The following is a 55,922-nucleotide window of genomic DNA, read 5'->3' as shown; positions in this document are numbered from 1 at the left end:
TACCGCAGTCGCGGATCTTGTCCAGAAGCTCTATCGGTGAAACCTGAAGGTAATCTTCGCAGGGGGTGAGATCGCACCAGGCATCGTCGCCGTCTGTGCGAATGACAATGCAGTCCTCCAGCAGACCCGAAGGGTGTGGCACTGGATAGGGTTCAATGGCCATAACCCTGCCGGAGCTGGGAGCATGCACTGGACAGCTAATGAAACCGTCGGCCTCGGCAATCTTTTGTCCCTTTAATACCTTATCACCGAGGTTCACCAGCGGTATGGCGGTGGTACCAGAGTGCTGTAGCAGTGGTACGATCAAGTCCTCGGCGAGGGGGATCACTCCTATAGGCTCACCGGTACTCTGGTGTTTGTTCTCGGGAGGGTGCACTCCGCCGGGGAAGTCGTTGGGGCGCAGCTCGCGCGCTTTTTCACTGGCAATCAGTTGTGCCTCGCGGGCTGCGCGTCTCTCCTGAACGGCCTCTCTTTGCTTGGTCTTGCTATCTACGGGGTTCAAACCGCGCCTCCCCCGGTATGTTCTTGAATAGTGCGGCGATCGCTGGCAATCAGCACCGAGCTATCGCTGGGCTTGTGTGGGTGCCAATCCTGTAAAGCGGTTTCCAGGGGAACCATATCGATACAGTCAACGGGGCAGGGTTCGACACAAAGGTCACATCCTGTGCACTCATCGGTGATCACCGTGTGCATATATTTGGCGGCGCCCGCAATGGCATCTACCGGGCAGGCCTGAATACATTTGGTGCAACCGATGCACTCTGCCTCGCGGATAAATGCCACTTTTTTTACATCTTCAATACCGTGCTCGGCGTCCAATGGCATGGGCTCTATATCCAGCAGATTGGCCAACTCATTGATAGTGGCCTGCCCGCCGGGGGGGCACTTGTTGATGGTATCGCCGTGCACTATCGCTTCTGCGTAGGGGCGACAGCCGGGGTAGCCACACTGGCCACATTGAGTCTGTGGCAACAGCGCATCGACCTGCTCAACGAGCGGGTCACCCTCCACCCGGAAGCGAACGGCTGCGAAACCCAGCAGGGCACCGAATACCAATGCCATGCCACCGAGCACCAGCAGGGGAGAAGAAATTTGTGAAATCCAGTCCAGCATTTCGAAACCCTATACCAGACCGCTAAAGCCCATAAATGCCAGCGACATCAGTCCGGCAGTGACCATACCGATTGCGGCGCCGCGAAATGGCAGCGGGACATCGGCGGCAAAGAGGCGCTCGCGCATCGAGGAGAACAAGATTAATACCAGGGAGAAACCCACTGCTGCGCCAAATCCGTAAAGAGTGGATTGTATAAAAGTATGCGCTTTCATAGTGTTCTGCAGGGCGACACCCAACACGGCACAGTTGGTAGTGATCAGCGGTAGAAAAACGCCTAGCACCTTGTACATCAAGGGGCTGGTCTTCTGGATAAACATCTGTGTGAACTGTACGACGACAGCAATCACCAGAATAAATGAGATGGTGCGAAGATCTTCAATACCAAAAGGGGCCAACAGATAGGTGTTGACCAGGTATGAACAAATAGAGGCCAAAGTAAGTACAAAGGTGGTAGCGCCGGCCATACCCACAGCGGTCTCCAGTTTATTGGAGACTCCCATAAACGGGCACAGGCCGAGAAACTGCACTAACACATAATTATTGACCAAGATGGTGCTGAGCAGAATGACGGCAAATTCGGTCATAACAGGTCCGGTTAAAGCCCGAGGGCGGAGTGGCGCGAACAGCGGCAATGGCGTCGGCAGGGTTAAGGTGAGACTAGCACCTTCCTTGTGAGCACCGTCGAATGCCGCGCAGGGCGGCTATTATGGTTGAGTCGCTTGGGGGCTTCAACTCGTGAGGAGGGTGGCAGGGGAAAAGGGCCGACAAAGGGCCACCTCTGGATCAAAAGGATTCCACTTGGAGTAAAGGTGGAGGTCTTTGTGGATACTATTTGCAGTACCTTTGCCAATTTGAAACGATAGGTACAAGATGGGTAACCCAGTTTGGTACTTGGTGTTAAGCGTGGGGTAGAGGCAATACAGTATATTGACGCGGCATGCGTGTTTTTGCTTGAGAGCAACCTTAAATTCAGTTGGAGCAGTTTAATGTCGAACGAAACCTACACTCCCCCCAAGGTTTGGCAGTGGGATAAGGAAAGCGGGGGCGCTTTTGCCAGTATCAATCGGCCGGTAGCGGGTGCGACCCATGATAAAGCGCTGCCGCAGGGGCAGCACCCGATGCAGCTCTATTCTTTGGCCACGCCGAACGGGGTTAAAGCGACGGTGATGTTAGAAGAGTTATTGGAACTCGGGTTTGAGGGAGCCGAATACGATGCCCATTTAGTCCGTATTACTGAAGGAGAGCAGTTTGGCAGTGGTTTTGTAGAGGCAAACCCAAATTCCAAGATTCCGGTCTTAGTGGATCACAGCACTACGCCACCAATCCGGGTATTTGAGAGTGGCTCCATACTGCTTTACCTGGCGGAAAAGTTTAATGTCTTCTTGCCTCATACGCCCGAGCAGCGCACCGAGGCTTTGAATTGGCTCTTCTGGCAGATGGGCTCGGCCCCTTACCTGGGGGGAGGCTTTGGACACTTTTATGCCTATGCACCGGAAAAATATGAATACCCGATCAACCGATTTGCTATGGAAGTAAAGCGCCAGTTGGACGTATTGGACCAACAGCTGGCAAAGCATCCGTATGTGGCGGGAAGGACTTATACCATCGCCGATATTGCGATCTGGCCCTGGTATGGGGCTCTGGTGCGCAATGAAGCTTATAGTGCGGCGGAATTTCTCGATACCCAGAGTTATAAAAATCTCAATCGTTGGGTGGGGGAAATTGCAGAGCGGCCAGCAGTAAAGCGCGGACGAATGGTCAATCGAACCTGGGGTGAGCCCAGCGAACAACTACATGAGCGCCACAGCGCTGGTGATTTTGACAATAACACCCAAGATAAAGTGACCGATAAGGATGTTGATTAATACAGGGTATTAATAGGTAAGGCTGGCACAAGGATGTGCCAGTATCTATTTTCTAAGGTTATTTTCCGGTGCCCCTCTTTTTAGAAGTGGCCGTTGAATTAATATTTATATAAAGAGTAGCGTCGGCTAAAAAGCCCTCATAGACAGCATAAACTGAACCACCTGTGAGGTGCGGGGCAATTGCCATAATTTTTCCGCCGCGAAGCCGGCGATTAAAGCCAGGCCTAAAACCAATGGCAGGGGAATTCCCTGTAAACGCTGCTGAACATCTTGCTGTTGCTGATTTACGATTGCCAATACACTGAGCCGCTGTCGCTCCGTATCCCGGCTGCATTGTTCGATCTGTTTATTTAAAGACTTCAGTGACATCGTTTAAAGCCTCTTTAACTTGTCGCTTGGTCTCTTCAAAACCCAGTAGGGGCACCAGCTTCTTTTGATAAACGATAGCTCCCGCCAAAATAGCGACCTGGATAAGAATAAATACCAGAAATGCCAAATAAATAGACTGGGAAAAATAGTAGGCAATCAGCCCAACGCCTCCACAGAGACTGACGATGAGGGCCGCACTTAGAGGCAGTAACATCAGTTGCAGGGCAACAATACGCTTGCCGGCTGCAATCGTTCTATCCAACTCCAGCTGGAATAGCTTTTGAATATTAGCCAACCAGGCAGTCAGTAGGGTCAGTGTTGCCTCGGCACGAGCAAGGGTAGCTTCAAGGCTATTTTCACCTTCTCCATCAGAGTCTTTCCCTGAGGGAGAAGGTGAAGACTGACCCGGGCTGCGCTCCTGCGCAGCGGAATCGGCATTCTCGCCAGACGCTTGGGACTTTTTTTCATTGCCCATCAGGGGGTGTCCTTACCAGTCGAAAAAAAGAGAGAAGCGTTACTTAAAGAGCTTCGCAATTGCCCAGCCAACAACAAATGCACAGCCAACAGCGAGAATGGGGCGCTCCCGAAGTGAGGACTCCGCTTTTTCCATTACATCGGTGGCACGTTGTCTCTGGGACTCTACAGAGGTCCGGGCCCTCTCTTTCAAGCTGCCAGCAGCTTGTGAAGCGGCCTCTCCAGCAAGATTATAGGCCTGTTGCAGCTTCTCCCTACTGGAGTTCGTATGTGGAGATCTTGCGGTTGCCATCAGGTTTCTCCTCTCGGGGTTTAATTGCCGAGGAAGTCTATAGTCCCGCGTGGTAATTCCCACTTGAAAAAGGGGTTTTTTTCACGCGATTTTTGCAGGAAAAAGTCCCTGTCTCTGCTACTGATCTTGGACTATGGCTGGCAGCTGTTCGGGCCCGGTCGTAGTTTCAAACGGCAAAAGCCGGCCTGAGTTCACAGAGGGGATTAGTCCTCGGACCGGCAGATGCCTGAGATGGCTTGGGTTAGATAAAAGCGAGTTGTTTATGGATGGCTGGTACTCTCACTTTTCCAGGTTTCAATATTCTCTACGACCCCGTTGAGTAGGCGCTGGCGTGATTCACGGCTGATCCAGGCGTTGTGGGGGGTGATAATCAAATTGGGGATATCTCTGTCCAATAGTGGGTGACTGGCGGGTGGGGGCTCCTGGCTGAGGACATCCAGCGCCGCCCCCCCAAGGTGTCCACTGCGCAAAGCATCCGCCAGTGCCTGTTCATTGACCAGTCCGCCCCGAGCCGTATTGACCAGGAGTGCGCCGGGTTTCATCGCGGCGATGAATTGCTCGTCTACCAGCTGATCGGTTTCTTCTGTGAGCGGGCAGTGCAGACTGATGACATCGGACTCTGCACACAATTGTTGCAGTGGCGTCCTGCCTTCAGCAGGTGTGCCGCTAAATGATTCAGCCACCAGTACCCGCATGTCCAGGGCTTCCCCCAGTTTTGCCACCTTCTGCCCGAGGGCACCAAAGCCAATGATACCGAGTGTTTTTCCTGCGAGTTCAACCACTGGGTGATCGAGCAGGCAAAAAATTGTAGATTGGCTCCAGCGTCCGGCAAAAACATCGTTGTGATAGCGGTGCCACTTGGAAGCAAGAGCCAGGATCAGGGCAAGAGTGTGCTGTGGTACAGAAGCCCCCGCATAACCTTTAACGTTGTACACCGGAATATTTAATTCCTGTGCGGCGGCGAGATCGATGTTATTTGTACCGGTTGCACAAACACAAATCATTTTTAATTTGCTGGCCTGCTCCAATAATGTGCGGCTTATTATGACTTTATTGGTTATTACCACCTCGGCCTCGGCGATTCGCTCCGCGACTTTTTCGGCGGGAGTCGTTTCATAGAAGTCCCACTGGTCTAGACTATTTGTTAGGGCCGAGGTATCCAGCTCCTCAAGCTTCATTGTCAAAGTGTCCAGAAATACGCCGCGCATGACATCTCCTCGATAGATTTGCAGTGTGGTGGACATGCTACGGCAGTGAAGAAGGAATGCAAAACTCTGCTGGCCAGCGGCCTTAACTGCGCATATTCGTGGCTACGGTTGGTTTGTCGGGGCCTTTCTGTCGCAATTGAAGAGGGCCTCTATGGGAATATCGTTTACCGCTGCCAGTCTTGTTTTAATTTCTGCATTTCTACACGCGGGTTGGAATTTACTGGGGAAGTCCCGCACACCAACTCCCGCCTTTTTTTGTATCGCGACTCTCAGTGTTGGAATTTTTCTTTTACCGCTAAATTTTTGGTTGCTATATCAGGTTGATTCACTCCCGCGAAGTTTTTGGATCCTCCTTATCGGTAGTGGTTTTTTTCAAATGATTTATATGGGGGGCTTATCCCTCGCCTACCAGCGAGCCAATATGGGATTGGTCTATCCCGTTGCTCGAGCATTGCCGGTATTGCTGGTTGCACTGGCAACGGTATTGTTGGGGCAATCGTTGCCTCCACTCGCCTGGGTGGGAATGCTGTTGGTGACAATTGGCTGCCTGCTGGTACCGCTGGTGTATTTCCGCGAGTGGCACTGGAGAGCTTATTGGCGCGCGGACTGCGCCTGGGCGCTGGTAGCAGCCATTGGCACTGTGGGCTATTCACTGGCGGATAAAGGGGCGCTGATTTACCTGGGGGATGCTGCGGGAGGCACTATCCCTGCGCTTGTTCTGGCCTACAGCTATTTGGGGATGCAGTTTCTCGCCTGTGGTGTATGGCTGCTTCTGGGGTGCCTGGGGCAGAGTGGCACTGCGCCATTGATCCAAAGTTTTCGGGATTTGAAGGTCGGGGCTCTGACCGGTGCCATGATGGGAGCGACTTACGGCCTGGTACTGCTGGCGATGACAATGACTGAAAATGTGAGTTATGTAGTCGCCCTAAGGCAGTTGAGTATTCCCCTGGGCGTGGGTTTGGCGGTCTGGTTACTCAAGGAGCCGGCACACAGGCCCCAGCTGCTGGGAGTGGGGCTGGTGTGTGCCGGCTTGATTGCAGTTTCCCTGCGTTAGCGCAGGGAAATTACATTACGCGCATACCGGGTTTGGCGCCCTCGTGGGGCTCCAGTATCCACAGGTCCTTACCTCCGGGGCCCGCTGCCAGAACCATACCCTCACTGACACCAAAGCGCATTTTACGCGGCGCCAGGTTAGCGACCATAACGGTGTGCTTACCTTCCAGGTCTTCAGGGGCGTAGGCGCTTTTAATACCGGCAAATACCTGGCGGGTTTCGCCGCCCAGGTCCAGGGTTAAGCGCAGCAGTTTACCGGCGCCTTCAACATGCTCAGCTTTGGCGATCAGGGCGATCCTCAAGTCTACTTTGGCGAAGTCATCAAACTGGATTTCCTCAGCAATGGGGTCCTCCGCCAGAGGGCCGGTAGCAGCTTTGGTTTCCGCTTGTAGCTGGGCCAGGGATTCCGCAGCCGCATCCATAACCGCATCTACCTGGGTTTTCTCCACCCGTTGCAGCAGCGGCTTGAACTTCTTGATTTCGTGATCTGTCAGCGGTTTGGTTGCGCTGTTCCAATCCAGCTCACTGTTGAGGAACTCCGCCGCTTTTTGTGCAGTGTTGGGCAATACCGGGGCGAGCCAGGTGATCAGGGCGCGGAACATATTCACACCCTGGGAGCAAATAGCCAGAACCTCAGCTTCGGTGCCCGCCTGCTTGGCAAGGGACCAGGGAGCCTTGTCGGCGATCCAGGCATTGGCGGCGTCGGCCAAAGCCATAATGTCGCGCATGGCACGGGCGTATTCTCGCTGCTCGTAATACTCAGCAATTCGTGGAGCCGCTTCTACAAATTGGTTCCACAATTGTTCGTCGGCCAGTTCGCTGGCCAGCTTGCCACCGGACTTGCTGACAAACTTGGCGGTGCGAGAGGCGATATTGACTACTTTACCCACCAGGTCAGAGTTCACCTTGGCGATAAAGTCATCCAGGTTCAGGTCCAGGTCATCGACGCCACCGGTCAGTTTGGCGGCGAAATAGTAGCGCAAATACTCAGGGCTCAAGTGATCCAGGTAGTTGCGGGCATTGATAAAGGTGCCGCGGGACTTGGACATCTTCTTACCGTTTACGGTAAGGAAGCCGTGTACGCAAACTTTATTGGGGGTGCGGAAGTCCGCTGAGTCCAGCATGGCTGGCCAAAAGAGTGCGTGGAAGTTGACGATATCCTTGCCGATAAAGTGGTAGACCTCGGCGTCGCTGTCTTTTTTCCAGTACTCCTGCCAGTCCAGCCCTTTGCTGTCGCAGTAGTTTTTGAGACTGGCCATATAGCCAATGGGAGCGTCGAGCCACACGTAGAAATATTTGCCCGGCGCATCGGGAATTTCGAAACCGAAGTAAGGGGCGTCGCGGGAAATATCCCACTCTTGCAGGCCCTCTTCCAGCCATTCGGCCAGCTTGTTGGCTACTTCATCCTGGAGAGTGCCGGAGCGGGTCCACTCGCGCAGGTATTCGGTGAATGCGGGCAGGGTAAAGAAGAAGTGCTCTGACTCCTTTTCTATCGGAGTGGCGCCGGAGATTGCTGATACCGGATCGATCAGTTCGGTAGGGCTGTAGGTGGCGCCACAGGCTTCACAGTTATCACCATACTGGTCGGGCGTGCTGCAGCGGGGGCAGGTTCCCTTGATATAGCGATCCGCCAGGAAAAGCTGTTTCTCTGGATCGAAAGCCTGGGTAATAGTGCGCGATGCGATGTGGCCGTTTTCGCTGAGGCGGCGGTAGATCATTGCCGACAGCTCGCGGTTTTCCTCTGAATGGGTGGAGTGGTAGTTGTCTACACCAATTAGGAAGTCGGCGAAGTCGCGCTCGTGTTCTGCCTGCATATTGGCGATATGCTGTTCCGGGGTCAGGCCCAGTTGTTCAGCCTTCAGCATAATTGCAGTGCCGTGAGCATCGTCGGCACAGATATACAGGCAGTTATTACCGCGCGCACGCTGAAAGCGGGCCCAAATATCGGTTTGGATATATTCGAGCACATGGCCCAGATGTAGGGAGCCATTGGCATAGGGCAGTGCGCTGGTGACGAGAATGTTGCGCGTATCGGACATCGGTTTTTCCATCGCTGTGGGGTTGCGGCCAGGGACTCACGGAGAGTGGGCCGAAGATCGTCAAAAGACCGCGGAATATAGCAGATTTGCACTATGTCGTGGAGGGATCAAGCTGGCTTATGTGAATCCTTGTTTGGCTGCTGTGGCTGGTGTTAGGCCGCGTCATCCGACACAATGCGAGCCAATCTAGAAGCGCTGAGAGGGAGATACCGTGAGCGATCATCATCACGATCATGACGAGCTGTCACAGGAAGTTCAGGCTGAACTGGAGCGACTGGCGGAGTGCCTCGGCCAGTTGCATGATCCTGCCAGTGGCTTGCCGCTGGATGATTTGGACGCAGAAATTGAAGTTGGGTATGAGGACGAAACTGTTTTCGCCGGGATTACCCTGGGATATCCGTGTGCCAGCCAGGAGGCAGATTGGCTCCAGCGGGTGGAGGAGAGCTGTCAGCCGCTGTTGAAAGCCGGGCCCCTCAAAGGCTCCAAGTTACAGTTTGAGCTGTTCAGCGATATTCCCGCTACGCCGACTTCCGGGGCGCCGGAAACTCTGGCGAAGGTAAAAAACATTGTTGCTGTGGCGTCGGGCAAAGGCGGGGTTGGCAAGTCCACGACTGCGGTCAATCTGGCCCTGGCCCTGGCGGCGGAAGGTGCCCGGGTTGGTTTGTTGGATGCTGATATCTACGGCCCGAGCCTGCCCACCATGCTGGGAACTGAAGACCAGCGCCCGCATGTGAAAGAACAGAAATTCTTTGTGCCGGTAGAGGCTCACGGAATAGAGACAATGTCTCTGGGGTACCTGATGACCGAGGAGACCCCAGCGGTATGGCGCGGGCCTATGGCCAGCGGCGCGCTCAACCAGATTCTCAGTCAAACCCTGTGGGGGGAAAGTCGGGATGGGCTTGATTACCTGGTTGTGGATATGCCCCCGGGTACCGGGGATATTCAATTGACGCTGGCACAGAAAACTACATTGGCCGGTGCGGTAATTGTAACTACCCCTCAAGACCTGGCACTAAAAGATGCCATTAAGGGCGTGGAGATGTTCCGCAAGGTATCGGTACCTGTGCTGGGTATTGTGGAAAATATGGCGCTGCATACTTGTTCCAAGTGTGGTCACAGCGAGCCAATTTTCGGTACCGGTGGCGGTGAGCGAATCGCTGCAGAGTACGATACCCATTTACTGGGAGAGCTTCCGCTGGCACAGAAAATCCGCGCCGATGTGGATAGCGGGCAACCCAGTGTTATTTCCGATCCAGATAGTGAAATTGCTGGTTTTTATTGCGAAATTGCCCGCAAGGCTGCTGCCCAGATCTGGTTAAACAGCAGTGATGACAGCGATATGCCGGAAATCGAAATAAGTTGAACCCATTCGCGATATTGATCACAAAGAAATAATTTTCTTTGTTTTTCTGTTTTTACCGGGCTCCAATATTTCTATATTGATGCAGCCCGGTGTCCCTCATTGAAGTAAGCCGTACTAGTTTGTTCCTTGTTTTATGGTACAGATTTCCTTTTAGCGATAGCCCACTTCTGTCGCGCCCTGGGTAAATTAGAAGTTTCAAAATATTTCACAGAATTACCTGGTAAAAAACAGGGGTATTTTGATCGTACTAGTTACTTATTGCTTTAAAAATCATAAAGCCGATATTTTTTTGCGATATAGACCGCTTATGATTTTTAGGTGGCAGTATTTGCAGGTTTTTTGTCGCTTATTAAATGTAGTTGGGGCTGAGGGTATTAAAACGGGTTTACAGGTGCAGTATTTTCGCCGACAAACGTCAAACCCTTTATACGGATGTTGGGTTGCCGTTGAGGTAGAAGTAAATATCAGGAGTGTACGAGAAAAAAGTCTGCCTTATTTCGCGTTTTCAATACAGGTAAGACAATAAAAAGAGGCATTGCGGAAGCTGTAGTCGATAAAAATAAAAAAGACAAGCGCACGGGTGCTGTTATCAATGAATTTTCATATTAGCTATCGGCCGGCGGGTGGAATAGCGCGTGTGCTTTTTTTTGGTCCGGTGGGGTATAAGGACAAAATAGAAGCCATTGCACTACTGGTGGAAAAGTATCGCCACCGAAAACCCCTACGTGTACTACTCGACCTGCGTTATGCGCGCAGCAAAACCACACTGGAGGAGCACCAGAAGTTTATTCACTTTATTGCTGAGAACCCTGTACTGCGACGGGCATTTATCGCGGTGTTACATCCGCGAGGGCGCTGGACCTGTCCGCTGCCCAGCCATGGCTCCTGCCTGTGCAGGCTCAGTTCTAGGGAGTTCGTTGTGGAGGCCGAGGCAGAGGCCTGGCTAGCCCAGATAAAGGGCGCACCTCAGCCTCTTGCTCTCTAGGGGAGGAGTTAGGCCTGCTGGTTGCGCGCCTGTTGGGCTTCAGCCTGGCGGCGACGCTCCTCTCTCTTTTGCTCGCGGCGGGAGACGGTTTGCGCGCGGGCGTCCTGGCCAATGTGTACTTCACCGCGCTGTTTGGCTAGCTGAATTTGCTTTTCGCGCTCGCGGAAACGGGCTCGGTCGGCTTCAGGCACCTTGTCGTGGCAGTGCGGGCAGCTTACGCCCTGCTCGAACAGGGGAGACTGCTGGTCTTCCTCTGTGATGGGCATGCGGCATGCGTTGCATTGATCGTATTTGCCGCGTTCCAGGTTGTGGTTGACTGTCACCCGCTCATCGAAAACAAAGCACTCGCCTTCCCACAGGGATTCTTCTGCGGGGACTTCTTCCAGGTACTTCAAAATACCGCCGTGGAGGTGATACACCTCTTCGAAGCCCTGCTCTTTCATATAGGCTGTGGACTTCTCGCAGCGGATACCGCCGGTGCAGAACATGGCGACCTTCTTATGCTTGGCCGGGTCCATATTCTCTTTTACGTACTGTGGGAACTCGCGGAAAGTCTCAGTTTCCGGGTTGATGGAATTCTTGAAAGTACCGACCTGGAATTCATAGTCATTGCGGGTGTCGACGACAACAACTTCTGGATCGCTGATCAGGGCATTCCAGTCTTTGGGTTTGACATAGGTGCCGACGGTGCGCAGTGGGTCAATACCCTCTACACCCATGGTGACAATTTCCTTCTTTAGCTTCACTTTGCTGCGCAGGAAGGGCATTGCCTGGGTGATGGACTCTTTGTAGTCCAGGTCGGCGAGGCGCTTGTCTGACTTCAAATGGGCTAATACCGCGTCGATACCTTCGCGGGAGCCGGCTACGGTGCCATTGATACCCTCTTGGGCCAACAGCAGGGTGCCGCGAACACTGTTTTCTTGCATCACCTCCAGCAGAGGGGCGCGAAGCGTTTCAAAGTTCTCAAGGGTAACGAACTTATACAGTGCACAGACAACAAATTGGTTCATGGTACTTCCTCAGTTGCGGGCCGGATCGCAAATCCGGAGCAGAAAAAATCGCCGCGCATTTTATCGCAAAAAAAGGAGCTTGTCGTACAGTAAGCAGGCGGTCCGCATCTGCAAGAAAAGGGATTTGTAGTTGACCGCCGGGCCGCAAGTTGTCAAAGTTCTGGCCGAAATTTCAAGGTCACAGCGAGGCGAATCCCATGGGCGAAGAGTTTGCACCGAAAGAGTCGGAGTTGAGCCAGATCTATCGGGAGGGCGAGGTTTCCGTCCAGATCGATATTTATGAAGATGGTGAGGGCGGCTGGCTGCTTGAAATCGTCGATGAACACAACAACTCAACCGTTTGGGAAGATGCGTTTGAGACTGAGCGGGAAGCACTGGACGAAGCGCTCGATGCTCTTAAAGAGGAGGGGATCGCTACCTTTGTTGGGCCAGTTCAGGAAGCCGACGGCAGCTGGTAAGTCCTCTTCAGGGTGAATCGGCTGACTGGCAATTCCCAGCGGGAGTTGTGGCAAAAGTCGGCTGACATCTGTTCAAACTGCTATGGTTAATGTGAGAAGGGAATCGCGACTGTGTAACAGCACACCCAATCACAGTGCCGCCGCGAGACAATGGTGGAATCCAGGTCTCCGGCGGTACTACCTAACCTGCGGTTACCCTCCCCATGAACCTGCGCTACCTTATTCTGCTGGTGACTATATTAAGTCCACTGGTATCCGCAGAGAGCATCCGCCTTTCCAATCGACAGCTGCTCACCACTGACCTGAAAGAAGCCCGACTTATCTCCGAATTGAGTGGCTATGCCATCGTTGCCGGGCGCCATTGTCTCGATTGCGACGAGAACCTGGCAATTTATATACAGAGAGTTGGCCGCGCCGATATGGGGATAAACCCAGAGAAAATTGGTATTGAGGCTGATCGCTATACCTATCCCGGCCGCTATCTAGATTACATGACCAAGAAACTGGTGGAAAAAACCCGCATGTTTTATGGGCTCTGTCACGAGGGGCAGCCATCGCTTTTATGGCTAACGGAATACAGGGAGGGTGAGCGCTGGGTAAAATCAGAATACTTAATATTAATTGGCGAGGATGGATTAAAACATCGCTATACCGAGAACCAGCAGCCGAGCCTGTTTTATATCGGAAATTCAAATTGTACAGAGCTAGAAGGGTTTTTAATGGAGATGGAACCCTGATTGCTTTTTGGTGGATTAGATATAAATTCTTTTAACAATAAAAAAACCCCGCTGGAGGGCGGGGTCACAAGCTCTGTTGAAATTAGGTCTAATTACTTTACGGGTTCAAAAACAATCTTCAGTTTTTTCTTGCCCCAGGCGCGGGCTTTCTTAATGTCTTTCTCCATCCAAACATCGATTCGGTTAGTAAAACGCTTGTTCATACGGTCGCGCACGGTATAGGTGCCAGGCAGACCTTCAATTTTAACTTTGGCGCCGTTAGTCAGACCGTGTTTTTCCAGGTCACGGGATACGGCGATAATTTTGTCACCGGGGCGCAGGCGGTTGTTCCAAGCTGCTACCCAGGGATCACTGTCAGTTTGTCCGGGTACAGAGTTGTAAGCAGTTGCGTCAACAATCATGGTTTTCTTAAGTGCTGCTGAGGCATTAACGCTTACACCGATAGCGAGCAAGGCAGCAATAAAAAAGGCAGTATTTCGCAGAGTCTGTTTCATCATGTCCCATTACCTCCAGGTCATAAATGGTCACAAGCCAAGGGCTGCTTGTGAAATTTCCAAGTTTGTTTGGAAATCGTTGATCAATATTTAATCAACGCTGGCTATATTACCGGCGATTCCTGAGGTATCAACTTTTTCCTGCAAAGCGAGAAAAAGCCGTATGAATTGGCGGGTTATTTACAGAAAATAAAAAAATGGATTAATTTTAAGATATAAAGAACAATAAAATTGCACTGTATATATTTTGTACAGGAGGAAATGGCCGGATAGAACCCAGCTCCTTGGTAAATGGTTTCAAAAGAGAAAAATTGCGTGACAGCGATGTCATTCTAAAGAGTCGTGCTAGGAGTGGTGGAGGGCATTGCTTAGCATGACTGGAACAGTAAAAAATTCCTCATAAATTATTTGTGACTTATTCTCCATATATTGCTGATATGACAAAAAACAGCAGGTTTTAGCGGAAAAACCGGTGCGTCACATTAAAAAGTGCAGGGAATCCCCAGTACTTACAGCGCGGTTTCGGGGTTTTCCAGTATCGGTTCCACCTGGCTGCGCAATGCGGATAAGTAGTCACTGTCTTCCTGGAGGTCCGGCAGCTTGTGCTGTATGTCCAGCTTCACCGTTTTTTCCAACCAGATGATGGCTTCCTCCAGGTTTCCCTGCCATTCACAGACTTGCCCCAGGTTGAAATAGGTGATGGCAAGGTTCTGCCATTCCGCCTGTTCGCGCAGGCCTTGAATTGCACTCTTATATAGAAGGTAAGCCGAGCGTAGAAGATGAGCTCGCTGAGTGTGCTCCTTCTCCGTTGCTGCTTGCTGATGGTAAGTGTGTGCCATGGCTGACCGCACTCTCGCGGTGGACTGCGGTAGCACCGCGCCCTCATCCAGGTAATTGAGGACCGATTCGAACTGTGCGCGGGCAAGGGGGTAGAGGTCAGGCCGCGCTTGGGCGCTAAATGCATTGAGCACAATGCCGTAGCGGTAGCGCAGGGCCTGTTGTTGATCCGGATAGTCAGATAGTGAGGAGATGGCCTTTTCGTAAAGTGGCAGTGCGTCGGCGTAGTTGCCCGTGCGGGCGTAGGTTTCAGCCTCAGTAACCAATGCCAGGGAGTGTTGGGCCTGGGATAGATGGTGCCCTAATTGTTTTTTCCCGGAGTTTGAGCTTATGGATATTGCTGCTAGCAATACGGCGATGCCAAGCAGTGCATAAAACAGCATGAGCAGGTTTGAGAGATGTTTGTGCATAGGCACTTCCCGCAGGCTACTTTGGGTGGACGGTAAGAGACCCGGAGATATGGGCCCCTTACGTCAGTAAATGCCTATTTATCCAGTTGTGCCAGTAGCCCCTGTAGCGGATGGCGCAAGGATACGCCTGCAAAGCGACTGGCCTGGCAACGACAGGAATAGCCGGTGGCCAACTGGTTTTCGCCACTGTTCAATCGGGGCGCCCAGGATTGCTGGAAAATGACTCGTGAGGTCTCTTTGTGATCTGCTTCGTGGCCATAGGTACCGGCCATACCGCAGCAGCCGAGGCTCTCGGTAGCGAGTTCCAGGCCCAGGGCAGTGAAAACATTTTGCCAGTCTTTCACCGAGGCGGTGGCATTGGTTTGTTCACTGCAATGGGGCAGAAGCTGGAAGTTGGCGGGCGCTATGCGGTGGCGCTGTTGTTCCAGGTGCTCCCGCTGCGAAGCCAGCCATTCCTGTAACAAGTGGACCTTGGGTGCCTCATCGCCCATCAGCTTTTTATACTCGGAGCGATAAGTCAGGGTCATTGAGGGGTCGATGCCCACAAGGGGAATACCGCTGGCGGCGAGGTCGTTAAGCATCTGGCTGTTTAATTCAGCGACCCTCTGGAACTGGCGCAGGAAACCGTGCACATGTAGGGGTTTGCCGTTGGCGCGGTAGGGCGCCAGCATGGGGACAAAATCGAGCTGCTTTAGCAAGCGCACGATGTCGGCAACCACTTGGGCATCAAAGTAACTGGTAAAAGCATCCTGCACTATCACCACTGCGCGACTGCGCTGTGCCGGGCCCAAGGACTCCAGGCAGGCGGCACTGGCGACAGGCACACCCAGCTCCGCCATAGTCGCTTTCAAGGTTTTTTCCGATAACAGTGGGCTGTCCACCATGCCGAACAGGCGCTCCATCAGGAAGGAAACTGGCTTGAGTTTTAGTGGCCAGTTGTATAACTGAGGTAGCTTGGCCAGGTGTGGCATCAGGAATTCCAGCCCACCGACGGCGTAATCTTTTAGCGGACGCAAATAGCGGCTGTAGTAGAGTTCAAGGAATTTGCTGCGAAACTCCGGCACATCCACTTTTATCGGGCACTGCCCCACACAGGATTTACAGGCCAGGCAGCCTTGCATTGCCTCGTTAACTTCGTGATTGAAATCGTACTCGCCACGGGTTTTTGCCAGGGAATTGATAATGCGCTTGGGGAGTCCGACAAAAAAGGAGCGTTCCCGCAGGCGCTGGGCACTGGAGACCGCATCAACATTTTTTTCGCTGAGCAATCGCAGCCATTCGCGCATTAAAGAGGCGCGCCCCTTGGGAGAGTGAATACGGTTGCGAGTGGCCTTGTAGGAAGGGCACATGGCATCGTCGGGGTTCCAGTTAAAGCAAGCACCATTGCCGTTGCAGTGCACACCTTCCTCATAGCCCTCCCAGACCTGGGCGGGAATTTGCCGGTCCCGCTCGCCTCGGGTGGATACCTCGTCAATTTTCAGCAGCTGGCTGTCATCACTGGGGGTAGCTATTTTCCCTGGATTGAGTTGGTTGCGAGGATCGAAGGCGGCTTTGATTTTTTGCAGCTCAGGGTAGAGCTCGCCAAAAAATTCCGGTGCGTATTCAGACCTGACACCTTTCCCATGCTCCCCCCACAAAAGGCCCTTATATTTCTGAGTGAGGGCGACCACCTGATCGGTGATCGGACGAATTTGTGCGGCTTGCCGGGGGTCTTTCATATCAATTGCCGGACGCACGTGCAGCACGCCCGCATCGACATGGCCAAACATACCGTAGTCGAGATTGGCCTCATCCAATACCGTTCGGAACTCAGCGATAAAATCCGCCAGGTTTTCCGGTGGTACTGCCGTGTCCTCGACAAAGGGAATTGGGCGTTTTTCTCCCTGGGCATTTCCCAGTAAGCCCACGGCCCGTTTGCGCATGGCCCAGATTCGATTGACCTCGGCGTGGCCACGGGCAATGGAATAACCGAAACTTTTACTTGCCTGGCCAATAGCTTCATCAATATGAGCAGTAAATTGGGCTAGTGCCTGCTCCAATTCCTCTTCGCTATCGGCGGCGTACTCGACTAAATTAATGCCCTTGACCGGGCGATCGTCCGCTGGGAAAAATTCACTGACGCTGTGCCAGACGATATCTTCCATCGCCAGCTGCAACACTTTGCTGTCCACTGTCTCGATAGACATGGGACCGGCCAGCATCAGGTCTTTGGCGTCGCGTAGCGCCTCTTGAAAATGGTCGTACTTTAAATTGACTAGGGCGACACATTTGGGAATTGGCAACAGGTTGAGTTTTGCCTCGGCGATAAAACCCAGGGTTCCCTCTGAGCCACAGAGAACACTATTGAGGTTAAAGCCTTTATCGTCGCGAATATGAGCCAGGTCGTAGCCGGTGAGGCAGCGGTTGAGCTTGGGAAACTTTGCTGTGATTAACTCTGCTTTTGTACGCGCGATAGAATCACAGACTTGGTGAACCTGTGCAGAGCGTTTATCCCCGACACTGACTTGTGCCAGCTCCTCATCGTCGATCGGGGCCGAGTGCCAAATCTCACCGCCCAATAATACGGTGTGTAACTCCAGCACGTGATCGCGGGTTTTGCCGTAGACACATGAACCCTGGCCTGAGGCATCGGTATTGATCATGCCGCCAATGGTGGCCCGGTTACTGGTGGAAAGCTCCGGAGCAAAAAAGAGGCCGTGGGGTTTGAGTGCTGCATTCAGTTGATCTTTGACCACTCCGGCCTGTACCCGGACCCAGCGCTTCTCAACATTGATTTCGAGGATCTGGTTCATATGGCGGGAGATATCCACAACCAGTCCATCGGTCAGGGACTGGCCGTTTGTACCGGTACCACCGCCACGGGGGGATAGCACTACCGAGTGAAACTCCTCCCTGTCAGCCAGCTCAGCGAGCAGCTGCAAGTCACGACTGTCGCGGGGATAAACAACGGCCTGGGGCAGGACCTGGTATATCGAATTATCGGTAGCCAGGACCGTGCGGCTGGCATAACTGGGGGTGGTATCGCCACGGAAACCTGCGTCCTTCAGTTCCTGCAAGAACTGCAAATAGAGCGCCTGAACCTCGTCGACTTCGCGCAATGCTGGAATCATGAGCTAATCCGTACTTTCCGGGAGGTGTGGGCCGCATCGCAGACCGGGGACTGGCGATAAGAGTGCGCGCAGCGCTAAATCTCGGAATGAACGCGGCTTTGCATTGTAGCTTTGGTTTGCATTTGCGCAAGCCACGGCGACCTTGCAGGAGATTTTCAAAAACTTATACAAAGGCAGAGCTTGTATAAGTTTTGGTGGCAGGCTATAAAAAAGGTAGGCCATTACCTGCTCACCTTGTGACTATGAATATTCAATTCCTGCCGCATAAGATTCCCGTTGGTATCAGCCGCTGTGCCGTGGGTGATCCAGTTCGATATAACGGTAGCCATAAGCACAGCAAAGTCTGCACTCAGCTGCTGGGTAATTGCTTTGATCTGCAAGCTTACTGCCCGGAAGTGGCAATAGGCTTGGGAGTGCCCCGCCCGCCAATTCACCTGATTGTCAGTGATCGCCTGCGCGCAGTTGGGCGCGATGACACCAATATCGATGTGACAGAGGATCTTGAGGCTTACGCAGACGAGATAAGTCCGGAAGTCGAGCAGTTGCGCGGTTTTATCCTGATGCAAAAGTCTCCCAGCTGCGGTGTGCGTACTACCCCCCATTACAAAGAAGATGGTCGCGGTGTACTGGCGCATTCGGCAGGTCTATTTGCTGCGCGTGTGAGAGAGAATTTCCCCCACCTCCCTATGGAGGAAGTAGGGCGGCTGAATGCCAGCGATATTCGCGAGAACTTTTTAACCCGAGTATTTGCTTACGATGCTTGGCATCGCTATGTATCGCCGGATCCTCGACCCGCTAAAGTTATTGAGTTTTACACCGCTTATAAGTACCTCTTGCTAGCCCATAGCCAGCCTCTGACCCGTGCCTTGGGTCAGTTTGTTTCCAACTCTCGTGCGGTGACCCCCGAAGAGTTCGCTTATGAAATTCGTGGGCGGATTATGGATATTCTCTCCCAACATGCATCGCGCAAGGATCGAACCAATGCACTGATGCACAGCCAGGGGCACTTAAAGGGCTATTTAAGCCGGGAAGAGCGGGCTGAACTGGCCCAGCTTATCGAGGAGTACCGGCAAGGGCATAAACCGATTTCGGCGGTGCTTACTATGCTCCGTCATTACTTGCCGAGAAGCCCACACCACTTTATCCACAGCCAGGTCTTGCTCGCTGCCGAGCCGGCTGAATTAGGTTTATGTGAATTTCGATAATGAGCGTCATGTCCGACCCAGAAGTTGTTGAAAAAAACTATTTTCCGATTCGTGAGATAGCTCGGAGGACCGGGGTGCATCCCGTGACCTTACGGGCCTGGGAGCGCCGCTATGGTTTACTAAAACCCATGCGCACCAGCAAAGGGCATCGACTTTATAGTGAAGAGGAAGTCGAGCAGATTGAAAAGGTCCTGCAATGCCTCGCCAGGGGCGTTTCCATTGGTCAAGTGCGAGACCTGTTGGCGCGAGAGCAGGACAATTTAGGGGTGCCAGCGACTGCAGGCGATGGAAAAAACAATTGGCAGGCGATGCTGGATGAAACCTCCAGTCTTCTCAGAGACTTTGCAGAACCCCAGCTGCGCCGCCGTCTCGATCAGTGGTTTTCCTCATTCCCTGCAGCTTTGCTGTTGGAGCACTGGCTGAAACCTTTGCATGTGCGGCTTGAGCGATTTCGCCTACCTGAAGCCCATGGGGCGCAGACATTTTTCTGGCCTCTGTTAAATGAACAGCTACTTCTGACTAATGGTATGGCCAGGAAAAACCTGGACAAAGACAAGTCCCAGGCGAAGCCCCGTATTCTTTTACTGGAAATTGGCTTTCAGGGCCAACAGGCATTTATACAGATGTTTATTGCGGTGCTCCTTGCCGCAGGAATAGAGGCCGTTACCCTGGCTTATCCTGCGGGATTATTGGAGCTGGGAAGTACAGTCAAAAAACTGGGTGCTCAGGGAGTGCTTTGCTATAGCCACAAGGCTATGCCGAAAAATATTCTTGAACGTGAGCTACCAAGTGCTGTTCAGGGGATGACTGATCCTCTGTGGCTTGCGGGTGATTTTATTGAGGTGCAGCGTTTGGCTTTGACTGAACTGAACCGACTCCCTTTAACAAAAGTACTTGCCGGAAATACAGAGAGCGCAGTTACACAATTGCGGGAGTCTTTAAAGCTATGAGTCGCCCAGTGACTTTGCCACGTGGCCTGGTATGGCTACGCAGTGACTTACGCCTCAATGATAATTCAGCACTTTACCAAGCCAGTATGCAATGTCAGGAGGTGGCTGCTGTATTTATTGCCTGTCCGGGTACCTGGCAGAGCCATGACGAAGGCAATCCATTGGTGACTTTTCGTATCGCCTGTTTGCGTGAATTACAAGATGGATTAGAGGAGCGAAATATACCGCTGTACTTCATTGAAGTTCCTACTTTTGTTCAGGTTCCAGGGGTTCTTCAGCAAATAGTTGAGCGCCTGAATATCAATGCTCTCTATGCGAATGCTGAATATCCACTCAATGAGCTGCGCCGTGATAATGCAGTAAAAGATTTACTGACAAATGAGGGGGTTCAGGTTCAATTCTATAGTGACCGCACCCTGCTTCCACCGGGAGCAGTAAGAACCGGCGGAGGGGAACCCTACAAGGTGTTTACCCCCTTCAAGCGTGCACTGATTCAATTGTGTGCCGATAGTGAAGTAAAAACCTTGCCTAAGCCTCGGAAAATTTCTACTCGGGAAAATGGAGCACATTGGCCAAAGTGGCTTTCTTTATCTGAAGGGCAGAAATTAAGCCAAAAGATTCCAACGCAACTGTCGACATACTCGATAGATAAGATCGACGATGCAGGCCTGATTAAAGGGTGGCAAGCAGGAGAAAAGGCGGCACTGAAACGGCTCAAGAAGTTCGGTGGAAAAATATCTGCTTATCAGGTAGAGAGAGACTTTCCAGCACTCGATAGTACCTCCTGCTTATCCCCCTACCTAAATAGTGGTGCTGTTTCGATTCGCCAATGTATAGCTATGGCGTTGGATATGAATGAGGGACGTTGGCTGGGTGGAGATGATGGGGCGGCCTGTTGGATTAGCGAATTAATCTGGCGGGAGTTTTATACCCATTTGTTGGTGGACTTTCCCCGTCTGAGTAAAGGGAGGCCATTCAAGCAGGAAACTGACCAAATTCCCTGGTCCTACAATAAGGGTCAGTTTGAGCGTTGGACTTTGGGGGAGACTGGGGTTCCGATAGTTGATGCAGCGATGCGACAGTTAAATGAGACTGCCTGGATGCATAATCGATTGCGTATGATAGTAGCTTCATTTCTCAGTAAAAATATGCTGATAGATTGGCGCTGGGGTGAGCGCTACTTTATGCAGCGCTTAATTGATGCAGACTTTGCTTCCAACAATGGGGGCTGGCAGTGGACTGCCTCCACGGGTACTGATGCTGCACCCTATTTTCGTGTATTTAATCCTTATAGTCAGTCGCAACGTTTTGATCCCAATGGAGATTTTATCCGCAAATTTATACCTGAGCTAAAGGAGCTGAGCGACAAAGCCATACACGATCCACCGCCGACTCAAGGCTATCCTCAAGTGATTTGCGATGTGGGGGCTGGACGGAAGCGAGCGATTGAAGTTTTTGCCAATTTGAAGTGAATTTGAGTGCGACAATGCGATTTAGAACGCTTCATCCTCAGTATGAGCCACGATAGATAGCTCGCCATTTAAATCGAGTTCCACAAAGAAAACGATAGGTCTACAGCAAACTTGGCAGTCCTCAGTGTACTGTTGAGGCAAAACTGATGAATCAACCAGTATTTTTATGATTTCACCACAATAAGGGCAGTAAATACTTCTCTCAACTATTACCTCTGGCACAGGATAACTCCGTCTGGTGATTGTCAGATTTCCTTCTTTAGTCCATGCGAGTTAATAGCATAACTATACTTCAACCTTTAGTCAGTCCCCTCTAATTGCAGAGTTACTCAGAAACTCCTTAAAATAGGAAGAGGTAGCCATGAAAATTGCTATGGCGCTGTTGGTTGTCGTATTTATTGTCTTTTCATCTGAGATGTATGCAAGCTCGCGTAGTGAAGTTTCTGATCTTATTAAAAATTTCTACAGCACATTTAATAGTTCATCTCCGCCGAGTAGTTTGAAGAAGTACTTTGCTCAATCCCCTTTGTTTTTTATCGGTGAGCAGCCGGGGTTGTCTAATCATCCCGATTTAATCCCCGTAATTATCGGCCAGCTGCGTAAAACTATGGATCTAGAGACATATCCATTTTCTGGATTATATATAGAGAAAATTTATGTTTCAGAAGATGGCTCAGCAACATCGCTTGTTGTTTTTCAGCGATCCAAATCAAAAGAAAGGAGTAGGAAAGCTGCCTGCAATATCTTGTCAATAGCAAAACTAGAAGGTGGCTGGAGGATTATGGGGTGGACACTGATTTCGACTTCGGATGAGCGGGTCTGTACTTGGGCCTAAGTAAGTCTGTGTAAGGTTATGAATTCCAAAATGTGTTAACAAGGGTGAGTATAAAAAGTAGAGGCTTGTGACTAGTATCGATAACACTGATGAGGGGGGTTGTTGGGATGTCCCCCTTTTTTCGATTATAGTGGCGCAATTATAAGTATAGATAGAAGGAATGCCGAGTTTAGCTAGGCATAAGTCGTCATTATGGGGTACTTTCTTGAGTTTGGATTTTTGGGGCTTTTCGTATCAGCATTCCTGGCAGCGACCATTCTGCCGCTAAGCTCAGAAATTGTAATGACTGGTCTATTGCTCCAGGGGCTCTCCCCTTGGGCCCTGATAATAGTCGCCACTACTGGGAATGTAGCGGGCTCTCTTCTCAATTATGCATTAGGCTACTGGGCCAGCTTGGGCATGATCAAGAAATGGTTGAGAATGTCTGAAGAGGAATTTGTAAAGGCTGAACAGAGATTTAAAAAATATGGGGTATTCTCCCTGTTTTTTTCCTGGGTGCCTATTATTGGTGATCCCCTTACTGTAATGGCTGGTATTCTAAGAATTCGCTTGGTTTGGTTTTTGTTGTTGGTTGCCATGGGTAAATGTCTACGCTATCTGGTGATTTGCTATATGGTATTGCAAGCATCTTGATATGGATATTAAGTTAATAAAAGATCTTGGTTTGGTATTTTGAGAGGATTTGAAGTTTGATTTAGGCGGTCATCTTTTTAAGCTTGAAAAAATTCTTTGGGATCTGGTTTGGGTAAGCTTCATGTTTTCATGTGGTGTTTCTATCGTTATGTAATGTAATTACCACAACATCCCTTAAAGCCTCCCCGGGAAAAAGAGGAGTGATGGGGCTTACGTAGTGTTTGAGCGACCTGTCGTTCAAAACCAAAGCTTTTCCAGGGGTCAGTGTGCCATGAAATATAATTTCATTTTCATCCAAGTTGCTGATGAATGATTCCCCTCCATTGACATTATTTCTATTAATACAATTAATCGCTACATAGTCAAACCCATCTTGGTGAAAACCCTCAGGGGTGGGGTAAGCGTTGAATTCATCTGTAGCACGAACTCTTATCTGGTGGCACCCGACCTGATATTTTTTTGCCGGTATATATTGTTGGGAAATTAAGGATCCTCTGATCAACGAAGCATTTTTCCAGAATTAAGCTGAGCTGCTTGAAAAATTCACTTTATTACGCACAAACGCGTAATTTTCGCGTAATAGTCCCCTAATTTTTCATCTGAAACCCTCAATAGGTGGGTTTCAGGCGAACCACCCCTAGGCAGCCAAGTATTTTCTCCCTATTAATAAGTTGGTAAAGCCTGCCAGTAAGCACAGCCTCTCAGTATTTTTTACCAGTCCCCGATAGCGGACCTTGTCATAACCAAATACCCGTTTGATGTAGCGGAAGGGGTGCTCGACCTTCGCTCTTATCTGCGCCTTGATCTTTTCCGCTTTACGGAGTGCATCACGCCCTGGAAGAGTTTTTAGCTTGCTCGGCTTCATTGCTATATACCAATCCGCCTCCCGCTCTTTCAACTCTTCACGTTTCTCCGCACCAATGTACCCAGAGTCTCCCCAGATTCTTTTCTCCTCCCCGTGGAGAACTCGCTCTGTGGTTGTGACATCATGCGAATTCGCTGCTGTTGTATCTATGCTATGTATTACTCCGAGCACATCATCAACCCCGATATGCATTTTCATCCCAAAATGCCACTGATTGCCTTTCTTTGTTTGATGCATTTCCGGGTCACGTTCTTTCTTTTCATTCTTAGTTGAAGTTGGCGCAGAGATAATAGTGGCATCTACAATCGTGCCTTCACGCAGTACCATCCCATTCTCAGCAAGGTGTTTGTTGATTTCATCAAAAAGAGCTGCACCTAGCTGATTGAGCTCCAGTAAGTGGCGAAAGTTAAGAATCGTTGTTTCATCGGGAATTGGGCTACTCAAAGTCAATCCAGCAAAACTACGCATGGATTCAATTTCATACAGTGCATCTTCCATAGCGGGATCACTGAGATTGTAAAATAGCTGCATGCAATGAATACGAAGCATGACACTCAATGGATATGGCTGTCGGCCACGTTTACCTTGTGGGTAACAAGGAGTGATCTGAGCTTCTAGTCGCTGCCATGGGACGAGGGTTTCCATTTGAGAAAGAAACTTCTCTCGGCGAGTTATACGACGCTTTAGCTTATATTCTGCTTCGGCAAAGGTGACTTGGTGCATGATTCATCGTAGTCTTGATGGGTAGGTGAATATTACCAAATTGACTCAGAATTATTCAGAGGTTCCTTAAGTGTCTTACAATATTTTGTGAGAATATTCTAGCGATTGCTCCTAATGAGGGGTAGTGACGCTCTATATCCCCAAGGTACGTGTTAATTGTTTTACTCTGTATGAAGATGGTATTGTTGCTCCACTCAATTGAATTGCCACTATAGAGTCCTGAACTATATGTTCGGTAGCGATATGGATTTTGGGATTTTAGATATTCATCTGGAGGGAGGTGGGCAAAGCTGTCCGCAAGTTCTTCAGGAATGTACTTTAGGATTTGAGTAAATTGAAACATCCAATTCGCCCTGCTACACGAATAAGATAAGGGAATGATATTAGGTTAATGTGAGTGAAAGATTTTTACAATTATTAAGGGCTGTTTTTTTATTTATGGGATGTTGAATTGATCTGGGAAGGGTGGCTAATAACTAGGACCCCTTCCTGAAGTAGTAGTCTGAAAAGTTATTGAAAGGGGTTAAGGTATTTTAAAGGCTATCGAAATCCTGCAGTTTTTGTTGAATTTCTTTTAAGTGTTCCGGATGTGCAGTAGAAATTTTGGCCGCTTGTAAGGCGAGCCTATAGGCTGTTGGAAATGCTTTCTCCCGAGATGTCTCGATATCTGGTTTTACACCAGTCCCCTCCCAGTTAGTTTTGGTAATCGGATTAACTGCCTTAGCGATAGGGATTGCTATTTTAAAGCCATTCCCAAGGGGGAAGTACTGCCAGGGATTTGCCCCACCTTTGGTAGCCTCTCCAATAATGGTTGCACGGTCCAGGTGCTTTAAATAGTACGCAAAGGCCTCTGCTGCTGAGAAGGTATCGCTACTGGTTAATATATATACCGGGGTGTCTGCTACCTTTTTACCCTGAACCTTTTCCTGACTCCATATCTCTGTAACATTGCCCGCGGGCTTCCAGTGGATGCTATTGAGGTGGGTGGGTTTATCAAAAAGATAACCGCTGATAAGGCCGCCCATAAAGCCATTACCACCACCATTCTTTCTCAGGTCAAAAATAATAGCGCTAGTATCTTGGATTAATGCCATAGCTGCAGCCACTCGACCTTGGGACTCCTCGTTAACATGGTCAAACCCCAGAAAGCAATTTAGCCGATGTTACCCTCTAAAACTTCGACTCGGGTAAATCCAGAATTTTTTCTGCTGAGCTTACTAAACCAATCCTCGTGTTTCGGCTGCTATTGGGGAGATTCTGGATCATCCCAGCTTACGCCAAAGTGTTTATCATGCTTTGTTAAAGCAGATTTAATAATTCCAGCCACTGACTCTGTATTAGTGGCTTGCCTGAATGCCTCTGACTCTGCAACTTTATTTAATGAAGAGTGAATCGCTTCCAGGTTTTCTTGCAGGACATAGTTGGAGGCAATCTTTTTCTCGATAGAATTAATAAGCTCCAACTTCCTTTCCTGAGAAATTTCAGTGCCGATTGCCGTAAGTGAACAGGAGAGCAAAAGTTAGGTTAGTAATTGTTTCTTCTTATCCATGATTTATATTTACTTATTGGTTTTCAGATGTTAACGATAATACGCAATCAAGCCGTAATAGATAGTTTCGGAAGATCAAAGCTGGTTAACACTAAGTATATCCAGAGGCGCTAAGGGGCCAGTTTCGCACCTATACCGGGATTGGAGTTTGCCCTCCATCTTTGAAGATTAAAGTTAATCTAAATACAGCGAAAACTTGAGGGAGATTGCTGCGAGTCAGGTGAAAGGGGCATGGGGAGCGGACGGGACGTCAAAAAAGAATATCGTAATGAAGCTTTGTACATAGCCCTGGGGTTTTCCTGGCTCCGTTTAATAGTGTTCAATTGCAGTGGGATGGGGTGATACCTTGCTTAAGTTATACTCATTACTCGCTCTCTCTGGGGCGCCAGGATCGTCCTGAATAACTGAGACTAAAAATCTATTTTTAGTCGCGATCCACCTGAACACACTGGCCCCCGCATTATCTGCGGGAATACCTGAGAAAAGCTCCCTCTAATGCGAAATTGACGGTCATATAGCGGCACCGATTACCCAGATGGTTGTTACCTTAGCCCCTATAAATGGCTGCTAAATAGTGAAAAACGTGACAAATTTTACCCCCAGGTTCAGCTTGCAAAGTGAGGCTTTGAATGGTGAGGACGCCAATGTTTGGGCTGTGAGTGACCGAGCTCACGATCTCGCCAATAAAGGGGAGGATGTCATCTTTCTCTGTGTAGGTGATCCCAACTTTGACACCCCCGAGCCGATCCTCGACTTTGCCCGCGCTCGCCTGGGAGTGGGGCGCACCCACTATTCCCCTGCGGCCGGGGAGCCAATGTTGCGCAGGGCTATCGCGGATATCGAGAGCAAGGTCTCCCCCCACCCCTGTAATCCGGATGATGTTGTTGTTTTCCCCGGTGGAACCAACGCGATCTACGCAGTACTTGCCTGCCTGCTAAACCCCGGTGAGGAGATAGTAATTCCCGAGCCGATGTATATCGGCTATGTCCCCATTTGTGATGCCTTGCGCCTCTCCGTAAAACGGGTCACCTGCCCGGCGGAGACCAATTTTGCTTTTGATGTCGACGCTATCAAGGCCTCCATCAGTGAGCAGACCAAGGTCGTTATGATCAATACGCCGGTAAACCCGACTGGCGCGATGGCTACCCCTGAACAATTGCGCGAGTTGGCGGCATACTGCCGCGAGCGCAATATTTGGCTGGTGTGTGATGAAGTTTATTCAATGATCACCTTTGCCCGCCGCCACACCTCTCTGCGTACGGCAGCGGAGTCGCTGGATAATATTGTTGTGGTTGATGGCTTGTCCAAATCCCACGCCATGAGTGGCTGGCGCCTGGGGTGGGCAGTGGCTCGTGGTCCCCTGGTAGATCGTTTGATTGCTTTTGCAGGGGCGACAATTTTTGGCTGCCCTCAGTTCATCCAGGAGGCTGCAGCCTTTGCCCTGGAGTTTGATAGCTACTTCGTGAAGCAGATGCGGGATGCCTATCAGCAGCGTCGAGACCTGATTGTTGAGAGGATTGGCCAGATACCTGGCTTGAGTTGCTACAGCCCTGAGGCTGGGATGTTTGTTATGGTGGATGTCTCCAAGGTATCCAGCTCCGGACAAACCTTCGCTGAAGCCCTTTTGGATGCTGAGCGGGTCTCGGTACTGCCTGGCGCGCCCTTTGGTAGCAGTTCAGTGAATAATGTTCGCCTCACCCTGGCGGCTGATGAGGCCGAGTTGTCGCGGGCCTTGGATCGCATTGAACAGTTCGTCACCAGTGGTAACCGCCAGGCCGGTTAGGCCTTTGCCGGGAGGCTGGTTGTCGCCAAATTCGCTTTTGAAGTGATGACAAGTTTCCCATGCCGGTGGCTGTAATGTTTATGCCACCGGCGAATACCGCTATCCTTGCCCCCTTTCAGATTCAAAAGAAAATAGCTCCGTGAAAATTGACCGGCATAATTTGCGTATTTTGCAGGCCCTGCAATCAAACGCACGTACAAGTAACCTGAATTTGAGTGAAAAAATTGGATTATCGGAAAGTGCCTGCCTGGCCCGGGTTAAACGCCTGACCAGTGAGCGCTATATCCGCGAGTTCTTTGCCGAGATAAACCTGGATAAAGTTCGGCATGCAGAGTTTTATGTAAACGTTGCGCTTAAGCGGCAGGATGCCCGTACCAGTGAGAACTTTCGCCGCATTATTAGCGATATTCCACAGATTGTTTCCTGTGTGAAGATGTCTGGTGAGTTCGACTATATGCTGCATTTCGTCTGCCCGGACGCAGCAGATTTTAATCGAGTCTCAGAGCAGTTGTTGGCCAATGAAGAGGCGGCGATTTCCCGTATGACTTCTCATTTGGTGATTGAGAAAACCAAGCCTTTTACCGGCTACCCACTGGAACTCTTGTTTCAGGACTGAGCCTTAAATTAACCGGTGCCCGTGATTTGCAGGGCGCCGGTTAATGTTCTCTGTTATGGGAAAACAATAAGCAGGCTGCGCTCAATCACCCAGTAGCAGGCAATGCCCCCCAGCGTATACGCGATCACTGTAGCGACTGGTATTCCGATACCTCCACCCTCCCCGAAAGAGTATTGTTCGCGGTTCCGAATGGCATACCCTAGCCAGAGTTTAAGGAGCTTTTGATACAAGTTGATTGCTGTAAGAACAGCAGTGATAAATACTAATTGCCCCACTTCCACACCGAGATTAAAAGTCAGTAATGCCTGGGGAATAGCCCCCTGGGGAAGCCCAATTTCCCCCAGTACACCGGCAAAACCCAAACCGTGTAAAAGTCCAAAAGTAAAGGCAATTGCCCATGGGTAGCGACTGGTCAAACTGAAAACACCATGCCTCTGGCGTACTGTCTCCCTGGCTGCCAGTAAAATACTGAGGGCGATAATCGCCTCCACTGGCGCCGATGGCAGATGGATATAGCCCAGTACGGCAGCAGCCAAGGTAATACTGTGGGCGATAGTGAAAGCAGTGATAGTGCCGATCAGCTGGCGAAGGCTTTGTTTGAGTAAGATCAGGGCCAAAACGAACAGCAAGTGATCGACACCGAGAAGAATGTGTTCAACGCCCAGCACAAAGTAAGTTTGGGCGACTTGGAACTCGCTGGCGGGTTGGTCAAGGGTCCATTCTGGCTGGTCTGGTGTCAGTCGGATAACTTGCTCACGCCCATCTAACCAGGAGATCCGCACTAGCGCATCGGTCATAGTGCTCTGTAGGCCATCGATATGAATCGACAGCTGTTGTAGCTCCCTGGGGTGATGGATGGTCCAGTGCTCTGTGTAGTAGCCCTTACTTATTTGCGCTCTGGGTTGGCTTAGGGGAGAGGCAGCTTGGTTCAAATGGACATTCAGAGCGAGGCGAAGATCGCCTTGTGCGGGCAATCGCCAAAGTACTTTAAATAATTGTGCATCAACTTGAGTGATGCCCAGGTAAGCCGGGCGCAGTTCGTGGGCAGATAGTATTGGAGTAGAGCTGAGGAGCAGAATGAACAGGAGTGGCCGTATGTGCATCACTTGACGGCAACCTCGGCTGAGAAGTTATCCGGCTTGTGGACAGTGACCTCGTAGTTTTTACGGTACTGGAGATACTGCTCCTGCAGAATCTTCTTTTGCGCCTGGAATTGCCAATCATTTAGCACGCGGCTGCGTATTTCAGCCAATGCCGGTAGCTGGGTGGACTTGATTTCCTCAAGGAGGACCAGGTGATCACCTAAGGTCGAGCGGACTGGACCACTCCACTTGCCAACAGGCAACTTGGATAATTGAGCGGAAAATCCCAGCCCAAATTGCCTGTCTATTCGTGGCTCTGAAGTGTCGATAAAAGCAGCTGGCAGTAGGGTTGAGTCTCCAATCATTGGCGAAGCCTGACCGCTGTTTAGCTGCATGAGTAAGTCGTTAAAATCACGTGAATCTGATGAGGCCAGATCCACTGAGAAAAATCGTTGTTGGAAAGATAGGGTGGGGGGATTCTGGTATTTATCAGCCTGACCTTGAAGGAATTTCTCCAATACTCGATCGCCAGGGTCTTGAGTGCCAGCGAAATTACGCGCCGTAAGTTCCATTTTCATTCGTAGGCGGCGGCGGATTACCGTATCGTTCTCGGCTAATCCCAGGGCAAGCGCTTCCCTGTAAAGTATTTCCTCTCTTAGGTAATTCTCAATAAGTTGCTCCAGCTCGCTATCGGTGGGGTACCTGTGCCACTTGCGCTCAAACACCGAACGTAGATGTTCGACGCGCCCCTCGCTGATAACAATCTCTTGTGCAGGCGGTTCCAGGATTTCTCCCAATCCCAATAGGATTAGGGCGATCGCAATAAAATATAGCAGGGGCTCTTTCGCCAATGACTTGAGGAAGGTGGTGGTATTCAAAAGCGCGGCCCTTATTTTGGAGTGGGTCGGAGTTGCGCTGTGGATTCTAATTATGGAAAGACATTCTCAGTTTGCCAGTAAGAAAATATTGATAAATCCATCGCTTTGTACCAAATTGGTGAATTGTTCCGGCGTATGGCGGGGTGTGGCTCATATATACTGTGACAGTACTCCAAAGCGGTGTTCCCCTTGTATAGGGGTGAGCAACAGAAATTAGAGGGGAGAATCGATTGAAATATTTGGGAAGAGTCTATTTGACACTCAATCTATTGGTTTTTGCTTCTATCGGCCTCTGGGCCCTGTTTAAACCGCAGAGCCTTGCGAATGAAGTGGATTTTTCATTTGATACCCCCGAAGCCATGCCCGAGTTTATGGCCACTTATGGCGGGTTTATGTTGGCTATCGCGGTGATTCTACTGGTGGCTTTGGCTATGCGCCCGCACCGCAGGGTTGCTTACGCTGCGATGTCTATCGCCTATATCGGCTTCGCTCTTGGGCGCCTCTACGGAATGTTATTTATCAGTGGTTTTGACCAGCGCAATTTAGTGCTTTTTGCTATCGAAGTCGTCTTTGTGATCTGGGGACTTTACTGTTACCGAGAATCCCGCTGGTTGCCTTTACAGCATGGCCATTAACACGGTTGTTACGGCTAGTAGAAAGGAGCCGGGGGAACCCCGGCACCCATTTAAGTAATTTGAGTGGGTTAAGCGTGAGCTTTTACGCCTTCCGCTGCGCTGTTGTCTATTTCCACCTCTTTTTCTCCCCCGTGTAATTGCCCATCCACCGCTTGCCGGAAGACCTGCTTGTAGTCCTTAAATTCTGTGCCCATCCAGCGATCCCACCAAGTGAAGTAAAAGCCGTAGTTGCCCTGGAAGCGCTGGTGGTGCAAGTCGTGGTGAGTCGTGGTGGTGAGCCTGTCCATAGGGCCGTCGACCCAGCTGCGGGGGTGGAACTCGCGGCCAGTGTGCAGCATGGCGTTGCGGAAGATACTGATAAATAAAAAGGTGAACCAAATAGTTGGATTAAGCGGCAGTATCAGGGCAATCAGGGGAGAGAAAGCGCCCATCAGGACCGCTTCACCTACGGAAAAACTGTATGCCGTCCAGGGCGTGGGTGTTCTGGACTGATGGTGTAGGCGGTGGAAGTGTTTAAACACCTTGGGATGGTGCATACCTCGGTGGGTCCAGTAAAAATAAGCGTCGTGGATCAAAATCACTACTGGCAGGCTGGCAATACTCCACCAGAGTGGATAATCGCTCCACTGCCAGTAAAATTTGGTCAGTCCCAGATCGTGCATCATGGTGGTAATAACCCCTACCAGGGTAAAGATACACACCGTTAATAGTGAATAACTCACCTCCCGCCGAATGTCTTTCCACTCGGCACGACGCTTTTGGATACGGCGCCGGTTCATCCAGGAGCGAAATAGCCAGCCGGCCAAAATACTCATTACTGAAGCGGCCAGCACATAGCGAAATAAACTCAACTGGAAATGTTTGGCTCCGTCCTGGGATATGTCGACTAAAAAATCCATATTCTCACCATCATTATTCTTCTATTGAAGGGAGACTCACCGGTGTTAAATCGGGTCTCGGTGAGCCGGGCACGCAGCGGGAAAATCGCTTTCACCGCGCTCCCAGTCTGGGAGCCTTTTACTTTGCGGGCTTACGGAATATGAAAAAATGCTGACGGATTCTTTCAGGAGAGGATATTCAGGCGGGCAGCTTTTCCCGGCGGTACTCAGTGGGAGTTTGGCTGTGACGGCGCTTGAAAGCAGCGTTAAATGGGCTCAAGGAGCGATAGCCGATGTCCAGAGCAATGGTGAGCACTGGCAAATGGGCCTGCTCCGGATCTGCCAACCGGTTGCTGGCCTCATCAATACGAAACTGATTTAGGTATTCGTTAAAATTGCGATAACCCAGGTGGCGATTAATCAGCACACGCAGCACATGTTCGCGAATATCCAACTGCTCCGCGAGCTCCCTGATGGTGAGTCCGGTGTGGCGATAACCACCGTTGTGCATATGTTCCTGTAATTTTTGCAGCTGGGTTTGCTGTTGTTCATCCAATTCAGGTGGCGGAGCTAAAGGCTGTTCTTCCTCCTCTGGCTCGCTGCTCTTCGGGCGCGGCAGGGATTCTCCCAGAGCGCTGGGGGAAAGGGCCAGCAACCATAGGCAGGCAACCAGTGACAACAGGCTGGCAAATAGTGCGTGCAGTGTCGGTACACCGTTGGGAAGCGGGCGGTAAGCAAAGATAGATTCTGCGCCAATTACCACCAGCATATAGGCGCCGACGGCGATAAGTAGGGTTGTGCGCAGGCGTCGGCGCTCTGCGACCAAGTCCAGGTGAAATTGCCGCTGTAGTGTCAGTAGGCCGAGGCTGATTAAACCGAGTTTGAGTAGTTGCGAAAGGGTAAATAGTGGGGATTGCTGATCTGACGTCAATGGCAAGGGTGCGTGGTAGGCGACTATACCGATGACCAGGGTAATACCAATCGGGATCCAGCCCCACAGGGGAAAAGGTTCTTCCTCGCGGCATAACAGGTGAGTAAACAGCCAAAAAATTGCGGGAATCAGAGTAATTGGCAGGTTAAGCAAGAGCGCAGTAGGTCCACTCAATTGTGGCAGGATGGGCCAGAGTAAATAGCAGATCACGGCTATCAGCAGGGCCAGCAAACAGCGCCCGGCAACAAGCCGGTAATGGTGTATAGCAACCTTGGTTGCTGCCAATAAAAGAAGAGCGCATGCGCCGCCGGAGAAAAATAAGTAGCCGGCGGTCATCGTTTATCTCCAGCGCTCGGCCCAGGCATCCAGGACCTTGCTGCTATAAGTATGGCGGCCGTAGCTACCATTGTAATAGGCGAGGGCGTTGGCTAGATTGCCTTTGGCTTTTTTGATGTAGTGTTTAAGAATGGTACATCCGTACCTTAGATTGGTGTCCATATCGATCAGGTTATCGTCGGGTCGACCGATTTCATTTTTCCAGAATGGCATTACCTGCATCATACCCAGAGCGCCAACGCGGGATATCGCATAGGGGTCAAAAGCACTCTCAATCTGGATAACCGCCAATACGATTTCCGGGCGCAGCCCGGCCCGAGTTGCCTCCCGGTGGACGGCTTTCAGTACGTGCATCCGCCGCTTGGGATCTTTGATATAGCGGGACAGAGGCTGGGATTTAGACATTAGCCACACTTCCGCATCGAAGCGGTCCACAAAGCTGTCGGCCTGGGTAACTGCGTCCTGCAGGGCGAGGCGCAACTCCGGGTCGATCTCGGCTCTACTGCTTTGAGCTTGGGCGGCACAGCAGGTAAGGCAGAGCAACAAGAGGGCGGTGGCTTTTTTTATCATGGGGTGATTCTACGAAAAGCCCGGCAAAATGGGCAGCGTGATTTTGTGACGCCGCCGATAAAAAGCACTTTTGCCGTAAGAGGTCCCGGCCTGCCTGGGGGCAGACCGGGCGGCTCGACAATTATTGATTAAATTTTTCCAATAACACTTCTTCGAGCTGGGATACGGCAAACTCCTGACTTTCTGCATCTCCGCGACCTTTATATTCCACCACACCTTTTTCCAGGCCGCGATCGCCGATAACAATGCGGTGGGGAATGCCGATCAGCTCCACATCGGCGAGCATAGCGCCCAGTCGCGCTTTGGCTTCGTCCATCAGCAATACATCAATACCCTTGCTGCGCAGGGACTCATACAGGTGCTCGCACTTCTCCCTTACCACATCGCTCTTGTGCATATTGATTGGCACAATCGCCAGCTGGAAAGGTGCAATCGCAGTGGGCCAGATAATCCCTGAGTCGTCGTGGTTCTGCTCGATCGCCGCAGCGACGATTCGGGAAACGCCGATGCCATAGCAGCCCATGGACATAACCTGCTCTTTACCGTTTTCATCCAGTACCGTGGCATTCATAGCGCGGCTGTACTTGTCGCCTAACTGGAAAATGTGGCCGACCTCGATACCCCGTTTGATTTCCAGGGTGCCCTGCCCATCGGGGCTGGCGTCGCCTGCCACTACATTGCGCAGGTCTTCGACGCGGCCCAACTCCACATCGCGACCCCAGTTCACACCGGTTAAGTGGTAGTCATCGCGATTGGCGCCGCAGATAAAGTCTGCCAGGTGCGCCGCAGAGCGATCCACAACAGTCTCGATCTTTATGCCCACCGGGCCCAGGGAGCCAATGTTGCAACTGAGTTCTTCGGCGATGCGCTCTTCCGAGGCGAACTGAATAGGGCTGGCGATTCCAGCCAGCTTCTCTGCTTTTAATTCGTTCAGCTCGTGATCGCCACGCAGTACCAGGGCAATTAATGGAGCGGTTTCACCCTCTTCGCACTCGCCCAGAACAATCAGGGTTTTTACTGAGTGGGCGGGATTACTTTTCAAAAACTCGCTGACATCGGCGATGGTTTTTTGGTTCGGCGTATGAACTTCCTGCATTTCCTGTGACGGAGCAGGGCGCTCGCCAGCTGGGGCAACCGCTTCTGCCAATTCGACATTGGCGGCGTAGCGGGATTCTGTGGAGAAGGCGATATCGTCTTCGCCGCTCTGCGCCAGCACGTGGAATTCGTGAGAGCTGGAGCCACCGATTGAACCGGTGTCTGCCAGTACCGGGCGGTAGTCCAGGCCAATGCGCTCAAAAATCTGGCAGTAGGCGCCGTGCATAATATCGTAGGTTTCCTGCAGGGAGTCCTCGTTCACGTGGAAGGAGTAAGCATCCTTCATGGTGAATTCGCGCGCGCGCATTACGCCAAAGCGCGGACGGATTTCATCGCGGAATTTAGTCTGCACCTGGTAGAAATTGGCGGGCAACTGCTTATAGCTATTGATTTCACCGCGGATCAGGTCGGTGATGACTTCCTCGTGGGTCGGGCCCAGGCAGAAGTCATTGTTGTGGCGATCCTTGATGCGCAGGAGTTCGGGGCCGTACTGCTGCCAGCGGCCGGACTCTTCCCAAAGCTCTGCCGGCTGCACGACCGGCATCAGTACTTCCAGGGAGCCAGCGCGGTCCATCTCTTCGCGAACAATGCGCTCGACTTTGCGCAACACCCGCAACCCGGTGGGCAGCCAGGTGTAGAGACCTGAAGACAGACGGCGGATCATGCCGGCACGCAGCATCAGCTGATGGCTGATCACCGCTGCGTCGTTGGGAGTTTCTTTTTGGGTTGCGATGAGATAACGAGATGCGCGCATAGGAATTATATGGATTCTATTACGGGTAAGCTGGCTATTTTACGCTATTCGCTGGGCAATAAATATTGCCTGGGGGCAGTATTGCCTCAATGCGGATTGCCTTTTGCTATACCGGGGTATCTATTTAGCAGGTGCCTGGGCACTGGCTTGGAATGGGAGTGAATAAAAAACCCCGCATAAGCGGGGTTTTTAAGCTGAGGCTTTACAGAGTGTATTAGTTCTCTGCCATTTCCTTCAGCTTCTTCAGTGGGCGAACTTTAACCTGGATGCTGGCAGGCTTCGCCTTGAAGGTAGTCTCTTCACCGGTGAACGGGTTGATACCCTTGCGAGCTTTCTTAGCCGGCTTTTTCACGGTGGTGATTTTCATTAGGCCGGGCAGGGTGAATTCGCCAACTGCGCGCTTCTTGATGTGGCCTTCGATGATATCGTTCAGCTCGTCCAGAACAGATTGAACCTGCTTGCGGGACAGCTCAGTGCTTTCTGCAATCTGATTAAGTACTTGAGTCTTAGTGTACTTTTCCTTGATTGCTTTTACTTTCTTGGCCGGTGCAGCTTTGGCCGCAGCTTTCTTTGCCGGGGCCTTTTTAGTAGCAGCTTTCTTGGAGACAGCCATGGCTTACTTCCTTCTTTGTTGTTCGGTATATATCCGGTAAAAGTGTGTTTTTTCTCCCGCTGCGCTGCATCCGTTACGGGTGTCTCAGCGGGTGATGGGGGAAGTATATATAGTTTTTGTTCGGCCGCACGAAGAAATACTAGAAAAATAGTGCTTTTTTTACATTTTTTAGCCTCACGTCGCCTTTATGGGACGCTTTACCCAGGGAAAAGACCCGTGCAGCTTCTTACCTCTGTAGGCCTCATGTATACTCTCTCCCCCTTTTTTTAAGCACCAGGTACTGTGTAATGCCGATATATGAATACCAGTGCAATGCCTGCGGCCATGAAATGGAAGCTTTGCAGCGGATGAGCGATGACCCGCTCAAAGACTGCCCAGCTTGCGAGAAGGCCGAGCTGCGCAAGAAAATCTCAGCGGCTGGATTTCGCCTGAAGGGCGCCGGTTGGTATGAGACTGATTTTAAAACTGGTAGCAAGAAAAACCTCGCTGGCGGTGACTCTGCCAACAGTGGTAAGGCCAAAAGCGACAAGTCTGGCACAGCGGCGGCAAAGACGGCCTAGGCGAGCTGTGCGGGGCTGTCCGTGCGGTGTACCCTCTAACTAATCTTTTCACCTATCGATAACGGGAATTTTCATCCATGCGCAGCGATTACTGTGGCGTCCTTCGTTCTGCGGACATTGACCGCGTAGTAACCCTCTGTGGCTGGGTCGACCGCCGCCGCGATCACGGCGGAGTGATTTTTATCGACCTGCGCGACCGCGAGGGAATTGTACAGGTGGTGTTCGACCCCGATGCGGCCGAACACTTCGAGATGGCCGATCGCGTGCGCAGCGAATATGTGCTTAAAGTGACAGGTCGTGTGCGCGCCCGTGCCCCAGAGGCCGTGAATCCCAATATGGTGACCGGTGAAGTTGAGGTTTACGGTACAGAGCTGGAGATCCTCAATACTGCTGAGACAGTGCCTTTCCAGCTGGATGAGCACACCGAAGTGGGTGAAGATATCCGCTTGAAATACCGCTATCTGGATCTGCGCCGCAACGAAATGCAGAACAACCTGTATTTTCGTTCCAAGCTGACTACCGCAATCCGCAATTACCTGGATGAGCACGGCTTCCTCGATATCGAGACCCCAATCCTGACCCGCGCCACCCCAGAAGGTGCCCGGGATTACCTGGTGCCGAGCCGCACTCACGAGGGCAAGTTCTTCGCTCTGCCACAGTCACCACAGCTGTTTAAGCAGTTGCTGATGGTTTCTGGTTTCGATCGCTACTACCAAATCGCTAAGTGTTTCCGCGATGAGGATTTACGCGCTGATCGCCAGCCTGAATTTACCCAGATCGATATTGAGACCTCCTTCCTCGATGAAGAGGAAATCATGTCGATCACCGAGAACATGGTTCGCAAGCTGTTTAAAGAGCTTAAGGGTGTTGATCTGGGTGAATTCCCGCGCATGACCCACTACCAGGCGATGCTGCGCTACGGTTCCGACAAGCCGGACCTGCGTATTCCGTTGGAGATGGTGGAGATCAAGGACCTGATGACCGAGGTGGACTTCAAGGTATTCTCCGGGCCGGCCAATGATCCGAAGGGACGTGTTGCCGCGATTAAAGTACCTGGCGGTTGTAAGAAACTGACCCGCAAGCAGCTGGACGATTACGGCAAATTTGTCGGTATTTATGGCGCCAAGGGCCTGGCGTACATCAAGGTTAACGATCGCTCTGACCTGGAAAATGGTCTGCAGTCGCCAATCGTTAAATTCCTGCCGCTTGAAACCCGTGCAGCCATTCTCGATCGCCTGCAAGCGGAAGACGGTGATGTTCTTTTCTTCGGCTCGGACAAGGCCAAGATTGTCTCTGAAGCTCTGGGTGCATTGCGCTGCAAGCTGGGTGAAGACCTGGATCTGTACACCAGCGAGTGGGCGCCTTTGTGGGTTGTCGCCTTCCCGATGTTTGAAGAAAATGACGACGGCAGCCTGACTGCGTTGCACCACCCCTTCACTGCGCCTTCCTGTACCCCGGAAGAGCTGGAAAAGAATCCGCTTGAAGCACTTTCCCGCGCTTACGATATGGTGCTTAACGGCACCGAGCTGGGCGGTGGTTCTGTTCGTATCCACGACCAGTTGATGCAGGAAGCGGTTTTCCGCATCCTGGGTATCGATGCTGAAGAGCAGCGCGAGAAGTTCGGCTTCCTGCTGGATGCACTCAAATACGGTGCGCCGCCCCACGGTGGCTTGGCCTTTGGCCTGGATCGTCTGGTGATGTTGATGACCGGCAGTGACTCTATTCGCGATGTTATCGCTTTCCCGAAAACCCAGAGCGCCGCCTGTGTGATGACAGATGCCCCGGGTGCTGTAGATGCGAAACAACTGCGTGAGCTGAGTATTCGCCTGCGACAAAAAGAAGAGAAAATCAGCTGATTTTTCCCCGATGGGCCGAGCGAAGCGGGCCCATCCAATCGTAGTGATGGGCGATTCGCTTCGCTCTTTGGCCCATCCTACGCACTGACTGAAGAGAGACGGAAAATGGCCGGACATAGTAAATGGGCCAATATTAAGCACCGCAAAGCAGCTCAGGATGCCAAGCGGGGCAAGGTCTTTACCAAGATCATTCGCGAGTTGACGGTAGCCGCCAAATCGGGGCCAAATCCGGACGATAACCCGGCGCTGCGCGCCACTATCGATAAGGCTTTGGGCGCCAATATGAAGCGCGACACCATCGACAAAGCTATCGCCCGTGGCGCCGGCAATGCGGATGGTGAAAACTACGAAGCCGTAGTTTACGAGGGCTACGGCGTTGGTGGTGTAGCGGTCCTGGTGGAGTGCCTGACTGACAACCGCAACCGCACCGTGGCTGAAGTGCGTCACGCCTTCACCAAGCGCGGTGGCAACCTGGGTACCGACGGTTCCGTTAGCTATCTGTTTACCCGCAAAGGTCAGATGTTCTACGAGACCGGAGTGGATGAAGATGCGTTGATGGACGCAGCTCTCGAAGCCGGGGCTGAGGATATCGAATCCAACGATGACGGCAGTGTTGAAGTTACCACTGAATTCCAGGACTACCTGACGGTTAAGGACGCCCTGGTTGCAGCTGGTTTTACCCCGGACAGTGCCGAAATTGCCATGATTCCGTCCACCACGATTCCGCTGGATAAAGACGGTGCTGAAAAAGTACTCGCTCTGATCGAGATGCTGGAAGACTTGGATGATGTGCAAAACGTTTACACCAATGCGGATATTCCGGCAGAGGTGATGGAGGAGCTGGGCTAAAGCCGGTTCCGTAACTGGAGGCGGCTACTGTCCCGCCTCTGGTTTTTTATCTTTTCAAGCCCTTCTTACTCCCCCTCCCTTGACGCTTCCTGTTCACCTTGGGACACTCCCACCACTATATAAACATACAGATATTTGGGGAGCTGCCTTTTGACCCGAATCCTGGGTATTGACCCCGGCTCGCGAAAAACGGGCTATGGAATTATCGATGTGGAGCGGGGCAAGGCTCGCTATGTGGCCAGCGGGGTGATTCGTATTCCCGAAGGTCCCCTGCCTGAGCGTCTCAAACTGATTTTTGATGCAGTGAGCCAGATTGCCCAGCAATACCAGCCTGCTCAGATGGCAATTGAAAATGTTTTTATGTCCAAGAGCGCCGGCTCCGCCCTGAAATTGGGACAGGCCCGGGGGGCAGCTATTGTAGCTGGGACAAATAGCGGTCTGGCAGTAGCCGAATATGAAGCTCGCAAAGTGAAGCAGGCAGTGGTCGGCAACGGAGGAGCGGATAAATTGCAGGTCCAGCACATGGTGAAAACCCTGCTGTCCCTACCTGCGTCGCCCCAGGAGGATGCCGCCGATGCGCTGGCCGTGGCTCTGTGTCATATGCATACCGAGCAAACCCTGGTATTTACCGCTGGCGGTGCGCGCAGTCGTTTTCGTCGCGGCCGCCTGAGCGTGTGATCGGCTGGTAGAATTGGCCCCGTAAAGGGCGCAGACAATATAAACCTGGAATAACACATGATTGGAAGATTGAGCGGTACCCTGGCCGCAGTGCAGCCACCTCTGTTGTTGGTGGATGTACAGGGGGTGGGCTATGAAGTGCTCGCACCCATGACCACAATTTTTGAACTGCCCGCACTGGGGCAGCCGGTACAGCTGCACACTCATTTAGCGGTATCCGAAACTGCCCAGCAGTTATATGGTTTTATTCGCGATGGGGACCGCAAATTGTTTCGCACCCTGATCAAGGTGAGTGGAGTGGGTCCCAAGATGGCCCTGGCTATTTTATCCGGGCTGGACGGCGCTGCCCTGGCCCGTTGTGTGTCGGAGGATAATGTAGCGGCGCTGGTCAAAGTCCCCGGCGTCGGTAAAAAGACTGCCGAGCGCCTGATTGTGGAGTTGAGGGATAAACTGACCCCGGATTTTGGCGACGCCAACGATATCCCCCTGATGGCCGCTGCTGCCGAGCCCAAGGTGGATCACACCGGTGAAGCGGAGAGCGCCCTGGCGGCTTTGGGTTACAAGCCCACTGAAGCCAGCAAAATGGTGGCCCGCGCCAGCAAGGAGCAGCCGGATGCCGATAGTGCGACTTTGATTCGCCTGGCCCTTAAGGGAATGGCCCCCGCTTAAGCTGAGGCCCTGGAGTTGTTGCAATGATCGAAGCCGACCGTTTGGTGGCACCGGAGCCTGTGGGCCCCTCGGGCCAGGAAGAGCAGTACGACCGCGCCGTGCGCCCCAAAACCCTGGATGATTATGTGGGTCAGCCAGTGGTGCGGGAGCAAATGGAGATCTTTATTCAGGCTGCCAAGCTGCGCAAAGAGGCCCTGGATCACACCCTGGTATTCGGACCGCCGGGGCTGGGTAAAACCACCCTGGCAAATATCATCGCCGCCGAAATGGGAGTGGCCATTAAGACCACCTCGGGCCCGGTATTGGAGAAGGCTGGCGATCTGGCTGCGTTGATGACCAACCTGGAGCCGGGGGATGTGCTGTTTATCGATGAGATCCACCGCCTCAGCCCCCATGTGGAAGAGGTACTGTATCCGGCGATGGAAGATTACCAGCTGGATATTATGATCGGCGAAGGGCCTGCGGCGCGTTCGATTAAGCTAGACCTGCCACCCTTCACATTGGTGGGAGCCACCACGAGGGCGGGCCTGCTTACCTCGCCACTGCGGGATCGCTTCGGCATCGTCCAGCGGCTTGAGTTCTACAACGTTGAGGATCTCACCAGTATTGTCCGCCGCTCCGCTGGCCTGATGGGAGTGGAGATGGATGAAGGTGGTGCTCTCGAAGTTGCTCGTCGCGCTCGGGGTACCCCCCGAATAGCCAACCGCCTGCTGCGCCGCGTGCGTGATTACGCCGAAGTTAAAGGTGATGGTGCCGTGGATTCCGGCATTGCCGATGCCGCTCTTAATATGCTCAATGTGGATTCCCGTGGTTTCGACCAGCTGGATCGCCGTATGCTATTGGCCATGATCGAGAAGTTCGATGGTGGACCGGTGGGTGTGGACAGTCTCGCTGCAGCAGTCAGTGAAGAGCGGGATACTCTGGAAGATGTGCTGGAGCCCTACCTGATTCAGCAGGGTTATATCGCCCGCACACCGCGAGGGCGAGTGGCAACCGGCCTGGCTTATGAGCACTTCGGCCTGCCGAAGCCCGATAATAAATAGAGAGAGGATGGGGTGAAGGAAGTTTTCAGTATTCCGCTGCGGGTTTATATCGAGGATACCGACGCAGGTGGTATCGTTTATTACGTCAATTATTTGAAGTATATGGAGCGCGCGCGCACAGAACTGCTGCGCTCCCTCGGGTATGATAAGCCGGCAATGCCGGAACAGGGGCTGTTACTGGTGGTGCACTCCGCCGAGATCCAGTATCGAAAGTCCGCACTTCTTGATGATGCATTGCGCGCTACGGCCTCGATTGGCAAACTGGGGCGGGCCGCAGTGACTTTTGAGCAAAAAATCTGGCGCGGCGATGAGCTAATTTGCGAAGGTGTGGTCAAAGTTGCTTGTGTCGCTGACGACAGCCGCAGGCCCTGTGCCCTGCCGGAACCTATTTATTCAGCATTAAAGGCAGTTATTTAAGAAGATGAACGCCGGTGAACAACTTTCTCTTTGGGGGCTAATCCAGAACGCCAGCCTGTTGGTACAGTTAGTTATGCTGCTGCTGTTACTGGCCTCTGTGGTGTCCTGGGTGATGATTATCCAGCGTGGGCTTTACCTGTCCCAGGCCAAGCGCTCCCTGAACAATTTCGAGCGCCGCTTTTGGTCCGGTGCCGACCTGAACAAACTCTTCCGCGAAGGTAACGAGCGAGCGGAAAAAGGCCGAACCGATGGTGTTGAGTCCCTTTTCCGCGCCGGTTTTACCGAGTTTACCCGCCTGCGCCAACAGGGCAGCAGCGGCCCTGAAGCGGTGATGGAAGGCACTGAGCGGGCCATGCGTGTGGCTATGTCCCGGGAGCAGGAAAAGGTGGAAATGAACCTGCCGTTCCTGGCAACCGTGGGCTCTGTCAGTCCTTATATCGGCCTGTTTGGCACTGTGTGGGGGATTATGAATTCCTTCCGTGGCCTCGCCACTATGCACCAGGCCACTATTGCTACGGTCGCACCTGGTATCAGTGAGGCGTTGGTGGCTACGGCTATGGGCCTGTTTGCGGCAATTCCTGCGGTAATGGCTTTTAACCGCTATTCCGCCAAGGCCGAATCGCTGTTGTCCAGCTACGAAACTTTCGCCGAGGAGTTTTCCTCTATCCTGCACCGCAAAGTGCATTCCGGCTGAGTAGTGAATAGGCGAACCCTATGAGTGTGTTTCGCAAGGGAACCAAGAAGAAGCTGGTCTCCGAGATCAATGTGGTGCCCTACATTGACGTAATGCTGGTGCTGCTAATTGTCTTTATGGTCACGGCACCATTGTTGATGCAGGGGGTCAAAGTCGACCTTCCAAACGCGCCGTCGGCGCCGATGGAGGAAACTGATGAGGAGCCGCTGATTATTTCTGTGCGCTCCGATGGCACCTATTACCTAAACCTGGGGACTGACGAGAAGAGCGCCAAGCCGCTCGCAGAAATTAAACAAACGGTCGCTAAGGTATTGCGCCAAAAGCCGGGAACCCCGGTTTTGGTGTGGGGTGACACCGAGGCCCGCTATGGCCTGATCGTCAATGCCATGACCGAACTGCAGCAGGCGGGAGCGCCCAGCGTCGGCCTGGTGACAGAGCCACCTCAGGGGTAGGGTGCCGGTGAATAAAGGCTTTTATGCATTGGCGATCATCATCAGCCTCGTGTTACACGGGGCGTTGATAGCTGCCATGACCTACGGCTGGGAAGCCAGCAGTATGCCCGAGCGCAAACCGATGCCAAAGTTTGTGCAGGCTAAGCTTGTGACGATTGAGGCGGCAACACCGAAGAAGAAACTGCCGAAAAAGGTCGATAAAATAAAACAGCGTGCTGAGCGCGAGGCGGAGCAAAAACGTAAGGCTGAGGTCGAACGTAAGCGCCGCGCAGCCCTGGAGCAGAAGAAAAAGCTCGAGGCGGAAAAGAAACGCAAAGCGAAAGTCGAAGCTGATCGCAAGGCACAGGCAGAGAAAGCCCGTCGCGAGAAAGAGCAGCAAGAAAAGGCGCGCAAAGAAAAAGAGCTGAAGGAGAAGCTGGCCCAAGAGCGCCAGAGTTCCTTTGATGAAGCTCTTCAGGGTGAAGAGGAGCTACTGGATGCGAATGAGGCCGAGCAAGCGGTGATGTCCGTTGGCCAGGCGATCCAGCAGCAAATTGAGGCGGTATGGAGTCGCCCGCCCAGTGCCCGAAACGGTATGCTTACCAAGGTGAGAATAAACTTTGTCCCCACCGGCCGGGTGGTGGCAGCTAATATCGTCGAGGGCAGTGGTAATGCCGCCCTGGATCGCTCGGTACTGACCGCTATCAAAAAAGTGGAGGTATTTCCCGAAGTGGCCGACCTGGCCCGGGAAGAACCGGTGGTATTTGAGCGGGAAGTCCGCACAACTATTTTGAACTTTAAAGTCGAAGATCTGCGCCAATGATCAAGAGTTTACTGAAGACAGTCGTCATTATTGCAATCGCCTCGGTGAGCCTGGGGGCCCGAGCCCAGCTGGTGGTGGATATCACCAGCGGTATCGATGACCCCACACCGATCGCTGTGTCCCCATTCAGCTGGTCTGGTGGCGGGGTACTGGCGGAAGATGTTTCCGGGATTATTTCCTCAGACCTTCGCCGCAGTGGCCTTTTCTCCCCGGTGCCCAAGGAGGACATGCTGTCTTTCCCCAAGGCCCCGGAAGACGTGGTATTCCGCGACTGGCGTATCCTCGGCACCGAGTACATAGTGACCGGCCGCATTGAGCCGCAGGCCACCGGTTACCTGCTCACTTTTGATCTGGTCAATGTTTTCGGCCAGCACAAGATGTTCACCAAGCAAGTGCGCGGCGGCCAGACCCAGCTGCGGGATATCGCCCACCGCGCCGCCGATGAGATCTTTGAAGCTATCACCGGTATTCGCGGTGCCTTCTCCACGGAAATGGTGTACGTGCAGGAAGAGACCCGTGGCGGCAAGCCCAGCTATCTGCTGATGCGTGCGGATATCGATGGTGCTCGCGCCAAGCAGATCCGGCGTTTCAGCGCGCCGGTGATGTCTCCCATGTGGTCCCCCAATGGCCAGGAGCTCGCCTACGTCTCCTTTGAAACCGGGCGCCCGGCAATTTTTCGCGAGAACCTGCGCACGGGTGCGCGCAAGCAATTAACTAACTTCAAGGGCATCAACAGTTCGCCGACCTGGTCCCCGGATGGAACCAAACTGGCGATGGTGCTCTCCAAGGACGGCAACCCGGAGATCTACGTGTTGGATCTGGTCAGTAATAAGCTGACAAGAATGACAAGGCACTTCTCCATTGATACCGAGCCGAACTGGATGCCAGATGGTAAATCACTGGTTTTCACCTCCGATAGAGGAGGGAAGCCACAAATTTACCAATTGACTCTTGCCACTGGTCAAGTCGACCGCTTAACCTTCGATGGCGATTACAATGCGCGGCCCCGTGTTTCTCCCGATGGAAAGACACTGGTGATGGTGCATCGTAATAGGGGCGTATTTACCATCGCTACGATGGATATCAACTCGGGCAGAGTGCGTGTCCTTACGGAGACTACGCTGGACGAATCCCCTAGTATCGCGCCGAATGGGGCCATGTTGATGTACGCTACCAAACGTGGGGATAAAGGTATTCTGGCAGCGGTGTCGCTGGATGCCGGGGTGAAGTACAACCTGCCCTCTCAGAGGGGTGATGTTCGTGAACCGGCCTGGTCGCCGTACTTTGAATAAGGCGGGGGTGCCCGACGCGCTTAAGCGAAGGGTGTGAATTAGAGCAAGTAGAAATCTTTCAGGATTTTCGATAACACTATATATAAAGCGGAGTAGCTTATGTTGAAATCAGTAAAAACAGGCCTTGGGTTAGCCTGTGTATTGGCAGTTATGGCTGGTTGTAGCAGCAATGATACCAAGACTGGCGGGGAAACCATTGTTGATGAAACCGCAAATAATACCGCGGTTGAAACCACCGATTTTGATACCCCGAAAGAGCCTGTAGCACCTCTGGAAAACGTAGTTTACTTCGATTTCGACCAGTCCCTGCTGAAGCCCGAAACCCGTGAACTGCTGATCCGTCACGCTGACCGTATGCGCGCTGCCACCGGTTCTGTTCGCCTGGAAGGCCACGCTGACGAACTGGGTACTCGCGAGTACAACCTGGCTCTGGGTGAGCGTCGTGCCAATGCCGTTCGCGACTTTTTGGTACTGCAAGGCGTAGACGCAGCTAACCTGGAAGTAATCAGCTACGGTGAAGAGCGTCCGGCTCAAATGGGTTCTAACGAATCTGCCCGTGCGATGAACCGTCGCGTTGTTATTAACTAATCGTAAAAATGGATGCCAATGGCTTTAACGATTAGAAAACTAGCGATCGCCGCAGCAGTAATGACTGCGGCATCGCCGGTATTTTCCCAGGCCCCGATTGTAGACCTGTCTTCTAAGAGCCAGGACCAGTCGACCATTACTTATACCGATGAAGTGGAAAGCAGTGCTCCGACACAGCTCGCCCGCGCCGGTATGTCACCACCCCGAGCCCAGGGCAACCCCCAGGCCGAAGCCTACTATCAAATGCAGGTTTTGCAGCAGGAAGTGCGGGAGTTGCGTGGCACAGTTGAAGAGTTGCGCCATGAGATCAAGCGTCTCAAACAGCAGCGCACCGAAGATTATATGGATCTGGACCGGCGTATTGCGCGCCTGAGTGGTACAGAGCCAGCGGCTCAGCCGCCGTCTACCGCTGAAGGCGGTGCTTCGTCCATGCAAGGGCAGGGGGGCTCAGCAATGCCGCCTAAACCCCAGGGCCCGAAAGACGGCAAGAGCGAGCGCGACCGCTACCAGGCCAGCTTTGGCTTGGCCCGCAATGGCGATTACGGCGGCGCCAGTGAAGAGTTCAAAAGCCTGTTGCAGGACTTCCCCAATGGTCAGTACGCCCCGAATGCGAATTACTGGCTAGGTGAGATTGCACTGGTTCAAGGCAACCTGGAAGAGGCTCGGGAGTGGTTCGTAGCCCTCCTCGACGGTTACCCGAATTCCAGTAAAGTCTGGGATGGCCGCTACAAGCTGGGTACTGTTTATCACCAGCTGGGCGACCAGCAAAAAGCCCGCAACCTGCTGGAGCAGGTGGCAGCCAGTGATGCCAGAGCATCGAACCTGGCGAAGAAGTATCTGCAGGAGAACTTCCAGTAGCCTTCAGCCGCTACTGACTGCCATCGCTGGTTTTTTGAGCAGAAAAAGCCTATGATCCCGCGCCCGGGTGGCATGTGCCACTCGGGCGTTTTTGTGTTGGGTGTGTATGACCGATCTTTCCAAAGAATCACTCAGAATCAGTGAAATTTTCTACTCCCTCCAAGGAGAGGCGCGAGAAAGTGGCCTTCCTACGGTGTTTGTACGCCTGACGGGCTGCCCGTTACGCTGTACCTATTGCGACTCCGAGTACGCCTTTTACGGTGGCGAGCGCATGACGCTGGAGCAGATTTTGCAGCAGGTGCAAAGCCATCCCGCTCGCCATGTGTGCGTTACCGGTGGTGAGCCCCTCGCCCAGCCCAATTGTTTTCCCCTGATGAAGGCGCTTTGCGATGCGGGCTATGCGGTGTCCCTCGAGACCAGTGGCGCTATGCCTGTGGATAAAGTGGATGAGCGGGTATCGAGAGTGGTCGACCTGAAAACGCCGGCCTCTGGGGAGCAGCACCGCAATCGTATGGAGAATATGCAAGTACTCACTCGCCAGGACCAGATCAAGTTTGTGATCTGTGATCGCGGGGATTACGACTGGGCTCGATTTACCCTGGATCAGTACCGCATACCTGAGCGGGTTGGGGAGGTACTTTTCTCCCCCAGTTACGAGCAGCTGCAGCCGCGCCAGCTAGCTGAATGGATACTGGAAGATGGGTTACCGGTGCGTATGCAGATGCAAATGCACAAGCTGTTGTGGGGCGACATCCCAGGGGTTTAAAGCGCCGCTGTGCCACATCAAGAAAAGAGGAAAAAATGACAGCAAAGAAAGCAGTAATCTTGCTATCCGGTGGCCTGGACTCAGCCACCGTACTGGCCATGGCTCGGGCTGAGGGCTACGAGTGCTACGCCCTGGGCTTTGATTATGGCCAGCGTCACGAGGCAGAACTATTGGCTGCGCAGAAGGTGGCGAAGGACTTGGGGGCCGTTGAGCACAAGGTGGTTAAGCTCGACCTGCGCTCAATCGGCGGATCGGCGCTGACCGATGACTCTATCGAAGTACCCGAAGAGGAAACCTCCGGTATTCCGGTGACCTATGTGCCGGCGCGAAACACGGTGTTCCTGTCTATTGCCCTGGGCTGGGCAGAGGTGCTGGGCGCCCAGGATATTTTCGTGGGTGTGAACGCCGTGGACTACTCCGGCTATCCGGATTGCCGCCCGGAATATATTGAGGCCTACGAGAAGATGGCCAATCTGGCTACCAGGGCCGGTGTCGAGGGCAACAAGCTGTCTATACGTGCGCCGCTGATGGACATGAGCAAGGCGGATATTGTTACTGAAGGGACCCGCTTAGGGGTGGACTACAGTTTAACTGTGTCCTGCTACCAAGCCTTGCCAGATGGCGCTGCCTGCCGTCGCTGCGACAGTTGCCGCCTGAGGGCTGCTGGCTTCACAGAGGCCGGCCTGGAGGACCCCACGGTCTACGCACCTTAATTGGCCGTTGGCGCCAATTTTTTGAACAAATACCTAACTCCTTAAATTTGTTAGATTTTTTTTCGAGTTAGGTATTGTCTTTTCGAAATAGATCCGTAAGATACGCAGCTCCTCACAACGAGGCATCGAAAAGGGTCGTTAGCTCAGTCGGTAGAGCAGTTGGCTTTTAACCAATTGGTCGCTGGTTCGAATCCAGCACGACCCACCATTTTCGACAGGGATGCCCAAGGCAACCCACCCAGTTTTTACACTTCTGCGCGAAGGTGAAAACAACCCAAGTTGGACCATTACCAAGTTAGTCCAACCATCCTGGGGGTCGTTAGCTCAGTTGGTAGAGCAGTTGGCTTTTAACCAATTGGTCGCTGGTTCGAATCCAGCACGACCCACCACTTCTCCTTTTTTCCCACTATCAATTAACCAGTTTCTCTGTATTACCATCGTACACGTGGGCTAGTTTCAGACTTTCTATTACCGTGCTTATTTGCTGTGTTAATCAGCTCCTTTCGTTTTCGATTCTGAATGGTGGATATTACATGTATGGTGATCTATCAGAGTTTTCCGCATCGTAAAGGCTCGCCGACTGTGCAGATGTGCTCGCCAGGGTGTGCTTTAAGTTGTGTGTGCTTAACCCTGGACTCAATAGCCGCTATTTACTTTAGAGGGCCTTATGTTGGTCTTGGCGGCGGCTTTTGCCGAGTTAGAGAGTCTCGCCAGATCGGCAATGAACACGATTTAGTGCTCGTTGGTGTCAAGGTTGCATGTGGAAAATAAGCTGTTGTAGAAACTTTTAGCTAAGATAAAAGTCAGTTCGAGACAGTAAAAACATCTTTATCGATAATTGTGGTTAACACTTGAGCTTAAAAGGGGGCGTGTATAGCCTTTAGGTTATTCTGCCCTATAAGTCTCTCAGTCAAGGGTAGATCCTGGGCGCAGGGGCTGCTCTTGACCGAGAGTTTTGCCTGAGAAAAAGGCTAGTTCTAATTCGAGGCTTTAATGTAGCCAGACGCTTCCTGAGGGGGTAGGCTGGAACCAACCCTCCTAGCTCTTGGCTTTCTGCGTGCTAAATAAATAGCCAATCCAAAGCAGGACATTGCAACTAAGGCGAGTAATGTAATTACAATCAATATGTCACGCTTTTCAGCTCCTATTAATGGACGTAAAAAATTCCACTTGTGAAGCAGTGAGAATGAAAGTGATTCCAACCGGTCAATCTTTCGATTTTGGTCAACTAAAATACCTGTTACTGGGTCAACAAAATACCTGCTATTGGCTGGGTCATTCAAGTCGACCTGCCAAACCGGTAACCGTTTATTGCGGAAGTCATAGTTTGGCCCAAAGTGTGTGACCAGCTTGATTTCATCAATTTTAATATTGTCGATTGTATTGCCATTAGACTGGATGAACTGTAGAGCTAGTTCTTTGGCCAAGTCCTGATCCTTAATCGACTCTTTCTCCCCCGTTTGAGCGTTGATTAAAGCTGATGATCTTTCCAGAGGCAGTCCGCCAAAGCGTGCTTTACGCTGTTGGTAATTGGACATTGACTCTTCAATCGGAACGCTAATTCCAAGTCGATAAAGTGGTTTTTTATCGATGGACTGATTGAGCGAAATAGCATTTAAATGCGCTTTCTTAGGAATGCTACTCCCTATGCTATGCCGCCACTGAGCCATCTCGCTTTCCGCAACTGCAAAGCTTTCCAGTTGCACAGGTTCAAGCAGTCGCAAGCCTGAAATGGGTTGTATGTATTCTGCCTGTAATAAATGATAAAACCCGCTTGCTGACCAGCCAAGTAATGGCAGCCAAAGTAGGTAGCCGAGGCGGCGATGCCAGCGTCGATTAGACTTGGGAATTTTGCGGCTGGGGAGTGCAAAAATCAGATAGAGTCCCGTTGAAGCTATCACTACAAGCGTCAACATAAATAGTGCAACAGTGAGCACACGCCCATGGCCGGTAGTATCTAGCCAGCTCCAGGTATGTAGCGCTCTGAAAAACAGTTGCGTTTTGGCTTTAAAACTATTGTTTAAAGCAGCTAAGGCACCTGTTTCGGTGTAGATAAAAGCTTTGAGTAAATTATCGTCGGCGGCAATGGTCACCTCATAAACTGGCAGCAGGCGATTAACTCGCGGGTAATCAGCGCTAAAGCTCTCCTTGAATTTAACATCAATAATATTTTCTTGTGGTAAGTCCAAGTAATGAGAGGTGAGCCACTTTGCTTGTGCTATATCATGATCAAACAACTCACTTCCAGTTTCAAGGTTGAAATAACGCCTTGGACTGTTATCAGCTTCTGTAATCTGCAGTAGATTACCCTCACTTGAAGGAACAACTTTAGCGATAGCCACCCTTTCAATAGGCAGCTTGTCAACAATTTTTTCAAGTTTATATAAGGTCTCTGCATTGGCTTGAAACGTGGGTGGCATTGTATTTTTGGCTTGCGGACCAAACCAAGCCATTATTGGATGGAATATTCCAGACAAAGACCAAGTTACAACGCCAAAAAAAGCTATCCAGGTTAGGAATCTGTGCCATCTAATGAATTGCAGTTTCATCAAGCTACCTCGCTTATGTATTTCCTACTGTGAGGGGCTATTAAAAGTTAGTGCTGACACCAACATAGAAGGCGCGACCTTGACCTGGAGTAAAAACTGAATTACTGGAAGCCATACTAAGATCTGATACTGTTGACACATTTGAGATATATTTTTCGTCGGTTAGGTTTTCCGCAGATGCAAATAAGTCGATCGCTTCGTTTATCGAGATACCGGCAATAATGCCAATTAATTCATATCCCGCAGTTCTTTCAGTGTTGGCGTAGTCAACGTAGGCTCCGTTGGCAATATGTCGCAAGTTAATGCCTGCATACCACCTGCCATTGCTCGAGTATTTCAATTCGCTGGCGTAGATTGATTGAGGTATTCCAGGTAACTTGTTATCCCCTCTATCCGGATCATTATCAAAGCTAAAGTCGTTATAGTTATAGATGTTCCGCCAGAGAATATTCTTATTTATTTGTATATCGAGACCAAGCTCGACACCTTTGTGTAGTGTGTTACCTCTTGCGTTTTCTGTACTTGTTGTTTCGCCGCTAAACCCGGACTGCCCAACGTCTACAAATTCGTTGCTAATTTCACTGTGATAAATAGATGCGTCCCAGCTTACAATACCTTTCTGCCCGCGAGAGCCAACCTCAAAAGTCAATGACTCTTGTGCATCAAGAATTGTAAATGGATCCGCTCCACCCGAAGTTAGATCAGTTATTCCTGGTGGCTCATAACCTTCACTCACATTAGCGTATAGCTGATTTTCATCTTGTAGGGTATAAATAACACCAAGACGCCCATTGAATTTTTCGAAGCTCAACTTACCGGTGTCATCTTTCGGTCCACCCGTATCCTGAGCGGGGTCAGAGTTAAAGATATTTTTGTTTTCTCTGATGCTACTAATATATTGAGCTCCTGCGATTAGGTTAAGTGACTCGCTTGGGGAAAAGTCTAGCTGTCCATAGATGACAGTATTCGTCGCATTCCGATCATCTTTACTTGATAAATCCCCCTTCTCGGCAGTTGGTGTTGGGCTAAAAGGGCCCTCAGAGTACGCAAACAGTTCTGACTCATTGTTACTTTCAGCATGGGTTATACCTATAACCCAGGAAATATCAGTGATATCCAGTTGGAAATCACCAGTAATATCAGTAGATATACCAAACTCCATTCCGCTTTGCTCAATGATGCCGGCATATGGTGTTATAGCGTGATCCAAATATCTTGATGCTAGCCAAGCCCCGGCTTCAATAGTGAGCGAATCCAGTGCAAAAACTGTTCGATTTGATAAGCGAAATACATCAAGGTTTCGATCCATATCGCGTTCAATATTTGATTCTGGCGACATGTCAGGATTGCTTAGTGCTTGGTCGTGTGTCAAAGAGCCAGCCAGCTCAAAATTGTCTTGCAATGCGGTTAGGAAAAAGCGAGTTTCTAAGTTGTCACTAAATTTGTAGCCAACATTACCAAAGCTATAAATACTGTCGACTTCGGAATGTTCTCTAAATCCACTACTATTTAGTTTGGTTACCGCACCATAATAATCAAAAGCGTCAATTCTTCCTTTAGTGTTAATACTGGTTCGGTATGTATCGAATGATCCGCCTTCCAACCTTATATTACTACCAGTTTTTGACGTAGCTCCCGTCGGTGTTACCACATTGATTGCACCTCCCAGTGAAGCTGCACCATAGCGAAGGCCGTTTGATCCTTTATAGATCTCGATATAGTCAATAGATAGTGGGTCTATTTCTTGATACTCGGTGCTGCCACTAGCACGTGAAATCGGTACTCCATCACGCAATACAGTAATTCCTCGGCGCTCATAAGTAGCATTCGCAGCGGATCCCCGAATAGAAATTCGGTTATCACGCTGTGCTGAAGTGTCTGCGAAGACACCGGGTGTGAACTTCAGCGCGTCACCAATACTCTGCGTAAACTCAACTAAATAGTCTTCGGCACGAACCAAGTCAACTCCCCCTGGAACACGCTGAAGGTTATGAATTGCTTCACTTGCAGAGTGTGCAGATAGAGAATTGTCGATATCAGCTGTAACTACAATCTCCTCAATTGACTGGGAATGATGATCTTGGCCTTTAGCATGAGGCGCGCTACTGATAGCAATAAGTGTTAAGGAGATGAGCAGCTTTCGAGTAATTTTCATGTATAGGTATCCTGTCGGTACGCTATATAGCGCGCCGAAAAAATAATTTAGATGCTGTAACGCAGACGATATAACGGCAGGCACAGGTGCTCTGATACTAGATTGGTAGTATCTACGAGCATACTGATTTGCTTATATCAAATGCCTTACTGGCTCCATCATTGAGGCAGGCGTAAACGAGCCCAAAAGATGAAGAGCAAAGATTTAAATTGTGGATAAAGAGGCTGAGAAGGGAGGAGCGCGCTGCTGCTGTTTGCGATGTAGGCTGGCGATTACTTCCTCAGCCAAGTGTCGCTGCTGGATATAGCGTGTTTTTGACAGGCTAGATAGATAAGGGGTAGATAAAAATGTTACTTCGGAACTTGGCTTTGCAATACCAAACTTGCAGTCCGACTGCCAATTACCTTCGGTATGGTGATCATGATCTGTACTTTCAGCAACTTTATCAGCTGACATGCTCGCCATCTCATGGTGTATATGTTGATGATGGGAGTGGTGATTTTGCTCGCTCTTTGTACCGCTGCTTAATGGCTTTTGATTATGCCCCTGATGAATAATCGCCATTACTTCTGGTGAGACGCCACGAGGACAGAGTTTGATAACTGTGCCATCAGTAGCGATCGAGGCTGGCATGTACCCAGTGGGAATCAATGCTTGTACCAAAAATAAAAACAACGCTATACGAGGCAGCAGGTTTCGTGCGCCTCGTGATTGTTTGGTTTTGGTAAAGTAGCAGATTGACAAAGCTGGTACTTGCGAAGTGACAATTTGAGGCGCATTCTGCTCTACTTATTGAGAGTTATCAAGGGCTGGGAGTTGCTTTCTATGGTGAAAATGCAATTGCCGTTGGCAACCTCGATCTCTAGTAAAAAAATCTGCTGATAGGTTTGGCGTGATTCTGCTGGATGATTTTTGGTGGCTGGTTACCCAATTCCACATTCGTATATTGTTCTTGGCAGACAAAATATTTTCATACTAATTGATATTGGAGGAGTCGATTTTTAGTGGCAGTAAATAGAGGCTTGTCGAACCTGTTTTGGATAGAGTGGTGAGTCGTTATGCAAAGTTATGGTTGGTTTAGTGAGATATCTCCAAAACAAGGCTAGTATAAGCTTTATATCTCGACTTTTAATCGGTTGCTCAAGGTATGAAGCCAAGTGCGACCAAAAATTCCTTTCTTATAGTTCTCAATGTCTGGTTTTCTTGGTTCTTCCCTGAATGCACTAAACCTGCCACTTCTATTCTTTGTAAAACTTTATACCTAGTTATTGGGTGCTTTATTCCCATAGATGGCTTAGATTATATTGGTAGCATTGAATGAGCCATCGACTTGTCTTCTGACGCATTGGTAGGAATTTGAAGCCAGTTAATGCTATGAATCTAGTTTCAGAGAAATAAGGCTGCAGTCTTTGGTGTTGCTACCTCCTCAAGCATTTCGTGCCACCAATTATGGTGGATACTGCTTGCCTTGATGTTGCGGATTTGGTTTCTAAGTAGTGCGGTTCGATCTGTGTAGGTAAAGGAGTTGGTTTTTGTAAGAGATATTTATAATTGTCGGCCCGAGTTTTTCTCTATAGCAGCAGACGGTCGATTCTACTTTGCTGGCCACACAAATTGGCCAAATGAATCAAATGGACGTTAATCAAAACTTAGGCGTCAGCTCAAGTTTGATGGTTGGTGCTCAGGATGGCATAGGAAATGTCGCAGCCCTGGATCAGCTAGGTTCGGTTAGCTTTCTTGTGATGGAGCTGTTGCAAATGGGTAATGACAAGATGGCACTCCTGGAACAGGAGTTTACGGTTAAAAATTCAACTATGATTGTCAACCAGTTTGGTGATATGAATATGTCTACGCTGGATCAAGGAAATGCCTTCTTCACCAGCGCTACAGTGTTGCAAACCGGCGACTCCAACGATGTAATTATTTATCAGAACAATATCACTACGGGTGTTGCCACAATATCCCAAACGGGTACATTGAATGTGTATGTTACCTCTCAAGCGGGTAACGCCGAGACGGCAATAGCGACACAGTCTGGGGTAAGTAATACCGGCACAATTTTACAGTAGCAGTCAGTTCTTTGATTTCTGTGCTGCTAGGTTCTGATCTGTGTGGCACAGAAATTTAATCCCAAACTTTGTTCCTAGTTTTTCCCCACTTCCTTCTTATAGCTGTATCGCCGCTTATCGTTAACTCTTACCCAGTAGTTGGTCGGCCCATGATCAGCGATTTGAGAATAGTTTCTAAATATTCAGACGTTCATTATCGCAAGTGACCTTGTGCCAGTGCATGTCAATTCCTCTTGGGATTTGTTGTTCGCATAATTGCCTGTGTCAATTTCATTGCCTCAGCGCTCGAGTTTGGCGAGCTTTAACACTTCTTTGGTGGATGCTGTTGTTTGGAGTAGGGATGGCGCTAAATTGGATTCTGCGCATGCCTTACGCCGGCATGCCTATTGGTATCGATGTTGTTGATGAGGCCCTCTAAGTTGAGTCCCAAGAAAAGCTTGAATAGTTAATGAAGGATTGAATTATGAGGAAGTTGAAGCCTGTAGCTCTAGTTATATTGGCCGCAGTGAGTGGAAGTGCGATGGCCAGTAATAATACGACGTTAATAGATCAGCAGGGAGTGGGTAATACAGCGAATGCCAATCAGGTTGACCCTACGGCTATAGGGAACCTGATAGATGTCACCCAAATTGGCGATGCAAACTCTTCGTCATCGACCCAGGCGAGCGATGCCGTAAGTAATACCATGACC

59 protein-coding genes and 2 tRNA genes (2 of these 61 only partly in view) are annotated in these 55,922 nt (G+C 51.1%); 33 read left to right on the top strand and 28 right to left on the bottom strand.

The annotated features are described in order from the left end of the window. The 3 genes from rsxC to rsxA form a co-directional block, all read right to left on the bottom strand. Nucleotides 1-427, bottom strand: partial view of an electron transport complex subunit RsxC gene (gene rsxC, locus ACJJIS_RS18490; protein WP_475710372.1) — the start only. Its footprint begins 1,625 nt before the window's first position; the window shows 427 of its 2,052 coding nt (coding positions 1-427); its start codon is at nt 425-427; its stop codon lies off the left edge, out of view. Nucleotides 428-498: 71 nt separating this feature from the next. After that, entirely contained in the window at nt 499-1,113 is a 615-nt protein-coding gene (rsxB, locus tag ACJJIS_RS18485; protein ID WP_444934880.1) for an electron transport complex subunit RsxB, read from the bottom strand. A 9-nt stretch (nt 1,114-1,122) separates the two neighbouring features. Further along, complete coding sequence (rsxA, locus tag ACJJIS_RS18480; protein WP_108731788.1) at nt 1,123-1,698, bottom strand: electron transport complex subunit RsxA; 576 nt, start codon at nt 1,696-1,698, stop codon at nt 1,123-1,125. A 402-nt stretch (nt 1,699-2,100) separates the two neighbouring features. Here rsxA and yghU point away from each other — a divergent pair, with 402 nt between their 5' ends. After that, nucleotides 2,101-2,979: a glutathione-dependent disulfide-bond oxidoreductase gene (gene yghU / locus ACJJIS_RS18475; protein WP_444918984.1), complete on the top strand. Its 879-nt coding sequence runs from the start codon at nt 2,101-2,103 to the stop codon at nt 2,977-2,979. 126 nt (nt 2,980-3,105) lie between these two features. Here yghU and ACJJIS_RS18470 read toward each other — a convergent pair whose 3' ends face one another. The 4 genes from ACJJIS_RS18470 to ACJJIS_RS18455 all read right to left on the bottom strand — a co-directional run bounded on the left by ACJJIS_RS18470 (nt 3,106) and on the right by ACJJIS_RS18455 (nt 5,322). Further along, on the bottom strand, nt 3,106-3,348 hold the full coding sequence (locus tag ACJJIS_RS18470; protein ID WP_413664387.1) for a hypothetical protein: 243 nt from the start codon (nt 3,346-3,348) through the stop codon (nt 3,106-3,108). After that, nucleotides 3,326-3,823 carry a hypothetical protein gene (locus tag ACJJIS_RS18465; RefSeq protein ID WP_413664388.1) on the bottom strand — a complete coding sequence of 166 codons (498 nt, stop codon included), beginning with the start codon at nt 3,821-3,823 and terminating at the stop codon, nt 3,326-3,328. Before ACJJIS_RS18465 ends, ACJJIS_RS18470 begins: the two co-directional genes overlap by 23 nt. Before the next feature lie 39 nt (nt 3,824-3,862). After that, nucleotides 3,863-4,114 carry a hypothetical protein gene (locus ACJJIS_RS18460; RefSeq protein WP_282934265.1) on the bottom strand — a complete coding sequence of 84 codons (252 nt, stop codon included), beginning with the start codon at nt 4,112-4,114 and terminating at the stop codon, nt 3,863-3,865. Between the two features lie 260 nt (nt 4,115-4,374). Continuing rightward, entirely contained in the window at nt 4,375-5,322 is a 948-nt protein-coding gene (locus ACJJIS_RS18455; protein ID WP_282934264.1) for a D-2-hydroxyacid dehydrogenase, read from the bottom strand. 151 nt (nt 5,323-5,473) lie between these two features. Here ACJJIS_RS18455 and ACJJIS_RS18450 point away from each other — a divergent pair, with 151 nt between their 5' ends. Next, complete coding sequence (locus ACJJIS_RS18450) at nt 5,474-6,376, top strand: EamA family transporter (protein WP_444906413.1); 903 nt, start codon at nt 5,474-5,476, stop codon at nt 6,374-6,376. A 10-nt stretch (nt 6,377-6,386) separates the two neighbouring features. On the opposite strand, the gene metG is transcribed toward ACJJIS_RS18450, so the two are convergent. Next, nucleotides 6,387-8,414, bottom strand: coding sequence for a methionine--tRNA ligase (metG, locus tag ACJJIS_RS18445; protein ID WP_444918986.1), 2,028 nt, complete (start codon nt 8,412-8,414; stop codon nt 6,387-6,389). Between the two features lie 211 nt (nt 8,415-8,625). On the opposite strand from metG, the gene apbC reads away from it, so the two are divergent. Together apbC and ACJJIS_RS18435 are read left to right on the top strand one after the other, a co-directional pair. Further along, a complete protein-coding gene (gene apbC / locus ACJJIS_RS18440) occupies nt 8,626-9,777 on the top strand; it encodes an iron-sulfur cluster carrier protein ApbC (protein WP_444914753.1) in 1,152 nt (383 codons plus the stop codon). 592 nt (nt 9,778-10,369) lie between these two features. Then, the gene (locus ACJJIS_RS18435) at nt 10,370-10,762 is read left to right on the top strand and encodes a hypothetical protein (protein WP_445360481.1); all 393 of its coding nucleotides are present in this window, start codon (nt 10,370-10,372) and stop codon (nt 10,760-10,762) included. Between the two features lie 8 nt (nt 10,763-10,770). Here ACJJIS_RS18435 and trhO read toward each other — a convergent pair whose 3' ends face one another. After that, nucleotides 10,771-11,772, bottom strand: a complete 1,002-nt coding sequence (trhO, locus tag ACJJIS_RS18430; protein ID WP_445360480.1) for an oxygen-dependent tRNA uridine(34) hydroxylase TrhO — start codon at nt 11,770-11,772, stop codon at nt 10,771-10,773. Between the two features lie 197 nt (nt 11,773-11,969). Between trhO and ACJJIS_RS18425 the strand changes: the two genes are divergently transcribed. After that, complete coding sequence (locus tag ACJJIS_RS18425) at nt 11,970-12,230, top strand: hypothetical protein (protein WP_108731798.1); 261 nt, start codon at nt 11,970-11,972, stop codon at nt 12,228-12,230. 203 nt (nt 12,231-12,433) lie between these two features. Further along, nucleotides 12,434-12,967 (top strand): hypothetical protein, encoded by a 534-nt coding sequence (locus ACJJIS_RS18420; protein WP_444918988.1) that lies wholly within the window; start codon nt 12,434-12,436, stop codon nt 12,965-12,967. A 92-nt stretch (nt 12,968-13,059) separates the two neighbouring features. Here ACJJIS_RS18420 and ACJJIS_RS18415 read toward each other — a convergent pair whose 3' ends face one another. The 3 genes from ACJJIS_RS18415 to ydiJ form a co-directional block, all read right to left on the bottom strand. Then, nucleotides 13,060-13,464 (bottom strand): 3D domain-containing protein, encoded by a 405-nt coding sequence (locus tag ACJJIS_RS18415; RefSeq protein WP_238152122.1) that lies wholly within the window; start codon nt 13,462-13,464, stop codon nt 13,060-13,062. A 506-nt stretch (nt 13,465-13,970) separates the two neighbouring features. Next, a complete protein-coding gene (locus ACJJIS_RS18410) occupies nt 13,971-14,708 on the bottom strand; it encodes a tetratricopeptide repeat protein (protein ID WP_444914752.1) in 738 nt (245 codons plus the stop codon). Nucleotides 14,709-14,782: 74 nt separating this feature from the next. After that, complete coding sequence (gene ydiJ, locus ACJJIS_RS18405) at nt 14,783-17,818, bottom strand: D-2-hydroxyglutarate dehydrogenase YdiJ (protein ID WP_444918990.1); 3,036 nt, start codon at nt 17,816-17,818, stop codon at nt 14,783-14,785. A 242-nt stretch (nt 17,819-18,060) separates the two neighbouring features. On the opposite strand from ydiJ, the gene ACJJIS_RS18400 reads away from it, so the two are divergent. The 3 genes from ACJJIS_RS18400 to ACJJIS_RS18390 are packed head-to-tail and all read left to right on the top strand — an operon-like array spanning nt 18,061 to nt 21,445. Beyond that, complete coding sequence (locus tag ACJJIS_RS18400) at nt 18,061-19,023, top strand: YbgA family protein (protein ID WP_108731802.1); 963 nt, start codon at nt 18,061-18,063, stop codon at nt 19,021-19,023. Beyond that, entirely contained in the window at nt 19,023-19,973 is a 951-nt protein-coding gene (locus ACJJIS_RS18395; protein ID WP_444914749.1) for a MerR family transcriptional regulator, read from the top strand. The genes ACJJIS_RS18400 and ACJJIS_RS18395 overlap by 1 nt, the downstream gene beginning before the upstream one ends. Next, nucleotides 19,970-21,445, top strand: coding sequence for a cryptochrome/photolyase family protein (locus tag ACJJIS_RS18390; protein ID WP_475708778.1), 1,476 nt, complete (start codon nt 19,970-19,972; stop codon nt 21,443-21,445). Before ACJJIS_RS18395 ends, ACJJIS_RS18390 begins: the two co-directional genes overlap by 4 nt. 21 nt (nt 21,446-21,466) lie before the next feature. Here the strand turns inward: ACJJIS_RS18390 and ACJJIS_RS18385 are convergent, their stop codons facing one another. Next, nucleotides 21,467-21,667, bottom strand: a complete 201-nt coding sequence (locus ACJJIS_RS18385) for a CPXCG motif-containing cysteine-rich protein (protein WP_108731804.1) — start codon at nt 21,665-21,667, stop codon at nt 21,467-21,469. Nucleotides 21,668-21,806: 139 nt separating this feature from the next. Between ACJJIS_RS18385 and ACJJIS_RS18380 the strand changes: the two genes are divergently transcribed. Both ACJJIS_RS18380 and ACJJIS_RS18375 read left to right on the top strand, forming a co-directional pair. After that, nucleotides 21,807-22,280 carry a hypothetical protein gene (locus ACJJIS_RS18380; RefSeq protein WP_444906406.1) on the top strand — a complete coding sequence of 158 codons (474 nt, stop codon included), beginning with the start codon at nt 21,807-21,809 and terminating at the stop codon, nt 22,278-22,280. A 192-nt stretch (nt 22,281-22,472) separates the two neighbouring features. Beyond that, nucleotides 22,473-22,913: a YqaA family protein gene (locus ACJJIS_RS18375; RefSeq protein WP_444912129.1), complete on the top strand. Its 441-nt coding sequence runs from the start codon at nt 22,473-22,475 to the stop codon at nt 22,911-22,913. 127 nt (nt 22,914-23,040) lie between these two features. Here ACJJIS_RS18375 and ACJJIS_RS18370 read toward each other — a convergent pair whose 3' ends face one another. The 5 genes from ACJJIS_RS18370 to ACJJIS_RS18350 form a co-directional block, all read right to left on the bottom strand. Then, nucleotides 23,041-23,415 (bottom strand): 2OG-Fe dioxygenase family protein, encoded by a 375-nt coding sequence (locus ACJJIS_RS18370; RefSeq protein WP_475708777.1) that lies wholly within the window; start codon nt 23,413-23,415, stop codon nt 23,041-23,043. Between the two features lie 135 nt (nt 23,416-23,550). Beyond that, nucleotides 23,551-24,501 (bottom strand): IS5 family transposase, encoded by a 951-nt coding sequence (locus ACJJIS_RS18365; protein ID WP_444959510.1) that lies wholly within the window; start codon nt 24,499-24,501, stop codon nt 23,551-23,553. 55 nt (nt 24,502-24,556) lie between these two features. Further along, the gene (locus ACJJIS_RS18360) at nt 24,557-24,844 is read right to left on the bottom strand and encodes a 2OG-Fe dioxygenase family protein (protein ID WP_475708776.1); all 288 of its coding nucleotides are present in this window, start codon (nt 24,842-24,844) and stop codon (nt 24,557-24,559) included. A 190-nt stretch (nt 24,845-25,034) separates the two neighbouring features. Then, entirely contained in the window at nt 25,035-25,646 is a 612-nt protein-coding gene (locus ACJJIS_RS18355; RefSeq protein ID WP_475710371.1) for a S41 family peptidase, read from the bottom strand. 98 nt (nt 25,647-25,744) lie between these two features. Further along, the gene (locus tag ACJJIS_RS18350) at nt 25,745-25,963 is read right to left on the bottom strand and encodes a hypothetical protein (protein ID WP_444936650.1); all 219 of its coding nucleotides are present in this window, start codon (nt 25,961-25,963) and stop codon (nt 25,745-25,747) included. Between the two features lie 670 nt (nt 25,964-26,633). Here ACJJIS_RS18350 and ACJJIS_RS18345 point away from each other — a divergent pair. After that, on the top strand, nt 26,634-27,833 hold the full coding sequence (locus ACJJIS_RS18345; RefSeq protein ID WP_475708775.1) for a pyridoxal phosphate-dependent aminotransferase: 1,200 nt from the start codon (nt 26,634-26,636) through the stop codon (nt 27,831-27,833). Between the two features lie 139 nt (nt 27,834-27,972). Then, on the top strand, nt 27,973-28,449 hold the full coding sequence (locus ACJJIS_RS18340; protein WP_108731811.1) for an Lrp/AsnC family transcriptional regulator: 477 nt from the start codon (nt 27,973-27,975) through the stop codon (nt 28,447-28,449). A gap of 53 nt (nt 28,450-28,502) precedes the next feature. Here the strand turns inward: ACJJIS_RS18340 and ACJJIS_RS18335 are convergent, their stop codons facing one another. Next, nucleotides 28,503-29,552 carry a HupE/UreJ family protein gene (locus ACJJIS_RS18335; RefSeq protein WP_475710370.1) on the bottom strand — a complete coding sequence of 350 codons (1,050 nt, stop codon included), beginning with the start codon at nt 29,550-29,552 and terminating at the stop codon, nt 28,503-28,505. Then, nucleotides 29,552-30,409 (bottom strand): peptidylprolyl isomerase, encoded by an 858-nt coding sequence (locus ACJJIS_RS18330; protein WP_475708774.1) that lies wholly within the window; start codon nt 30,407-30,409, stop codon nt 29,552-29,554. The genes ACJJIS_RS18335 and ACJJIS_RS18330 overlap by 1 nt, the downstream gene beginning before the upstream one ends. 230 nt (nt 30,410-30,639) lie before the next feature. Between ACJJIS_RS18330 and ACJJIS_RS18325 the strand changes: the two genes are divergently transcribed. After that, nucleotides 30,640-31,044, top strand: a complete 405-nt coding sequence (locus ACJJIS_RS18325) for a DUF4345 family protein (protein WP_282934243.1) — start codon at nt 30,640-30,642, stop codon at nt 31,042-31,044. A 68-nt stretch (nt 31,045-31,112) separates the two neighbouring features. Here ACJJIS_RS18325 and ACJJIS_RS18320 read toward each other — a convergent pair whose 3' ends face one another. The 5 genes from ACJJIS_RS18320 to ACJJIS_RS18300 all read right to left on the bottom strand — a co-directional run bounded on the left by ACJJIS_RS18320 (nt 31,113) and on the right by ACJJIS_RS18300 (nt 36,221). Next, complete coding sequence (locus ACJJIS_RS18320) at nt 31,113-31,943, bottom strand: sterol desaturase family protein (protein WP_444926693.1); 831 nt, start codon at nt 31,941-31,943, stop codon at nt 31,113-31,115. A 178-nt stretch (nt 31,944-32,121) separates the two neighbouring features. Further along, nucleotides 32,122-33,189, bottom strand: a complete 1,068-nt coding sequence (locus ACJJIS_RS18315) for a helix-turn-helix transcriptional regulator (protein WP_108731816.1) — start codon at nt 33,187-33,189, stop codon at nt 32,122-32,124. A 3-nt stretch (nt 33,190-33,192) separates the two neighbouring features. Further along, nucleotides 33,193-33,759, bottom strand: coding sequence for a lytic transglycosylase domain-containing protein (locus tag ACJJIS_RS18310; RefSeq protein ID WP_108731817.1), 567 nt, complete (start codon nt 33,757-33,759; stop codon nt 33,193-33,195). A 121-nt stretch (nt 33,760-33,880) separates the two neighbouring features. After that, nucleotides 33,881-35,608 carry a proline--tRNA ligase gene (locus tag ACJJIS_RS18305; protein ID WP_475708773.1) on the bottom strand — a complete coding sequence of 576 codons (1,728 nt, stop codon included), beginning with the start codon at nt 35,606-35,608 and terminating at the stop codon, nt 33,881-33,883. Between the two features lie 214 nt (nt 35,609-35,822). After that, complete coding sequence (locus tag ACJJIS_RS18300) at nt 35,823-36,221, bottom strand: HU family DNA-binding protein (RefSeq protein ID WP_282934239.1); 399 nt, start codon at nt 36,219-36,221, stop codon at nt 35,823-35,825. Nucleotides 36,222-36,508: 287 nt separating this feature from the next. On the opposite strand from ACJJIS_RS18300, the gene ACJJIS_RS18295 reads away from it, so the two are divergent. The 17 genes from ACJJIS_RS18295 to ACJJIS_RS18215 all read left to right on the top strand — a co-directional run bounded on the left by ACJJIS_RS18295 (nt 36,509) and on the right by ACJJIS_RS18215 (nt 48,847). Beyond that, a complete protein-coding gene (locus ACJJIS_RS18295) occupies nt 36,509-36,781 on the top strand; it encodes an FmdB family zinc ribbon protein (protein ID WP_282934238.1) in 273 nt (90 codons plus the stop codon). Nucleotides 36,782-36,858: 77 nt separating this feature from the next. Next, a complete protein-coding gene (gene aspS, locus ACJJIS_RS18290) occupies nt 36,859-38,637 on the top strand; it encodes an aspartate--tRNA ligase (protein WP_282934237.1) in 1,779 nt (592 codons plus the stop codon). Between the two features lie 105 nt (nt 38,638-38,742). Beyond that, complete coding sequence (locus ACJJIS_RS18285) at nt 38,743-39,486, top strand: YebC/PmpR family DNA-binding transcriptional regulator (protein ID WP_282934236.1); 744 nt, start codon at nt 38,743-38,745, stop codon at nt 39,484-39,486. 150 nt (nt 39,487-39,636) lie between these two features. Then, nucleotides 39,637-40,164, top strand: a complete 528-nt coding sequence (ruvC, locus tag ACJJIS_RS18280) for a crossover junction endodeoxyribonuclease RuvC (RefSeq protein ID WP_444914738.1) — start codon at nt 39,637-39,639, stop codon at nt 40,162-40,164. Between the two features lie 57 nt (nt 40,165-40,221). After that, nucleotides 40,222-40,833 carry a Holliday junction branch migration protein RuvA gene (gene ruvA, locus ACJJIS_RS18275; RefSeq protein WP_282934234.1) on the top strand — a complete coding sequence of 204 codons (612 nt, stop codon included), beginning with the start codon at nt 40,222-40,224 and terminating at the stop codon, nt 40,831-40,833. A 23-nt stretch (nt 40,834-40,856) separates the two neighbouring features. Further along, the gene (gene ruvB / locus ACJJIS_RS18270; RefSeq protein ID WP_413664411.1) at nt 40,857-41,876 is read left to right on the top strand and encodes a Holliday junction branch migration DNA helicase RuvB; all 1,020 of its coding nucleotides are present in this window, start codon (nt 40,857-40,859) and stop codon (nt 41,874-41,876) included. A 12-nt stretch (nt 41,877-41,888) separates the two neighbouring features. Continuing rightward, a complete protein-coding gene (gene ybgC / locus ACJJIS_RS18265) occupies nt 41,889-42,293 on the top strand; it encodes a tol-pal system-associated acyl-CoA thioesterase (RefSeq protein WP_282934233.1) in 405 nt (134 codons plus the stop codon). Nucleotides 42,294-42,297: 4 nt separating this feature from the next. Next, nucleotides 42,298-42,987 carry a protein TolQ gene (tolQ, locus tag ACJJIS_RS18260; RefSeq protein ID WP_108731827.1) on the top strand — a complete coding sequence of 230 codons (690 nt, stop codon included), beginning with the start codon at nt 42,298-42,300 and terminating at the stop codon, nt 42,985-42,987. 20 nt (nt 42,988-43,007) lie between these two features. Then, the gene (tolR, locus tag ACJJIS_RS18255; protein ID WP_282934232.1) at nt 43,008-43,439 is read left to right on the top strand and encodes a protein TolR; all 432 of its coding nucleotides are present in this window, start codon (nt 43,008-43,010) and stop codon (nt 43,437-43,439) included. A gap of 7 nt (nt 43,440-43,446) precedes the next feature. Next, the gene (gene tolA, locus ACJJIS_RS18250) at nt 43,447-44,241 is read left to right on the top strand and encodes a cell envelope integrity protein TolA (RefSeq protein ID WP_475708772.1); all 795 of its coding nucleotides are present in this window, start codon (nt 43,447-43,449) and stop codon (nt 44,239-44,241) included. Then, nucleotides 44,238-45,533, top strand: coding sequence for a Tol-Pal system beta propeller repeat protein TolB (tolB, locus tag ACJJIS_RS18245; protein WP_444912140.1), 1,296 nt, complete (start codon nt 44,238-44,240; stop codon nt 45,531-45,533). The genes tolA and tolB overlap by 4 nt, the downstream gene beginning before the upstream one ends. Nucleotides 45,534-45,632: 99 nt before the next feature. Further along, nucleotides 45,633-46,121, top strand: coding sequence for an OmpA family protein (locus ACJJIS_RS18240; protein ID WP_413664415.1), 489 nt, complete (start codon nt 45,633-45,635; stop codon nt 46,119-46,121). Nucleotides 46,122-46,139: 18 nt separating this feature from the next. Then, nucleotides 46,140-46,979 (top strand): tol-pal system protein YbgF, encoded by an 840-nt coding sequence (gene ybgF / locus ACJJIS_RS18235; protein ID WP_413664416.1) that lies wholly within the window; start codon nt 46,140-46,142, stop codon nt 46,977-46,979. Nucleotides 46,980-47,085: 106 nt separating this feature from the next. Next, a complete protein-coding gene (gene queE / locus ACJJIS_RS18230) occupies nt 47,086-47,745 on the top strand; it encodes a 7-carboxy-7-deazaguanine synthase QueE (protein ID WP_108731832.1) in 660 nt (219 codons plus the stop codon). A 35-nt stretch (nt 47,746-47,780) separates the two neighbouring features. After that, nucleotides 47,781-48,458, top strand: a complete 678-nt coding sequence (gene queC / locus ACJJIS_RS18225) for a 7-cyano-7-deazaguanine synthase QueC (protein WP_282934224.1) — start codon at nt 47,781-47,783, stop codon at nt 48,456-48,458. A gap of 132 nt (nt 48,459-48,590) precedes the next feature. After that, nucleotides 48,591-48,666, top strand: a tRNA-Lys gene (locus ACJJIS_RS18220). Nucleotides 48,667-48,771: 105 nt separating this feature from the next. Further along, nucleotides 48,772-48,847 (top strand) — tRNA-Lys (locus tag ACJJIS_RS18215). Between the two features lie 588 nt (nt 48,848-49,435). On the opposite strand, the gene ACJJIS_RS18210 is transcribed toward ACJJIS_RS18215, so the two are convergent. The 3 genes from ACJJIS_RS18210 to ACJJIS_RS18200 form a co-directional block, all read right to left on the bottom strand. After that, nucleotides 49,436-51,007 carry a PepSY domain-containing protein gene (locus tag ACJJIS_RS18210; protein WP_475708771.1) on the bottom strand — a complete coding sequence of 524 codons (1,572 nt, stop codon included), beginning with the start codon at nt 51,005-51,007 and terminating at the stop codon, nt 49,436-49,438. 40 nt (nt 51,008-51,047) lie between these two features. Next, nucleotides 51,048-53,162, bottom strand: coding sequence for a TonB-dependent receptor family protein (locus ACJJIS_RS18205; RefSeq protein WP_475708770.1), 2,115 nt, complete (start codon nt 53,160-53,162; stop codon nt 51,048-51,050). Between the two features lie 204 nt (nt 53,163-53,366). After that, entirely contained in the window at nt 53,367-53,726 is a 360-nt protein-coding gene (locus ACJJIS_RS18200) for a hypothetical protein (RefSeq protein WP_445359428.1), read from the bottom strand. A 1,067-nt stretch (nt 53,727-54,793) separates the two neighbouring features. Here ACJJIS_RS18200 and ACJJIS_RS18195 point away from each other — a divergent pair. Further along, nucleotides 54,794-55,231, top strand: coding sequence for a hypothetical protein (locus tag ACJJIS_RS18195; RefSeq protein WP_475708769.1), 438 nt, complete (start codon nt 54,794-54,796; stop codon nt 55,229-55,231). A 463-nt stretch (nt 55,232-55,694) separates the two neighbouring features. Beyond that, nucleotides 55,695-55,922, top strand: the start of a protein-coding gene (locus tag ACJJIS_RS18190) for a hypothetical protein (protein WP_475708768.1). Its footprint extends 966 nt past the window's final position; the window shows 228 of its 1,194 coding nt (coding positions 1-228); its start codon is at nt 55,695-55,697; its stop codon lies off the right edge, out of view.

This window comes from Microbulbifer maximicatervae (SeqCode), from assembly GCF_056231245.1.
The sequence above is the reverse complement of the archived record's forward strand: the minus strand, read 5'-3'. Positions and strand labels throughout refer to the sequence as shown.

What these genes read in the sequence shown, in the direction of transcription:
- ACJJIS_RS18470 (WP_413664387.1), bottom strand. Translation starts at nt 3,348, where the DNA reads ATGTCACTGAAGTCTTTAAATAAACAGATCGAACAATGCAGCCGGGAT.
- tolR (WP_282934232.1), top strand. Translation starts at nt 43,008, where the DNA reads ATGAGTGTGTTTCGCAAGGGAACCAAGAAGAAGCTGGTCTCCGAGATC.
- ACJJIS_RS18195 (WP_475708769.1), top strand. Translation starts at nt 54,794, where the DNA reads ATGGACGTTAATCAAAACTTAGGCGTCAGCTCAAGTTTGATGGTTGGT.
- ACJJIS_RS18395 (WP_444914749.1), top strand. Translation starts at nt 19,023, where the DNA reads ATGAGCGTCATGTCCGACCCAGAAGTTGTTGAAAAAAACTATTTTCCG.
- queE (WP_108731832.1), top strand. Translation starts at nt 47,086, where the DNA reads ATGACCGATCTTTCCAAAGAATCACTCAGAATCAGTGAAATTTTCTAC.
- trhO (WP_445360480.1), bottom strand. Translation starts at nt 11,772, where the DNA reads ATGAACCAATTTGTTGTCTGTGCACTGTATAAGTTCGTTACCCTTGAG.
- ACJJIS_RS18210 (WP_475708771.1), bottom strand. Translation starts at nt 51,007, where the DNA reads ATGAAACTGCAATTCATTAGATGGCACAGATTCCTAACCTGGATAGCT.
- ACJJIS_RS18240 (WP_413664415.1), top strand. Translation starts at nt 45,633, where the DNA reads ATGTTGAAATCAGTAAAAACAGGCCTTGGGTTAGCCTGTGTATTGGCA.
- ACJJIS_RS18425 (WP_108731798.1), top strand. Translation starts at nt 11,970, where the DNA reads ATGGGCGAAGAGTTTGCACCGAAAGAGTCGGAGTTGAGCCAGATCTAT.
- ACJJIS_RS18315 (WP_108731816.1), bottom strand. Translation starts at nt 33,189, where the DNA reads ATGACCGCCGGCTACTTATTTTTCTCCGGCGGCGCATGCGCTCTTCTT.
- ydiJ (WP_444918990.1), bottom strand. Translation starts at nt 17,818, where the DNA reads ATGATTCCAGCATTGCGCGAAGTCGACGAGGTTCAGGCGCTCTATTTG.
- ACJJIS_RS18400 (WP_108731802.1), top strand. Translation starts at nt 18,061, where the DNA reads ATGAATATTCAATTCCTGCCGCATAAGATTCCCGTTGGTATCAGCCGC.
- tolB (WP_444912140.1), top strand. Translation starts at nt 44,238, where the DNA reads ATGATCAAGAGTTTACTGAAGACAGTCGTCATTATTGCAATCGCCTCG.
- ACJJIS_RS18285 (WP_282934236.1), top strand. Translation starts at nt 38,743, where the DNA reads ATGGCCGGACATAGTAAATGGGCCAATATTAAGCACCGCAAAGCAGCT.
- ACJJIS_RS18205 (WP_475708770.1), bottom strand. Translation starts at nt 53,162, where the DNA reads ATGAAAATTACTCGAAAGCTGCTCATCTCCTTAACACTTATTGCTATC.
- ruvB (WP_413664411.1), top strand. Translation starts at nt 40,857, where the DNA reads ATGATCGAAGCCGACCGTTTGGTGGCACCGGAGCCTGTGGGCCCCTCG.
- ACJJIS_RS18410 (WP_444914752.1), bottom strand. Translation starts at nt 14,708, where the DNA reads ATGCACAAACATCTCTCAAACCTGCTCATGCTGTTTTATGCACTGCTT.
- ACJJIS_RS18455 (WP_282934264.1), bottom strand. Translation starts at nt 5,322, where the DNA reads ATGCGCGGCGTATTTCTGGACACTTTGACAATGAAGCTTGAGGAGCTG.
- ACJJIS_RS18320 (WP_444926693.1), bottom strand. Translation starts at nt 31,943, where the DNA reads ATGGATTTTTTAGTCGACATATCCCAGGACGGAGCCAAACATTTCCAG.
- ACJJIS_RS18465 (WP_413664388.1), bottom strand. Translation starts at nt 3,823, where the DNA reads ATGGGCAATGAAAAAAAGTCCCAAGCGTCTGGCGAGAATGCCGATTCC.
- ACJJIS_RS18450 (WP_444906413.1), top strand. Translation starts at nt 5,474, where the DNA reads ATGGGAATATCGTTTACCGCTGCCAGTCTTGTTTTAATTTCTGCATTT.
- ACJJIS_RS18365 (WP_444959510.1), bottom strand. Translation starts at nt 24,501, where the DNA reads ATGCACCAAGTCACCTTTGCCGAAGCAGAATATAAGCTAAAGCGTCGT.
- ruvA (WP_282934234.1), top strand. Translation starts at nt 40,222, where the DNA reads ATGATTGGAAGATTGAGCGGTACCCTGGCCGCAGTGCAGCCACCTCTG.
- ACJJIS_RS18435 (WP_445360481.1), top strand. Translation starts at nt 10,370, where the DNA reads ATGAATTTTCATATTAGCTATCGGCCGGCGGGTGGAATAGCGCGTGTG.
- ACJJIS_RS18295 (WP_282934238.1), top strand. Translation starts at nt 36,509, where the DNA reads ATGCCGATATATGAATACCAGTGCAATGCCTGCGGCCATGAAATGGAA.
- ACJJIS_RS18375 (WP_444912129.1), top strand. Translation starts at nt 22,473, where the DNA reads ATGGGGTACTTTCTTGAGTTTGGATTTTTGGGGCTTTTCGTATCAGCA.
- rsxB (WP_444934880.1), bottom strand. Translation starts at nt 1,113, where the DNA reads ATGCTGGACTGGATTTCACAAATTTCTTCTCCCCTGCTGGTGCTCGGT.
- ACJJIS_RS18380 (WP_444906406.1), top strand. Translation starts at nt 21,807, where the DNA reads ATGAAAATTGCTATGGCGCTGTTGGTTGTCGTATTTATTGTCTTTTCA.
- rsxA (WP_108731788.1), bottom strand. Translation starts at nt 1,698, where the DNA reads ATGACCGAATTTGCCGTCATTCTGCTCAGCACCATCTTGGTCAATAAT.
- metG (WP_444918986.1), bottom strand. Translation starts at nt 8,414, where the DNA reads ATGTCCGATACGCGCAACATTCTCGTCACCAGCGCACTGCCCTATGCC.
- ACJJIS_RS18300 (WP_282934239.1), bottom strand. Translation starts at nt 36,221, where the DNA reads ATGGCTGTCTCCAAGAAAGCTGCTACTAAAAAGGCCCCGGCAAAGAAA.
- ACJJIS_RS18200 (WP_445359428.1), bottom strand. Translation starts at nt 53,726, where the DNA reads ATGGCGATTATTCATCAGGGGCATAATCAAAAGCCATTAAGCAGCGGT.
- ACJJIS_RS18310 (WP_108731817.1), bottom strand. Translation starts at nt 33,759, where the DNA reads ATGATAAAAAAAGCCACCGCCCTCTTGTTGCTCTGCCTTACCTGCTGT.
- ACJJIS_RS18415 (WP_238152122.1), bottom strand. Translation starts at nt 13,464, where the DNA reads ATGATGAAACAGACTCTGCGAAATACTGCCTTTTTTATTGCTGCCTTG.
- ybgF (WP_413664416.1), top strand. Translation starts at nt 46,140, where the DNA reads ATGGCTTTAACGATTAGAAAACTAGCGATCGCCGCAGCAGTAATGACT.
- yghU (WP_444918984.1), top strand. Translation starts at nt 2,101, where the DNA reads ATGTCGAACGAAACCTACACTCCCCCCAAGGTTTGGCAGTGGGATAAG.
- ACJJIS_RS18360 (WP_475708776.1), bottom strand. Translation starts at nt 24,844, where the DNA reads ATGTTTCAATTTACTCAAATCCTAAAGTACATTCCTGAAGAACTTGCG.
- ACJJIS_RS18390 (WP_475708778.1), top strand. Translation starts at nt 19,970, where the DNA reads ATGAGTCGCCCAGTGACTTTGCCACGTGGCCTGGTATGGCTACGCAGT.
- ACJJIS_RS18305 (WP_475708773.1), bottom strand. Translation starts at nt 35,608, where the DNA reads ATGCGCGCATCTCGTTATCTCATCGCAACCCAAAAAGAAACTCCCAAC.
- queC (WP_282934224.1), top strand. Translation starts at nt 47,781, where the DNA reads ATGACAGCAAAGAAAGCAGTAATCTTGCTATCCGGTGGCCTGGACTCA.
- tolQ (WP_108731827.1), top strand. Translation starts at nt 42,298, where the DNA reads ATGAACGCCGGTGAACAACTTTCTCTTTGGGGGCTAATCCAGAACGCC.
- aspS (WP_282934237.1), top strand. Translation starts at nt 36,859, where the DNA reads ATGCGCAGCGATTACTGTGGCGTCCTTCGTTCTGCGGACATTGACCGC.
- ACJJIS_RS18460 (WP_282934265.1), bottom strand. Translation starts at nt 4,114, where the DNA reads ATGGCAACCGCAAGATCTCCACATACGAACTCCAGTAGGGAGAAGCTG.
- ACJJIS_RS18335 (WP_475710370.1), bottom strand. Translation starts at nt 29,552, where the DNA reads ATGCACATACGGCCACTCCTGTTCATTCTGCTCCTCAGCTCTACTCCA.
- ACJJIS_RS18420 (WP_444918988.1), top strand. Translation starts at nt 12,434, where the DNA reads ATGAACCTGCGCTACCTTATTCTGCTGGTGACTATATTAAGTCCACTG.